48 protein-coding genes and 1 tRNA gene (1 of these 49 running past the window's edge) are annotated in these 57,671 nt (G+C 56.5%); 19 read left to right on the top strand and 30 right to left on the bottom strand.

Annotated elements, in window-relative coordinates:
• Window positions 1–1,316 (top strand): group II intron reverse transcriptase/maturase (gene ltrA / locus B5F76_RS03375; protein ID WP_204218309.1); only part of this gene is annotated, 1,316 nt, incomplete at its 5' end.
• A gap of 89 nt (window positions 1,317–1,405) precedes the next feature.
• On the opposite strand, the gene B5F76_RS03380 is transcribed toward ltrA, so the two are convergent.
• The 6 genes from B5F76_RS03380 to B5F76_RS03405 form a co-directional block, all read right to left on the bottom strand.
• Window positions 1,406–2,104 carry a GntR family transcriptional regulator gene (locus B5F76_RS03380; RefSeq protein ID WP_239406951.1) on the bottom strand — a complete coding sequence of 233 codons (699 nt, stop codon included), beginning with the start codon at window positions 2,102–2,104 and terminating at the stop codon, window positions 1,406–1,408.
• A gap of 419 nt (window positions 2,105–2,523) precedes the next feature.
• Window positions 2,524–3,906 carry a Na+/H+ antiporter NhaC family protein gene (locus B5F76_RS03385; RefSeq protein WP_087351125.1) on the bottom strand — a complete coding sequence of 461 codons (1,383 nt, stop codon included), beginning with the start codon at window positions 3,904–3,906 and terminating at the stop codon, window positions 2,524–2,526.
• Window positions 3,907–4,074: 168 nt separating this feature from the next.
• Window positions 4,075–5,088, bottom strand: coding sequence for a D-cysteine desulfhydrase (locus tag B5F76_RS03390; protein WP_087351128.1), 1,014 nt, complete (start codon window positions 5,086–5,088; stop codon window positions 4,075–4,077).
• A gap of 56 nt (window positions 5,089–5,144) precedes the next feature.
• Window positions 5,145–5,861 (bottom strand): aspartate/glutamate racemase family protein, encoded by a 717-nt coding sequence (locus B5F76_RS03395; protein ID WP_087351130.1) that lies wholly within the window; start codon window positions 5,859–5,861, stop codon window positions 5,145–5,147.
• Between the two features lie 14 nt (window positions 5,862–5,875).
• The gene (locus tag B5F76_RS03400; protein WP_204218312.1) at window positions 5,876–7,090 is read right to left on the bottom strand and encodes a dicarboxylate/amino acid:cation symporter; all 1,215 of its coding nucleotides are present in this window, start codon (window positions 7,088–7,090) and stop codon (window positions 5,876–5,878) included.
• A gap of 385 nt (window positions 7,091–7,475) precedes the next feature.
• The gene (locus B5F76_RS03405; protein ID WP_204218310.1) at window positions 7,476–7,955 is read right to left on the bottom strand and encodes a GNAT family N-acetyltransferase; all 480 of its coding nucleotides are present in this window, start codon (window positions 7,953–7,955) and stop codon (window positions 7,476–7,478) included.
• 183 nt (window positions 7,956–8,138) lie between these two features.
• Between B5F76_RS03405 and B5F76_RS03410 the strand changes: the two genes are divergently transcribed.
• Window positions 8,139–8,540, top strand: a complete 402-nt coding sequence (locus tag B5F76_RS03410) for a helix-turn-helix transcriptional regulator (RefSeq protein ID WP_204218311.1) — start codon at window positions 8,139–8,141, stop codon at window positions 8,538–8,540.
• Between the two features lie 84 nt (window positions 8,541–8,624).
• Here B5F76_RS03410 and B5F76_RS03415 read toward each other — a convergent pair.
• The 18 genes from B5F76_RS03415 to B5F76_RS03500 all read right to left on the bottom strand — a co-directional run bounded on the left by B5F76_RS03415 (window position 8,625) and on the right by B5F76_RS03500 (window position 30,120).
• Window positions 8,625–8,700, bottom strand: a tRNA-Val gene (locus B5F76_RS03415).
• Window positions 8,701–8,792: 92 nt separating this feature from the next.
• Window positions 8,793–8,996 carry a dual CXXC motif small (seleno)protein gene (locus tag B5F76_RS03420; RefSeq protein ID WP_087351136.1) on the bottom strand — a complete coding sequence of 68 codons (204 nt, stop codon included), beginning with the start codon at window positions 8,994–8,996 and terminating at the stop codon, window positions 8,793–8,795.
• 156 nt (window positions 8,997–9,152) lie between these two features.
• Window positions 9,153–10,526, bottom strand: coding sequence for a cell division protein FtsZ (gene ftsZ, locus B5F76_RS03425; protein ID WP_087351139.1), 1,374 nt, complete (start codon window positions 10,524–10,526; stop codon window positions 9,153–9,155).
• Between the two features lie 129 nt (window positions 10,527–10,655).
• Window positions 10,656–11,945, bottom strand: coding sequence for a cell division protein FtsA (gene ftsA / locus B5F76_RS03430; RefSeq protein ID WP_087351142.1), 1,290 nt, complete (start codon window positions 11,943–11,945; stop codon window positions 10,656–10,658).
• A gap of 90 nt (window positions 11,946–12,035) precedes the next feature.
• Complete coding sequence (locus B5F76_RS15290; RefSeq protein WP_239406941.1) at window positions 12,036–13,172, bottom strand: cell division protein FtsQ/DivIB; 1,137 nt, start codon at window positions 13,170–13,172, stop codon at window positions 12,036–12,038.
• Entirely contained in the window at window positions 13,157–14,053 is an 897-nt protein-coding gene (gene murB / locus B5F76_RS03440; RefSeq protein ID WP_087351145.1) for a UDP-N-acetylmuramate dehydrogenase, read from the bottom strand. Before murB ends, B5F76_RS15290 begins: the two co-directional genes overlap by 16 nt.
• A gap of 12 nt (window positions 14,054–14,065) precedes the next feature.
• The gene (murC, locus tag B5F76_RS03445) at window positions 14,066–15,445 is read right to left on the bottom strand and encodes a UDP-N-acetylmuramate--L-alanine ligase (RefSeq protein ID WP_087351148.1); all 1,380 of its coding nucleotides are present in this window, start codon (window positions 15,443–15,445) and stop codon (window positions 14,066–14,068) included.
• 18 nt (window positions 15,446–15,463) lie between these two features.
• Complete coding sequence (gene murG / locus B5F76_RS03450) at window positions 15,464–16,564, bottom strand: undecaprenyldiphospho-muramoylpentapeptide beta-N-acetylglucosaminyltransferase (protein ID WP_087351151.1); 1,101 nt, start codon at window positions 16,562–16,564, stop codon at window positions 15,464–15,466.
• Between the two features lie 154 nt (window positions 16,565–16,718).
• Window positions 16,719–17,858: a putative lipid II flippase FtsW gene (ftsW, locus tag B5F76_RS03455; protein ID WP_239406952.1), complete on the bottom strand. Its 1,140-nt coding sequence runs from the start codon at window positions 17,856–17,858 to the stop codon at window positions 16,719–16,721.
• Between the two features lie 520 nt (window positions 17,859–18,378).
• Window positions 18,379–19,785, bottom strand: coding sequence for a UDP-N-acetylmuramoyl-L-alanine--D-glutamate ligase (gene murD, locus B5F76_RS03460; protein WP_239406942.1), 1,407 nt, complete (start codon window positions 19,783–19,785; stop codon window positions 18,379–18,381).
• A 122-nt stretch (window positions 19,786–19,907) separates the two neighbouring features.
• On the bottom strand, window positions 19,908–20,984 hold the full coding sequence (gene mraY / locus B5F76_RS03465; protein ID WP_087351154.1) for a phospho-N-acetylmuramoyl-pentapeptide-transferase: 1,077 nt from the start codon (window positions 20,982–20,984) through the stop codon (window positions 19,908–19,910).
• 19 nt (window positions 20,985–21,003) lie between these two features.
• Window positions 21,004–22,494: a UDP-N-acetylmuramoyl-tripeptide--D-alanyl-D-alanine ligase gene (locus B5F76_RS03470; protein WP_087351157.1), complete on the bottom strand. Its 1,491-nt coding sequence runs from the start codon at window positions 22,492–22,494 to the stop codon at window positions 21,004–21,006.
• Window positions 22,485–23,987 carry a UDP-N-acetylmuramoyl-L-alanyl-D-glutamate--2,6-diaminopimelate ligase gene (locus B5F76_RS03475; RefSeq protein ID WP_087351160.1) on the bottom strand — a complete coding sequence of 501 codons (1,503 nt, stop codon included), beginning with the start codon at window positions 23,985–23,987 and terminating at the stop codon, window positions 22,485–22,487. Before B5F76_RS03475 ends, B5F76_RS03470 begins: the two co-directional genes overlap by 10 nt.
• 55 nt (window positions 23,988–24,042) lie before the next feature.
• Window positions 24,043–26,331: a penicillin-binding protein gene (locus B5F76_RS03480; RefSeq protein WP_239406943.1), complete on the bottom strand. Its 2,289-nt coding sequence runs from the start codon at window positions 26,329–26,331 to the stop codon at window positions 24,043–24,045.
• A gap of 102 nt (window positions 26,332–26,433) precedes the next feature.
• Window positions 26,434–27,300, bottom strand: coding sequence for a hypothetical protein (locus B5F76_RS15295; protein ID WP_239406944.1), 867 nt, complete (start codon window positions 27,298–27,300; stop codon window positions 26,434–26,436).
• Window positions 27,301–28,338, bottom strand: a complete 1,038-nt coding sequence (gene rsmH, locus B5F76_RS03490; protein WP_239406953.1) for a 16S rRNA (cytosine(1402)-N(4))-methyltransferase RsmH — start codon at window positions 28,336–28,338, stop codon at window positions 27,301–27,303.
• Between the two features lie 49 nt (window positions 28,339–28,387).
• Entirely contained in the window at window positions 28,388–28,849 is a 462-nt protein-coding gene (locus B5F76_RS03495) for a division/cell wall cluster transcriptional repressor MraZ (protein ID WP_087351402.1), read from the bottom strand.
• A 272-nt stretch (window positions 28,850–29,121) separates the two neighbouring features.
• The gene (locus tag B5F76_RS03500) at window positions 29,122–30,120 is read right to left on the bottom strand and encodes a D-2-hydroxyacid dehydrogenase (protein WP_087351166.1); all 999 of its coding nucleotides are present in this window, start codon (window positions 30,118–30,120) and stop codon (window positions 29,122–29,124) included.
• Window positions 30,121–30,470: 350 nt separating this feature from the next.
• On the opposite strand from B5F76_RS03500, the gene pyk reads away from it, so the two are divergent.
• From pyk to B5F76_RS03555, 11 genes are all read left to right on the top strand, one after another.
• Window positions 30,471–31,898 carry a pyruvate kinase gene (pyk, locus tag B5F76_RS03505; RefSeq protein WP_087351169.1) on the top strand — a complete coding sequence of 476 codons (1,428 nt, stop codon included), beginning with the start codon at window positions 30,471–30,473 and terminating at the stop codon, window positions 31,896–31,898.
• Between the two features lie 50 nt (window positions 31,899–31,948).
• The gene (locus B5F76_RS03510; RefSeq protein ID WP_087351172.1) at window positions 31,949–33,166 is read left to right on the top strand and encodes an argininosuccinate synthase; all 1,218 of its coding nucleotides are present in this window, start codon (window positions 31,949–31,951) and stop codon (window positions 33,164–33,166) included.
• 503 nt (window positions 33,167–33,669) lie between these two features.
• A complete protein-coding gene (gene carB / locus B5F76_RS03515; RefSeq protein WP_087351175.1) occupies window positions 33,670–36,936 on the top strand; it encodes a carbamoyl-phosphate synthase large subunit in 3,267 nt (1,088 codons plus the stop codon).
• Window positions 36,937–37,004: 68 nt separating this feature from the next.
• Window positions 37,005–38,159, top strand: coding sequence for a glutamine-hydrolyzing carbamoyl-phosphate synthase small subunit (gene carA / locus B5F76_RS03520; RefSeq protein WP_087351178.1), 1,155 nt, complete (start codon window positions 37,005–37,007; stop codon window positions 38,157–38,159).
• A gap of 229 nt (window positions 38,160–38,388) precedes the next feature.
• Window positions 38,389–38,835 carry a hypothetical protein gene (locus B5F76_RS03525; protein WP_087351181.1) on the top strand — a complete coding sequence of 149 codons (447 nt, stop codon included), beginning with the start codon at window positions 38,389–38,391 and terminating at the stop codon, window positions 38,833–38,835.
• A gap of 127 nt (window positions 38,836–38,962) precedes the next feature.
• Entirely contained in the window at window positions 38,963–39,205 is a 243-nt protein-coding gene (locus B5F76_RS03530) for a glycine zipper domain-containing protein (RefSeq protein ID WP_087351184.1), read from the top strand.
• 414 nt (window positions 39,206–39,619) lie between these two features.
• A complete protein-coding gene (locus tag B5F76_RS03535; protein WP_087351187.1) occupies window positions 39,620–40,084 on the top strand; it encodes a GatB/YqeY domain-containing protein in 465 nt (154 codons plus the stop codon).
• A 15-nt stretch (window positions 40,085–40,099) separates the two neighbouring features.
• Window positions 40,100–42,544 carry an endonuclease MutS2 gene (locus B5F76_RS03540; protein ID WP_087351190.1) on the top strand — a complete coding sequence of 815 codons (2,445 nt, stop codon included), beginning with the start codon at window positions 40,100–40,102 and terminating at the stop codon, window positions 42,542–42,544.
• A gap of 52 nt (window positions 42,545–42,596) precedes the next feature.
• The gene (gene dnaG, locus B5F76_RS03545) at window positions 42,597–44,351 is read left to right on the top strand and encodes a DNA primase (RefSeq protein ID WP_087351193.1); all 1,755 of its coding nucleotides are present in this window, start codon (window positions 42,597–42,599) and stop codon (window positions 44,349–44,351) included.
• The gene (gene rpoD / locus B5F76_RS03550) at window positions 44,338–46,116 is read left to right on the top strand and encodes an RNA polymerase sigma factor RpoD (protein ID WP_087351196.1); all 1,779 of its coding nucleotides are present in this window, start codon (window positions 44,338–44,340) and stop codon (window positions 46,114–46,116) included. Before dnaG ends, rpoD begins: the two co-directional genes overlap by 14 nt.
• Before the next feature lie 3 nt (window positions 46,117–46,119).
• Window positions 46,120–46,980 carry a thermonuclease family protein gene (locus B5F76_RS03555; RefSeq protein ID WP_087351199.1) on the top strand — a complete coding sequence of 287 codons (861 nt, stop codon included), beginning with the start codon at window positions 46,120–46,122 and terminating at the stop codon, window positions 46,978–46,980.
• A gap of 114 nt (window positions 46,981–47,094) precedes the next feature.
• On the opposite strand, the gene B5F76_RS03560 is transcribed toward B5F76_RS03555, so the two are convergent.
• The 3 genes from B5F76_RS03560 to B5F76_RS03570 form a co-directional block, all read right to left on the bottom strand.
• The gene (locus B5F76_RS03560; RefSeq protein ID WP_087351202.1) at window positions 47,095–47,979 is read right to left on the bottom strand and encodes a hypothetical protein; all 885 of its coding nucleotides are present in this window, start codon (window positions 47,977–47,979) and stop codon (window positions 47,095–47,097) included.
• A gap of 114 nt (window positions 47,980–48,093) precedes the next feature.
• A complete protein-coding gene (locus B5F76_RS03565; RefSeq protein ID WP_087351205.1) occupies window positions 48,094–48,984 on the bottom strand; it encodes a DMT family transporter in 891 nt (296 codons plus the stop codon).
• Between the two features lie 49 nt (window positions 48,985–49,033).
• A complete protein-coding gene (locus tag B5F76_RS03570) occupies window positions 49,034–49,786 on the bottom strand; it encodes an HAD family hydrolase (RefSeq protein ID WP_162608663.1) in 753 nt (250 codons plus the stop codon).
• Between the two features lie 213 nt (window positions 49,787–49,999).
• On the opposite strand from B5F76_RS03570, the gene B5F76_RS03575 reads away from it, so the two are divergent.
• Window positions 50,000–50,677 (top strand): HAD family hydrolase, encoded by a 678-nt coding sequence (locus tag B5F76_RS03575; RefSeq protein WP_162608664.1) that lies wholly within the window; start codon window positions 50,000–50,002, stop codon window positions 50,675–50,677.
• On the opposite strand, the gene B5F76_RS03580 is transcribed toward B5F76_RS03575, so the two are convergent.
• Window positions 50,664–50,858 carry a hypothetical protein gene (locus B5F76_RS03580; RefSeq protein WP_087351211.1) on the bottom strand — a complete coding sequence of 65 codons (195 nt, stop codon included), beginning with the start codon at window positions 50,856–50,858 and terminating at the stop codon, window positions 50,664–50,666. The genes B5F76_RS03575 and B5F76_RS03580 overlap by 14 nt on opposite strands.
• Window positions 50,859–51,035: 177 nt before the next feature.
• Between B5F76_RS03580 and metA the strand changes: the two genes are divergently transcribed.
• The 5 genes from metA to B5F76_RS03605 all read left to right on the top strand — a co-directional run bounded on the left by metA (window position 51,036) and on the right by B5F76_RS03605 (window position 56,476).
• On the top strand, window positions 51,036–51,950 hold the full coding sequence (gene metA, locus B5F76_RS03585; RefSeq protein WP_087351408.1) for a homoserine O-acetyltransferase MetA: 915 nt from the start codon (window positions 51,036–51,038) through the stop codon (window positions 51,948–51,950).
• A gap of 143 nt (window positions 51,951–52,093) precedes the next feature.
• A complete protein-coding gene (locus tag B5F76_RS03590; protein WP_087351215.1) occupies window positions 52,094–52,618 on the top strand; it encodes an RrF2 family transcriptional regulator in 525 nt (174 codons plus the stop codon).
• Window positions 52,619–52,851: 233 nt separating this feature from the next.
• Entirely contained in the window at window positions 52,852–53,754 is a 903-nt protein-coding gene (gene nifU, locus B5F76_RS03595; RefSeq protein WP_087351218.1) for a Fe-S cluster assembly protein NifU, read from the top strand.
• On the top strand, window positions 53,754–54,908 hold the full coding sequence (gene nifS / locus B5F76_RS03600; RefSeq protein WP_087351221.1) for a cysteine desulfurase NifS: 1,155 nt from the start codon (window positions 53,754–53,756) through the stop codon (window positions 54,906–54,908). Before nifU ends, nifS begins: the two co-directional genes overlap by 1 nt.
• A gap of 188 nt (window positions 54,909–55,096) precedes the next feature.
• Complete coding sequence (locus B5F76_RS03605; RefSeq protein ID WP_087351224.1) at window positions 55,097–56,476, top strand: dihydrolipoyl dehydrogenase family protein; 1,380 nt, start codon at window positions 55,097–55,099, stop codon at window positions 56,474–56,476.
• 269 nt (window positions 56,477–56,745) lie between these two features.
• Here B5F76_RS03605 and B5F76_RS03610 read toward each other — a convergent pair whose 3' ends face one another.
• Both B5F76_RS03610 and yfcE read right to left on the bottom strand, forming a co-directional pair.
• Window positions 56,746–57,357, bottom strand: a complete 612-nt coding sequence (locus tag B5F76_RS03610; RefSeq protein ID WP_087351228.1) for a Maf family protein — start codon at window positions 57,355–57,357, stop codon at window positions 56,746–56,748.
• Window positions 57,358–57,403: 46 nt separating this feature from the next.
• Window positions 57,404–57,671 carry the 3' portion of a phosphodiesterase gene (gene yfcE / locus B5F76_RS03615; RefSeq protein WP_087351231.1) on the bottom strand. 287 nt of this gene lie beyond the right edge of the window, so only the last 268 of its 555 coding nucleotides appear in the window; the start codon falls outside the window, past its right edge; the stop codon is at window positions 57,404–57,406.

Below are 57,671 nucleotides of genomic sequence, written 5' to 3' on the forward strand. Positions count from 1 at the left end.
TATCAAAGTGTCTGGCAAGGACAGAGACCAATGGTGAGTCAAACCTTATGGAGGAGATTGCCGACTGGGAAAACGTGTACAAGGCGTTTCTCAAGGTCAGAGCCAACAAGGGCTGTCCTGGTGTAGACCGGATGACCATTGAAGAAGCTGGCCTGCTTATAAGGGAACAATGGGAGTTCTTTAGAACTCTTCTGCGAAAAGGACTCTATCGTCCACTACCGGTACTGGGAGTATCCATTCCCAAACCGGATGGAGGCACAAGACAGCTTGGGATTCCAACTGTTATAGATAGAGTCATTCAGCAGGCCATTGTCCAGAAGATAGAACGCCGATTTGATGTCGAGTTCTCGGAAAGAAGCTATGGCTTCCGAAAAGGACGCAATGCTCATCAAGCGCTTCAACAAGCCCGTGAATACGTGGCAGAAGGAAGACGATGGGTAGTGGACATCGACATAGCCAAGTTCTTTGACAGGGTAAACCATGACATACTGATGGCCAGGGTAGCCAGGAAAGTACATGACAAAAGAGTTCTCAAACTCATAAGACTGTACCTTCAGGCTGGCCTTATGACAGGGGGACTAATATCCCCAAGGACAGAGGGATGCCCACAAGGCGGACCTCTTTCACCCTTGTTATCAAATATTATGCTGGATACACTCGATAAAGAACTGGAGCGCAGAGGGCATTGCTTTTGCAGATATGCAGATGACTGCAATATCTATGTCAAGAGCAAGAAGGCCGCCGAAAGAGTATTCGTTTCTGTAACCTCGTTCCTTGAAACCAGGCTCAAGCTGAAAATCAACCAGACAAAAAGTATGGTTGCCAGACCGTGGAAAGCAAAGTTTCTGGGATACACCATGACAATCGACCGGAAGCCTAAACTTAAGCCGTCGCCAGTGGCGATTAAACGCTTTAAGAATAACATGCGGAAGGTATTTCACATGGCAAGAGGCTGGTCTTTCCAGGATACAGTAAGAACGCTAAAGCCAAAAATCAATGGGTTCGCTGCATATTTCTATCTATCCGGAACAAAGGGTATATGGGAAGAGCTGGACAAATGGTTAAGGCACAAAATGCGATGTCTTATCTGGCAACGATGGAAGAAACCCAAGACCAGATACAAGAATCTGATTCGATGGGGAGTTGACCCGGAGACTGCTCGGAAGGCGGCAGGCAATGGCAGGGGAGCGTGGTGGAATAGCCATCAACCCCACATGCATATAGCCTTTCCAAATGCGTGGCTAAGAAAACACGGACTCCTGTCGCTTCTCGAAATAACGGAGTGCCTCAGAGCCAGGAAAGCCTTGTTTAGTTGAACCGCCGTGATACGTGACCCGTACGTCCGGTGGTGTGGGAGGTTGGGGCGAAATCGCCCCCGCCTACCCGATCATGGTTTGAGAGAAGATCAGTTTGATGCGTCAACAGCCTGCTTTGCAAGTCTTCTTCCCGATTCCTGGTAATGTTCTCTCAAAGTGTATTCTATGAGCTGCACATCCCTGCTCTTTACTGCATCCACAATAATCTTGTGGCGGTTGTAGAATTCTTCTGGAGTAAACAGGGTATCCCAAGCCTTGTAGTACAAAAACTTGGAAATATGCGAACAGGATTTTCTTGCCACATCAACCATCAATGAATTGTGGCATTTGCGCATCAGGGCATCATGGAAATTTTCATCTATCTCGCTCATGGAAGACAGAACTTTTGCATCTCTGCTCTGACGCTTCATTTCAGCCAGAATTTCGTCAAATTCAGCCAAATCCGCCTTGGTAATCTGAGGAAGCGCCAGGACTATGCAAACGCCTTCGAGAGTTCCCCCCAAAAAGTAGCTCTCTTCTATTTCCTTGGCTGTCATGGCCCGGATGCGCCTGCATTTTTGTGGCGATCCCATAACCAGTCCTTCCTGTTGCAAAGTCATGAGAGCATCTCTGACAGGACCTCGACTTATACCTAGAGTCTCGGCTATCTGGCTTTCCTTGATCGGATCTCCGGGATGAAGAGTGCCATTTAGCAGACACTCCTTGATGTATTCGCGCGCCTGTTCGCTGAAGGTTGTGCATTTGGCAGGAATCATTGCCACTCCCCCAAAAAATAGATTTGTACACACTGTCAAAGGCCAACAGGGGAGTCTCCGGCAATGTGACGTATGAAGCTGCAGTGGCAAAAAAGATGGAAATCAAGGGTCGTGCCAATGGCTTTTGCAGAAGAACAACAAAAGTGCAGAATATTGATGGCACCTGCCACATGGTCATGGCTTCAAGACAATACAGCTGTAATTATTGGTCGGCGTGACAAAATGTCAAGAATGTGTCGGCAAAACTGTCAAAAACATCCAAAACGCTGGCATCCAGCTAGTCATTCTATAACAAAAAGAAACTCTTTATATTTATTGTATTTTGTTTTTTATTTCAATTATAAGCAAAAAGCATCGCCATTAAGACGATGCTTTTAAAATACAAATAATTAAATCTACCAATAATAAATCAAAATAAACAATTTAAATTGATTTTTATCAATTTATTAATATCATGATTCAGCGTAGCGACGATTCCAGCCTGTGATTGCTGAAAAAATAATCACGGCAAGAAGTGTCCATGAATAGGGATTAAGCAAGGCAGTAGCAACTGATGGCACCGGAATATTCCATGCCTGGGCAGCGCTTACCAATGCTCCATACCATGCAGCTACGGCAATATGCCAGGGAAGAATGAAGAAGATTGTGCAAACAGCACAGTCCATAAGATTTGCCCTTCTTGCTGGAGCCAAGTTAAAGCGTTCTCCCATGGGTCTTACCAGACTTGGACCAACAAGAAGTTCTGCTGGTGCATTTGCAGATATCGGGATAGAGGCCAAAACAGTAGATCCAATAATAAACAATTCTGCCTGGCGTACTGTATGCACCATCTTTTCATGGGCAAAGTTGAGAATGCGCCGCATGACGCCACAATCTACCAGAATTTGAGTTACAGCCAGGATAAGTATGGCAAAGACAATTGCTCCGACAACACTTTCGACTCCTGCCTGAACAAGGCCGGTACTTCCACCCGCCTTTTCGGGAATACAAAAGATGTCCGAGAACTTGATATTGCCAATACAGATTCCAACCAGTGCTGCCGAGACATTGCCGTAAATCAGGGCTTCAATGATGTGCCTTCCGCAAAGCGCTGCAACCACGACAACTACCAGGGCAATAAGCATGAAAATGCCACTGGGATCCAGGGTTGCTTCCATTTGGGGAGCTACGCGAATCTCGCCACCTCCGCCAAACAAAAGGAAGATGACGCCCGCGATGGCTGCTGCCGTAAGCGAAAGCGGCGCTCTGCTGCGCACAACATCCTTCATCTCTGCCCCTTGAGTATATGCGGACACGATAGTCGTGTCGGAAATGGGAGCGAGATTGTCGCCAAAGGCGGCACCCGAAAGTATGGCCGTCCCAAGCAGGGCAGGATCTGAGCCCAGATAGACACCGGCAGGATAGAGAACGGGGGTAAGGGCGATACAGGTGCCAGTGCTTGTTCCTGTACCAAGGGAAAACGTCATGGCTGCAAGGAACACCAAGAAGGTAAAGGTTGCTTCAGAAGCACCCGTAGACATCCCCATCCAGAGAAGTCCCTGAACCAACCCGCCTGCTGCCATCAGCTTTCCAAAAACACCGGCAAAGAGCCATGCAGTGACAATAACGATACCGTTCTTGTCGCCAATACCGTGCATGGCAGATTCACAATACCTCTTTTTGTCTCTTGCCAAAAAGAGTCCAATGCTCAAGGCCAGCCAGGCGCATGCCCAGAAAGGCTTTGTTCCTCCTCTTTCTGCAATTGAAAGGGCAATGAGTCCAATAACAAGTATAGCCAGTGGTACAAGGCCTCCCCATATACCACCATACATTGGCAATGAATTCTTGTCTTCCATAACAAGCTCCCGGAATGCGCAAACGTTCTTTACAAGGTTACTCAGTATGATGAAAAGCAGATAATGGAGTTTGCATGAAGCCGATTTGTGAATGGCAGAATTTCCCATTCACACAGGAAATTCTGCCATTGCAGCAAGGAAAGAGGAGGAGTGTTTTATGGCTGAGGACTAGAAGTTCTTGTCTTTGCGGAATGTATCAAGATAGGCAAACAGTGCCGGCGAGCCACCAGTGTGGAGGAAGAGGATATTGCTGCCAGGCTTGAAGTAGTCCTTGCGAACAAGATCAATGAGACCAGACATAGCTTTGCCCGAATACACCGGATCCAGCAGGATGCTTTCGGTGCGAGCCAGCATGATGACTGCTTCAACCATTGCATCCGTAGGCAGGGAATAGCCGGGGCCAACATAATCGTCGTAGGCTTCGACTGCGTCTCTAGGGATGTCGATCTTTGCACCAATAAGGTCGGCAGTCTGCTGGGCAAGAGTGTAGACGGCTTCTTCCTGAACAGGCTTCTTGCGGTTCACGCCAATTCCTGTAATCGGAATGTTCATATTGCAGCCAAGCATACCAAGCAGGAATCCGGCATGGGTACCGGCACTACCGCTGGGCACGATGATGTGGTCGAAATTCAGACCCATTTCGAACATCTGCTGCATGGTTTCCTGGCCACACTGCACATAGCCGAGAGCACCGACGGGGTTGGATGCGCCACCAGGGACGATATAGGGCTTCTTGCCCTGTGCAGCGAGCTTGTCAGCAACCTTCTGCATCTCTTCGGCCATGTTGCTGCCACCCTTGACCACGGTGATGCTCTTTACGCCAAGGAGCTGGTACAGGAAGTTGTTACCGGAAGACTGGGGGTTGTAGCTGTTGGCAACGCGCTCTTCCAGAACAAGGTGGCAATCTAGACCTTCCTTGACAGACCACGCCAGGGTAAGACGGCAGTGGTTGGACTGGACAGCACCGCAGGTGATGATGGAATCAGCGCCCTTGGAAAGAGCATCTGCAATGGAGAAGTCCAGCTTGCGAGTCTTGTTGCCTCCACCCGTTCCGGGGAGGAGGTCGTCACGTTTTATGTAGATATTTACCTTGCCACCAAGAGCTTTGGAGAAACTGGGCAAATACTCAATAGGAGTAGGCTCTTTGACATAACCACGACGAGGAAACTGCGCAAGATTCATTATAGACTCCTTGTTTTTTGGATAGGAGAATGGATAGAGAAAGATATTTGTCTTCTCTATCTTGTGGGTAATGGAAGTGTTCCCTTGGCAATGCCGACAATGGCCTTTGCCAAAGCGTCTGCTGCGTCAACCACCGGGCGTGGATATTTTGCATCATGCAAAATGCCAAGCTCGGTACATGCTATTGCAAATGCGTCCGCACCCTGTTCACAGACATCAGCTATTACCTCATGATAGCTGTCATAGACGGCCTTGCTGGTGTCACCGGTTTTTATCTTTTTGATAACAGAAAGAAGTTGCTGTTCTTTGTCCGGTGTTGCATAAACAGGCTCTATACCCAAACGACGACAAGGCTCTTCATAAAGCTTTGTTAAACGTACTGCAGGTGAAGCTAAAATTCCTGCCTTCTTTGCATCTGGGCACAAGGCATGAATAGCAGCTACAGTAAGTTCTATCATGTTCAAAACTGGAATAGAGACTGCATCGCACACATCCTTGTAGTAGTTGTGTGCCGTATTGCAGGGGATGCACAGAAAATCAACGCCCCATTGTTCCAGTTTTTTGCCCATCTCGGCCATGCATGGCCCGGGAGACACACCTCCTCCCTCGAGAAGAGCCTTTATGCGCGAAGGTACTTGCGGGTTGTTGTCAACAACACAGTGAACGTGGTCAATATCGTCTTTTGCCTTGGTGAAATGGATCACGCGCTGCATGAGATCCACAGTAGCTTCAGGACCCATTCCACCAATGATACCGGCAATTTTTTCAGCCATAAATCAAGCCTGCCCTATCCCTCTATCTTGGCCCCTCTTTCAGGGTCGAGGTCATTTTCAAGACGGGAGACAAAGACTGCGCCTGTTGCATCGCCAAGGACGTTGATGGTTGTACGAGCCATATCCATGATACGGTCAACACCAGCGACCAATGCAATTGCCTCAAGCGGAATGCCAACCTGGGTAAAGACCATGGTTATCATGATGAGTGCTGCGCCAGGCACACCCATGGAGCCGATGGAAGCCAGAATTGCCATGATGACAATGGTAATCTGCTTGTCAAGCGGCATGGGGATGCCATAAACCTGTGCTGCAAATATGGATGCGATGCCCATATAGATAGCTGCACCGTCCATATTGATGGTGTTGCCAAGCGGGATAGAGAAAGTTGAAACCTGCTTGGAGGCACCAAGCTTCTGCACACCAATAAGGTTGGCAGAAAGAGCTGCTGCAGAAGAACAAGTCGTGAAGGCAATCATCAAGGGTGCAGACAGGACCTTGAAGAAGGTCGTAAACTTGATTTTTGAATAACGTACACATGGCAGATATATGAATAGTATCTGACATATACTTGCCACGTACATGATTGCTACGAGCTTGATGAGAGGAAGTAGAACAGCAATACCGTGATTGGTAACTGTGACTGCCATCAGGGCAAAGACACCAATGGGTGCATACAGCATGACAATGGTTGTTACCTTGATCATGATTTCAGACATACCGTCGAAAAATGAGGATACAACCTTTGTCTTTTCACTGCACATATTGATGCAAAGTCCAACAAGCACAGCAAAGAAGATGATTTGCAGCATATTACCCTTGGCAAGGGCATCCATTGGGTTGATAGGAATAATGCCAAGAAGAACTGCTGAAAGCGCTGGAGGAGTGACATTAACTGCCTTCAGATTGTCCTTTGAAAGGTCAAGTCCCACGCCAGGCTGGAAAATGTTTGCCAAAATCAAACCAATGACAATGGCAATTGCTGTTGTCAAAAAGTAATAAATCAACGTTTTTGTTGCAATTCGGCCAAGACTGCGAACATCACCAACACTGGCTGCACCTGCAACAAGAGTCACAAAGACGAGAGGTACAACAACCATACGGATCAGATTGATGAACAACTGCCCCAATGGCTGGAAGTAACTTGCCGACCATCCCATATTGGATGCCAGCAATCCGACGAGAATACCCAAGACCATGCCAATGCCCATTTGCATGGGCAGTCCCATTTTCTTCATGGAGCCCTCCAGAAGAGTTTGGAGTGTTATGGCAATGCACCGCCTCGTAGCTATGTTTGAAGTTAGAAATCAAATGTTAACATTTAACCGCTGTAATTCTTCTGTACAAGACGTCAACTTTCGCTGTCAATAAGTTTGAGGAACAAACATGAAAAATTTTTCACAAGTGTGTCTAAAAGCACTCTCCACCATCTTGTACTATTCTATAATTACGTTACTTTTACTCTTTTCTGAAGATCCGGTTCGCAACTCGTACCCTGCCTCATACTTGTTGACACTGGACTAAGCCACAAAAAAAGCCACCCGTTCGTAGTCCTGTTCTTGGCAAAGAACGACAAAGGATAGAGTGGCTCTGTGATGCAGAAAATTTGTGGTTTTATTCACTTTCTCTGTTTTTCAGGATTTTTTTGAGGTATACAACCCCTTCCAGGGGATTGTGGTAATAGGGTTCGCAGGGCCTGAAACCTAACTTTTCGTAGAGATGCCGGGCTGCCTTCATGCCTTCCAGGGTGTCGAGCACCATCTCCTGCCCTCCGGCTTTTTGGGCACTCTCGATGATGGCGTAAACGAGTGTCTCTGCGATACCGAGGCCGCGTGCCTCGGGCAGAACAAAAAGACGCTTCATCTCGCATACTCCCTCGCCTATCCAGTGCCAGGCGACCATGCCGAAAACCTTGCCGTCCTGTACGGCAACAAGGATTGCACCATGGGGCGGTGCGTATTTTTGAGCCGGATTTTCCAGCTCGCTTGCAAGATTTTGAAAGGCAAGGTCCAGCCCAAGCCAATTGGTATAGGTCTCTATGAGGGTGCGCACATCTTCCATGTAGTCCACGCCGTCACGTATCTCTATTGCCATGCCCTTTCCCCGTATTGTCCTGTGGCAGAATGATTTTGCCCGAACCATTTGTCTATTTTTCTGCTGCCGATTTGATTGTCCTTCAAGCCTTTGAGGTATCCCCATGAACGCCTTTTTCTTCCCAAGGCTGCACAAAGTCGAGGCTCTAGCCCCCTACAACTTCGCACATGGAGTACAGGGGAAGTGCTGGACGTGGATGTGGAAAGCGCCCTGCGCTCCAATCCTGCACTTTGCGACATCCTTGCGCCTTCAGTCTTTGCCCTTGTCCATATAGACTTTGGGGGCTGTACCATCGAGTGGAAGGACAGCGAGTTCGGCGCAGACAACGTCTATACCTGGGGCAAGGAGCAGAAGGGTGAAGCGAGTCATCAAATGTTTTGCGACTGGATGCAGCGCAACAACCTCTCGCAAGATGCGGCTGCCACAGCCCTTGGGATATCCCCTCGCACTGTGCGTCGCTACGCTACGGCACAAAGCTCCATCCCCCGCCGTATCTGGCTTGCCTGCCTTGGCCGGGAGGCCATAGGCGGACTTCCTCGCAGACCTCTTCCTCTCGCTCTCCCCACTCAAGCCGGAAGACAATAAGGCAATGGGTGTGCACGGGGCTGCAGATCAAAAAAAGGTTCTGCAATGTCTTGCGACAAAGAGAACCTTTGAACAGTCATTATCTGGTGGGCGGTACAAGACTTGAACTTGTGGCATCTGCCTTGTAAGGGCAGCGCTCTACCAACTGAGCTAACCGCCCACAATTTTGGATTTATACTAGCGTCCCTTTGCGTCTGTCAAGAACAAAAAATTCTCGATTCTCGAACAGTGCCATTCTCTGGGCGAAAATCTTCAGATACGGTCCACGTAGCAGTTGTCGAGAAAGTCTTCCATGGCCTTGTCGGCCTTGGGGATGTATTGCTCTATGGGATAGGTCTTCCCGCATTCCTTGCAGCGCATGTAGACCTGATGGCAGGAACGCTCGATGGTCATGGGTTTCTCGCACTGCGGGCAGGGAACAGTTGTCTGGGCTTGGCGTGCAGCAAAAAGGGGCATGACTGGCCTCGCGAAAAAAGAGTGAAAAAGAATCAGGAGGCCCTCCCCAAAGGACCTCCCGGCGGGCATTTCAGAACCAGAGGAATGGTCCTGAAAATGGGATTTTGCCAAACGTGCGCAAAAGCCCAAGGGGCCTTTGCGTAAGGTAGGCAGAAACTAGTCTATCTTGTTGCGGATGAAGGTGGGCACATCCAGGATGGGATCGCTTGAGTCCTCAACCTTCATGTTGTACTCGCCGTGCTCCCCTCTGGGGAAGGAGCCCTTCTCCTGCTCCCAGCGCACACGCGCATCGTTCAGAAATTCCTTGCTCATCTGCGAGGTGGATTTCCTGGGTTGCGGACGCAGGAAATCGGGCTCTGTGTTGTCCTGGCCAGGAGCTGCAGGCCTTGTGACATTGTTCATGTCCAGATGCCTGACATTGTCCTCGCCCGGATCCACAAAGGGAGGCCTGCGGTTTGCCTGGGCAGCAGTATAGGACTGCTGCTGTGCAAAGGGCTGCCTTGCGGGATTTGCTGCAGGGGCGGGCTTTGCCATACTTCTCTGATCGAGGCGCGGCTCTGCCTCGATGCCGGTGGCAACCAGGGTGACGCGAATCTCGTCTTCCAGGGTGTCGTCGAAGACAACGCCTGCAAAGATGTTGGCGTCTTCCGGAGCGGCCTCGTAGATCTTTTCGCCAATGCGGGCCATTTCGTCGCTGGAAATGTCTTCCGGAGCAGTAACGTTGTAGAGAACTGCCTTGGCTGTGGCCAGGGTGATATCTTCGAGCAGGGGGCTGGAAATGGCCTTGGACACTGCGTCGTCCGCACGGTTTTCGCCCTTGCCGGAACCCATGCCCATGAGGGCAAGGCCTGCCTCGGACATGCAGGCGCGCACGTCTGCAAAGTCGAGGTTGATGTAGCCTGGACGGGTGATGACGTCGGAAATGCCCTTCACGCCGTAGTAGAGCACATCGTTGGCCATGGCCATGACTTCGCGTACAGGCGTTTTCTTGGGCGCAAGGGTCATTATGCGATCATTGGGAATGATGATGAGACAGTCCACATGCTTGCTCAGCTCGTCTATGCCTGCCTGTGCGCTTGCTGCGCGCTTCTTGCCCTCGAAGCTGAAGGGACGGGTCACAACGCCCACAGTGAGCGCACCGTTCTTCTTGGCTGTCTCTGCCACAATGGGAGCAGCACCGGTTCCGGTTCCGCCGCCCATGCCAGCGGTCACAAAGACCATGTCTGCCTGGGCTATGGCTTCCTGGATAAGCTGAATGCTTTCCGTGGCAGCCTCGCGGCCCACTTCAGGATTGGAACCTGCGCCAAGGCCCCTGGTGAGCTTTTCCCCAAGCTGAATGTGCACGGGTGCGGGGTTGGAATTGAGTGCCTGCAGGTCCGTGTTGGCGCAGATGAACTCAACACCGGTCAGCCCAAGCTCAATCATGTTCTTGACGGCATTGCCGCCGCCACCGCCGACACCCACGACCAGTATGCGTGCGCCGCTTGCCATATGCCCGTCGTCAATGAAATCCATTATGGAGTCTTGCATGGACTCTTCCTCTCAGTATTTGAAATACCCGCTTGATTTTCTGCCTGCTTGAAAGGCCCTCCACTTTTCCGGGAAATTGGGGTTTTCCGAAAAATCTGCCTGGAAGGCCCCGCGAACCTCAAAGCCCTGTTAGCTTATGTCCTGGAACCAGCTGCGCATCTTGCGCAAGAGCCTCTTGAAGGGGCCCTCGTCGCTGGGTGTCAGTTCACTCACAATCTTTGTTTCCGGCTTGGCCTCGGTTTCCAGGGAAACCCTTGAAATCTGTCTTGCCAGCACCTTGTCTGCACCAAAATGCAGAAGACCAACCGCAGTCGAGAACTTGGGGTTGTTCACGACATCGGTCAGGCCCTTCACATTGGCAGGGTAGCCTATGCGCGTGGGGACACCGAAGATCTGCTCGCCCAGCTCCACACAACCCTCGATAAGGGCTGCACCGCCGGTGAGCACGACGCCAGAGCGTATCCTGTCCTTGCACCCGGAATTGACCAGGGTCCTGTCCACAAAGGTGAGGATCTCCTCCATGCGCGGCTCACAGATATCCGCCAGAACCTGACGGGAGAGCTTTTGCGGAGGACGTCCGCCAACAGAGGGCACCTCGATGGTCTCGTCTTCCTGCACAAGATCGCGCAGGGCACAGCCATACTTGACCTTGATGCGCTCTGCAGCCTTGGTGGGCGTGCGCAGGCCAAAGGCTATGTCGTTGGTCAGGGTGGATCCGCCAAGGGGAACAACGGCAGTGTGCTTTATGGCATTGTTCTCGAAGATGGCGATATCGCTCGTGCCGCCGCCAAGATCCACCAGGGCGACACCTATCTCGCGTTCCTCGTCCGTGAGCACAGCCTTGGCGGAAGCCAGGGATTCGAGAACGATGTCCTCGACGTGCAGGCCGGCACGGTTGGAGGAGCGCACAAGATTCTGTGCACTGGACACGGCAGCGGTCACGATGTGCACGTTTACCTCAAGGCGCACGCCGGCCATGCCAATGGGATCCACGATGCCGCGCTGATTGTCCACAATGTATTCCTGGGGCAGGATGTGGATCACCTCGCGGTCCGAGGGGATCGCCACTGTGCGGGCAGCCTCGAGCACGCGTGTCACGTCCGTGGACATGACCTCGTTGCCCTGCACGGCAATGACACCGTGGCTGTTGATGCCCATGATGTGCCCGCCGGCAATGCCCACAAAGACGGACTTGATATTGCATCCGGCCATCTGGCCGGCCACATCAACGGCTTGGCGTATGGAACGCACGGTGTCCTCGATATTGACAACCATGCCCTTGCGCAGCCCTCTGGACTCGCAGTCCCCAATGCCTATGATCTTCAGCTGCCGGTCCTGCATGAGTTCGGCAACCACGGCACAGACCTTGGTTGTTCCGATATCAAGACCAACAATGAGTTCAACTCCTGCTTTGTCCACGCGCCCTCCGGAAATCTGAACAGAAAGAGAAAGGTACTCCGACTTCAGAACAGGTCCGCATCCATCCGGAAACCCCGAAAAATCCGGGAATTACTGTTGCTCCACCGGTCTGCGGAGAACAACCCAGACACTGTTCTGCGAGGCTCTAACCTCTTGCACGCTGCTCAGCTCCCGTCTGCGGGCCAGATCACCAATGGTGGCGCCAAGGCGCAGAAGATTTCCGTCCCAATCGTCGGGGGCAAGGGACAAGCGCATTTCTCTATCTTCAAGGTACAATTCTACACCACGGCTGGGAGAAACGTCAACCGTGGCAATGGCTCCGGCCTCGACTGGCAAAATACCGCTGCGAATGTCGCGCATGAGGCGTGAAAGATAGGGAATTGCATCCTCGCATCCGGGTTCTATGCTCAGAATGGGCAGGGACATGAAGTTGCTGCTCTCCACAGGTGCAATGAGTTCACCCTTCTCGTTCGCATAAAAGAGTCGCCCTTCCCTGCGAATCCAGAAGCTCGGCATGCGTTCCTGCAAACGGATGACAAAGCGGTCCGGCAGGATGCGCTTGACCGACACATCTTCCACCCAGGGTGTTTGCCTCAACCTGTGCTCCACTGCAGCGATACTGACGGAAAAGGCGTTGTCGCCCTCGGAAAGACCGCCAAGATGCAGTATCATGTCCCTTTGCAGGCGCACGTTGCCGGTGATATCAATATGCCTTGTGACAAACATGGGCGAGGTGTGCATCCAGGAATAGAGCCAGAGGCTGAACTTGTAGACAGCAAAAAGGGACAAGAGGAAGAAAAAAAGGCCAAGGACAAGGTAGAGAAAGGCGCGCAGCCTGTTTTTCAGGCGCGTGAGAAGACCTGGACGCTTCGGGGCTTCCTGCTCTGACTTTGCCTGCGCTTCGTCCGTCTTGCTCTTGGCGCCATCCGAGCCTTGCAGGGAAGCATTCCTGTCTGCCCTGCCTGCCCTGTTGTCTGCAGGGCCTGTCCCCTGTTCGTCAAAAAGGCGCGTGTTGCCAAAGGCAGATCCTTCCACGGTCTGGGCAGAGACAACGCTTCCGCGCCTGCCTGTGAAGCTGTTGCGGGCATCGGCCGTTGTCTTGTGCACGATGTTCGCAAGCAAAGCCTCATCGGTTACCCTTGCGTGCTCGTGAGCTGCATCGTGCACATTTTCCCTGCCGGATTCCTCCTTTGGGGGCGCTGGACGTTTTCTTACAAAGAATGCCACGGCAGTGTTTTCACCTCAAGGGAAAGCTCTGTGCCATAGAGTTGTGCCACCCTGTCCCTTGCCTCGCACAAAAGACGCACGGCATCCTCTGCCCTGCCCTGCCCCGTGTTGACAAGGAAGTTGGCGTGCACGGCAGAAAAGGCTACGCCGCCAAGACTTTTGCCACGATACCCTGCCTTGTCGAGCAAGACTCCTGCGGACGGGCCTTCCGGGGGATTTTTGAACACACACCCCGCAGATCTGACAGTGACAGGCTGGCGGGCCTTCTTGGTAGCCATGTGTTCTGCCATCCTCTGGCCGACCTCTTCCGGGTGCGCATCTCTTGCAAGGACAAGGGTAGCACCAGTCACAAACCAGGGCTTGCCCAAGGCTTTCTTGGGCGCAAACACACGGTAGGCAAGCTCGATCTGCTCGCGCTCAAAGGTGTGCAGGGCTCCATCGGCCCAGATGTCAACGCGTTCAAGCACATCCCCCATGCACGAGCCGAAGGAACCAGCGTTCATGGCTATGGCGCCACCCACTCGGCCAGGGATACCTGCAAGGCCCTCAAGGCCCGTGAGCCCCTCCCTGCGGCAAAAGGCGAGAAGCTGAGGCAGTGGGGTTCCGGAAGACACGCGCACAGACACCCTCTCCCCCTCGTCCGCCAAAATCTCCGGCCTTGCGGAAAAATCCGGGCACAGGAGGAGAAGCTCGTGTTCTCCGTCCATGGCGAGGATGTTTGAACCCGCCCCAAGGACAAAGACAGGCAGGGAGTACGAGGAAAGCACCCCTGGAAGTCTTTCAAGATCGTCCGGGGTCTCGAGCGTAACTTCAGCCGTGCACGTGCCCCCAAGGCCAAGGGTAGTGCGCTCGGCAAGGCTCACATGGGCTTTTGTGCGCATGCCTTTTCTCCGCTAGGCCTTTTGTTCAGACCCAAGGGCAAGCCAGGCAGGCCCCACCTTCGTGATGCTGCCGGCACCAATGGTGAGCAGCACATCCCCTGGCTCAAGGGCTGCGTCAAGAGCCTTCACCATATCGTCCAGGGTCTCGCAGTAAGTAACGTGGGCTGTGCTCACCTGGCGCATGCCCTGGGCAAGGCTTTGCCCTGAGACACCGGGAATGGGCTTTTCGGATGCTGCGTAGACCTCGGTGAGAAAGACCTCGTCCACACCATCGAAGACCTTGCAGAATTCGCCAAAGTGGGCCTGGGTCCTTGTGAATCTGTGCGGCTGGAAGGCTGCCACAATGCGCCTGCCGGGAAAGACCATGCGGGCAGTGGCAAGGGTTGCAGCGATTTCGTGCGGGTGGTGGCCGTAGTCGTCGTAGACAACAATGCCCCTGCGCGTGCCCTTGTACTCGAAGCGGCGGGCAACGCCGGAGAAGGTGGCAAGGCCCCTTGCAATCTCTTCAAAGGGGATGCGGGCGGACAGGGAAACACCAATGGCAGCAAGGGCATTGCGCACATTGTGCACGCCAGGCTGGGGCAGATGGACCTCGCCCAGGATGCGATCCTTGTACCGCACTCTGAAATGGCTCTCCTTCGAAAGTTCCAGGGGCTCTGCCCTCAAGGCATTTCCCTCGTCGAGGCCGTAGGTCACGACAGGACGCTTGACCCTGGGCAGAAGCCTGCGCACACCCTTGTCGTCGCCGCAGACCACGTTGACGCCGTAGAAGGGCACCTTGTTCATGAACTGTACAAAGGCCTCGTCCAGATTCTCCCTGGTCTTGTAGTGGTCAAGGTGATCCTCGTCCACGTTGGTCACCACATTGAGGATGGGGAAGAGACAGAGGAAGGAGCCGTCGGATTCGTCGGCCTCGGCAATCAGGTAGTCCCCGTGGCCCAAATGGGCGTTTGTGCCGTAGACGTTGAGCCTGCCGCCTATGATGACGGTGGGGTCAAGGCCTGCTGTATCGAAGATGGAGGCCGTAAGCGAGGTGGTGGTCGTCTTGCCGTGGGTGCCGGCAATGGCAATGCCCTGGCGCAGGCGCATGAGCTCTGCGAGCATCTCTGCCCTGGGAATAACGGGGATGCCAAGGCGCCTTGCCTCCACAACCTCGGGATTGTCCTCGCTGATGGCCGTGGATTTCACGAGCACCTGCTCTGTGCCCACGTGGGAGGCGTCGTGGCCTATGTAGACAACGCAGCCCATGTCCCTGAGCCTCTGTATGGTCTGCGATTCGGCCTGATCCGATCCCGTGATGGTGTAGCCAAGGTTGATGAGGACCTCGGCTATGCCGCACATGCCTGCGCCGCCAATGCCCACCATGTGTATGTGCTTGATTCTGCTGTCCATGTTCGCCCTTCTTGTCCTCTAGGCCTTGAGCTTCTTGTTTCTGGAATTCCTTGTGGCCACAGCTTCCTGCATCTGGCGCACAACGTTGCTTGCTGCCTCCGGGCTTGCCAGGCAGAGTGCCGAGCTTGCCATGGCCTTCAAAACATCCTTCGAGCCCATGATGTTGCGGATCTGGTCGCCCAGGACATCGGAGGTCACATCCTTCTGGGCAAAGACCTTGGCAGCGCCGGCCTTTTCCATGGCAAGGGCGTTGTAGGTCTGGTGATCGTGGATGGCATAGGGGAAGGGCACAAGGATGGAGGGAAGAGCTGCAGCGCAAAGCTCAGTCACTGTGCTTGCCCCTGCACGGCACACTGCCAGATCGGCCCAGGAGTAGATCTGGGCCATGTTGTCGAAGAAGGCGGCAACGCGGCAGTTTTCCATGCCTGCCTCTGCGTAGGCAGCCTTGACTGCCTCCTCGTCCCCGTTGCCTGTCTGATGGCAGATCTCGATGCCCAGTTCCTTTAAGCGGGGCAGAAGATCACAGATGTACATATTGATGGCGTGGGCACCCTGGGAGCCGCCCATGACGAGCAGGTGCTTTCCCAGGAAGTCCCTGGGCCTTGTGCCAACCTGCATGATGGCCTTGCGCACGGGATTGCCAGTCTGCACGATGTGGCGCTCGTCAAAGCCCGTGGTGTCCGGAAGCGAGGTGCAGATGCGATCGCAGAATTTGGCAAGAACCCTGTTGCTTGCGCCGGCAACAGCGTTTTGCTCGTGCAAAATGGAGGGCACGCGCAAAAGGCGCGCTGCCAGAAGGGGTGCAAAGGCAGCGTAGGAGCCAAAGCCCGCAGCGCAGTCAGGGGAAAACTCGCGCACAATGCGCAGGGCCTTGGGAAGTGCCATGCCAAGGCGGGCAAGGGCGCTTACTGCACCAAAGCCCTTGCCGAGAACGCCGCGCACGGGAAGGCCAATGTAGTTGATGCCTGCCTTTTCGGCCAGGCGCTTTTCAAGGCCGTTTTGCGAGCCCATGAAAAGAAGTTCTATGCCGTCAAACTGCCTGCGCAGTTCCTCTGCCACGGCCAGGGCGGGAAAGATGTGGCCGCCTGTGCCGCCTGTAGTAAGAAGGACACGTTTCATATCTGGTTGCCTGGCCCCTTGGGGCAGGCCTCTCCTGAAAATGCAAAAAACGGATTTGGGGGAATGCGCGAAAGCGGGCGGGTTCCCGGCTTTTCGCGGAATGTATCAGCCTTGAGTATTGAAATTTGCCTGTCTCAAACTGCGCGCAACGTTGTCAGTGCGGCAGTTTTGCAGTGCGGGAAAAGTTGAGCAAGAGGCCTGCGCATATCATCATGGCCACGAGGTTCGAGCCACCATAGCTCAGGAAGGGCATGGGAACGCCCTTGGGCGGGGCAACGCCCATGACCACGGCAAGGTTCAAAATCACGCCAAGGGCTATGATGCAGCTTAGGGCAAAGGCCGTGTAGCGTGCGCGCAACTCCTCCTGGCCCCTGATGATAAGGTAGCAGCGCCAGAAGAAGAAGAGGAAGAGGAGCATGACCACACTCACGCCCACAAAGCCCATCTCCTCTGCCAGGACTGCCATGATAAAGTCGTTGTGGGCTTCAGGCAGATAGAACATCTTCTGCCTTGAGGCTCCCATGCCCACGCCGAAGAAGGAGCCCGAGCCTATGGCGAGCAGGGACTGCACAAGCTGATAGCCTGTGTCGTGGGCGTCCTTGAAGGGATCGAGAAAGGCCATGAGCCTTCTCATGCGGTAGGGTTCGAAGAGAACCAGGGCCACGATGCCGCCAGAAGCCAGTATCATGGCAAAAAAGATGTAGATGAAGCGCGTGCCCCCTGCTATGCACATGAGCAAAAGCAGAAGGGCCAGCACCACTGCGCTGCCAAAGTCGGGCTGCAAAAGCAGAAGCATTGCAAAGACCACGGTGACGATAAAGGGAGGCAGAACACCGCGGCTGAAGGTTTTGACCAGATCCTGCTTGGTAGCCATGTAATAGGCCAGATAGAGCGCAAGGGCAATTTTCACAAATTCCATGGGCTGGACGCTCATGGGGCCTATGCGAATCCAGCGATGCGCACCGTTGATGGAGGGCGATAGTGGCGAGAGCGTCAAAAGGAGCATGAAGAGCACTATGAAAAGCAAAGGATAGTGGCTCTTGTACAAAAGGCCCCTTGGCAGCATGGCTGCCACCCCCATGAGCACGCCGCCTGCCATGGCAAAGGCCAGCTGCTTTTTGAAAAAATAGTACTTGTCGCCGTAGTCGTTCTCGGCAACGATGCCGCTGGCAGACAAAACCATGACAAGGCCAATGCCCAGGATCATGACAAGCAGCACAAAGAGCCACCAGTCTATGCCGCCCTGCGCAGAGGCTTTTGCCTTAGGCTTACCTGGGTCTGCACCTTGCGCGATATCCTTTTGCGCGTCATGGCCTTCGGCCTGAATTTCCTGTGCGGAAGGATCCACTTTGGAAGAGACGGCATCGGCCACGTGCGAGGCTGTTTCCCTGACTGCAGAAGGATTTGTCACTGCCGCATGGGCATGAGGCTGCTGGGCAACAGACTGATGGGCTACGGACTGTTGGGCCACTGCCCTTGCTGCCACTGCCTGCTGGCGCAGGCCGCGAAACTGCGGGCGCACGCGCTGCACGGGCTCTATGCGATCGGCTGGCACTGGTCTTGGCCCGCCGGACAATGGATCGTTCTGTGCCGCAAGAAGCGCGGACTCAAAGGGCTTGTCCTCGCCCTTGCGCAGGGTATTGCGCACATCCTCCACTTCCCCGCCTTCCCTGTCTGTCCCGGATGAGGGCGCGGGCCCTTCGGCTTTTTGAGCCTCTTTCCCTTTTTTCTTCCACCAGCTCACTGTCAGCTCCCAAACGGGGAAAAATCCCCGTGTATTCCGCCTGCCAATACTGACCTTTTCTGCAAGGGGGCTAGAGCCCGCAGATTTCAGCAACAATTGCCTTGAAGTCGGCCCCTCTGTACGCCATGCCCCTGTAAAGATCAAAGCTTGCCGTACCAGGGGAGAGGAGCATCACATCCCCCTCCCTTGCCTGCCCTTGCAGCCAGAGGACTGCGGGACGCAAGGTCGGGAACCACTGCATGGGCACAATGCCCTCGAAGGCAGGCATGAAAATCTCCTTCGAATCCCCAAAGCCCGCCACAAGGCGCACCCTTTCCCGCACAAGGGGCACAAGCTCCCTGGGGTCTCCGCCCTTGAAATGGCCCCCGCACAAGAGGAGCACGGGTCTTTCAAAGGACTTCAGGGCAATCTCCATGGAGGTAAGGGTCGTGCTCTTGCTGTCATTCACGTAGAGAACGCCGTCCTTCTCGCACACCCGCTCAAGTCTGTGGGGCAGGGGCTTGAAGTTGGCCACAGCCCTTGCCGCATCCTCGAAGGAGACAAAATCGCGCACAGCCTCCCAGGCAATCTCTGCGTTAAGCTCGTTGTGGGGGCCAAGAAGCTGTGTTTCTTCAAAAAGATGCTGCACCCTCACCTCTACCTCGCGGGCTTTGAAGCCTGCAGCATTGTAGGCTGCACTCCACTCCTGAGGTACAATGGCCTTGTCCCTTTCCGTCTGGCAGGCAAAGAGGCGCAGCTTCGCTGCCACATATTCGTCCATATCCCTGTGGTAGTCCAGATGATTGGGCGTAATATTCATGAGCACAGCCACATCCGGACGGAAAAGCAGGCAGGTCTGCAGCTGGAAGCTCGAAATCTCGACCACTATGCAGTCCACCCTTTTCTTTCCGTTTTCCAGCTCCAGAAGATATTCGGAAAGAGGGGTTCCCACATTGCCGGCAAGAGTGGCAGTGCGGCCGCCTGCGCAAAGCATGTCCGCTATCAGATGCACGGTTGTTGTCTTGCCGCTTGTGCCTGTCACGGCAATGATTTTTTCCTTGGGACCGTCCTGCTGACCGTCCTTGGCAAGGTAGCGATAGGCAAGCTCTGTCTCTGCCAAAATGACAGGCCCCTGCCCGCCCTCAAGAGGAGCATCTTCTGGCATACCCATGGTCTGCAAAATGCTTCTCAAGGGCACACCGGGGCTTGGGATCACAAAATCCGCATCCGCGAACTGCTCTTTTGTGTGTGCGCCTGTCTCCACAACACAGCCAAGACTCTCCATTTCGGCCTTGAGCTTTTTGTCCATCTCTTTTGCCTCAAGCAGATGGACTCGTGCTCCCTTGCCTGCCAAAAGCCTGCAGGCAGCCTGGCCGGATTTTCCGCAGCCAATCACAACGACCTTGTCCCCCCTGCCGGGCACCCTGCAAGGGATTGAGACGGAATCTTGTTTATCGTATGTCTCCCTGACCAGGGGACGCAGGGGCATGTGCAGCATGGGAAAAACCTCGCAAGGAAACGAAAAGGGAAGGAAACGAGTGAAATTGCAAAAAGCACGAAAGCCCGGAATGATATCCGGGCGTGATCGTGTCCACAAAGGCACTTTTTTGTGTAAAGCCCCTATCTGAGCTTGATGGTGGAAAGAGCCAGGAGGGCCAGTAGTATGGACGTTATCCAGAAGCGGATGATGATCTTGGATTCGGGAACACCCTTGAGCTCGAAGTGGTGGTGCAATGGCGCCATGCGGAAGATGCGCTTGCCTCCTGTCCAGCGGAAGTAGCTCACCTGCAGGATGACGGAGAGCGTCTCAACGACAAAGAGACCGCCAACCACTGCCAAAAGGCATTCCTGCTTGCAAAGAAGGGCCAGAAAGCCCAGGGTGCCGCCAAGGCTTAAGGAACCCACATCACCCATGAAGACCTGGGCCGGATAGGCGTTGAACCAGAGAAAGCCCAGGGATGCGCCAATGAGCGCTCCGCAAAAGACCGTCACCTCGCCCATGCCCGGGATGTAGGGAAGATACAGGTACTGTGTAAGGCGCACGTTGCCGGTAATGTAGATGAAGATGGCAAAGACCACACCTGCCACTATGGTGGGGCCTATGGCAAGGCCGTCCAGGCCGTCCGTGAGATTCACGGCGTTGGCAGAGGAGACCATGACCAGAATGCCGAAGGGAAAGTAGAGAAGGCCCAAATCCGGAGCCCATTCCTTGGAAAAGGGTATGGACAGATTGGTGGAATAGCAGGGATCCGAATAGAGCAGATACATGGCAACAAGGGAGACCAGCATGAGGCCGCCCATCTTGGCCCTGGGGGATATGCCCTTGTTCTGATGGTGGCGCAGTTTGGTAATATCGTCCCAGAAGCCCACAAGGCCGTAGCCCACAAAGACCAGACTCACCTGCCAGATGTAGCGGTTCGAGAGATCCGCCCAGAGGAGCAGGCTCACAAGGAGGGCTGCGCCAATCATGATGCCGCCCATGGTGGGTGTTCCTGCCTTTTGCTCGTGGGCCTTGACGTCCGAGAGGATGTACTGGCCGCACTTTATGCGATGCAAAAAGTTTATGAACCAGGGACCGAAGACCACCATGATGAGCATGGCAGTCACAAGCGCTCCCATGGAGCGGAAGGTGATGTAGCGAAAGACGTTTAGGGCAGAGATGTCGCCTGCGTAGGGCACAAGAAAATGATAGAGCATGAAGCCGGTCCTTTGCTGATTAGTCCGTTGCCGTGAGCAGGCTTTTTATCGTTTGCGCTGCAGTTTCGAGTCTGTTGGAACGCGATCCCTTGACAAGGACAGTCACGCCCTCATTGGCAGGATCCATTGAGAGCGAGGAAAGCCCCTTGGAAAAGCATTGTGCGCACTCCTCGTCCGTCTCGAAGGACAGAAGGGGAATGTCTGGGCCCAGGCCTTCTCGCACATCTTGCGCGTACGCTCCCTTCCAGAGCACAAAGGCAGGGGCAAGGGATTTGAGCTGCGCGCCAAGGATCTTGTGCGCACTTGCTGCCTCCTCTCCCAACTCCCCCATGGCGCCGAGTACGGGAATGAAGGATCCTTGTCTGCTTTCCGTTGCAGCTGCCTCTACCATACGCCCCATGGAGAGGGGATTTGCGTTGTAGCAATCGTCTATGACAATGCTTTTGCCAATCACCTCTCTTGAGTAGCGATGGTCTGGCACGCTTGCCTCCTCTATGGCCTTTTGCAAGAAGCACAGATCAAGGCGCAAAAGCGAGGCCACGAGGGTCACACAGGCAAGGTTTTCCGCAGCAGCGCGCCCTGCCATGGGCATGGTGACAATGGTTTCCTCTACCCTGTCCCCACGCCTTGCGCACACGTGGCAGAGCCTGGGATTTTGCCTGTCAACAAGGGTCACACAGCCTATGCCGGGTTGCGCGTTTTTGCTTGCAAAATCCCTTGGAGAATCCGCAACCGAGAAAAAATACAGCCCTGAGCCTTTTTCCTCGCAGGCCGAGGTTGCCCATTTCACAAGCTCCGGATAGTCGGACGAGGTGACAGCGCACCCCTTGTCCGCGAGCACAGTGAACATGCGCGTCTTGTGCCAGGCAACACCCATGGCGCCAAGGCCCTCGGTGTGACCAGTGCCGGCGTTCAAAACAACGCCTATGTCCGGGCGCAAAATCCCTGCAAGCTCTTCCATGTCCCCTGCGTGGCTTATGCCTGCCTCGATGACCCAATAGTCCTCGTCGCCGCACGTGTTGCAGATGGTGAGGGGCAGCCCCAGCTGGTTGTTGTGGTTGCCCTCGGTCCTGGCACATCTGTATTCCTGCGAGATGAGGGAATAGAGCCATTCCTTAAGAGTGGTCTTGCCTGCTGTGCCTGTCACGCCAATGACCTTGCCGGCAAAGCGCATGCGCACTGCGTGCGCAATCTTGCTAAGGGCTTTTTCCGGATTTTCGACCACAAAGAGCGGAACAGTGGGGAAGGCCTCGTGCAGGCCTTCTACACCCCTGGAAGCAAGGATTGCGGACGCTCCAGCCTCGCAGGCCCTTGCAGCATAGGCGTGCCCGTCCACCTTCTCGCCCTTCAGGCAGACAAAGAGGTCGCCTTCAGAGACAGTGCGCGAATCTATGGAAGCCCCGCGCACCATGACCCTGGCCAAAGCATCCCGCTCTTCTTCGGAAAGGGCTTTTGAATAGAGTGGCCTTGTCTGAAGAATGTCCGCTATTGCACCAACACTCAGTTGCATGCCTTAGCCCCCGAGCCAGTAGTCCCCGCGCCAAGGAGTTCGCGCACAGTTTCCTGATCGCTGTAGTGGCGCTTTACGCCGTTGACTATCTGATAGTCCTCGTGGCCCTTGCCGGCTATGAGCAGGGCATCGTCAGGACCAAGGAGACTCAAGGCAAGCTCTGTTGCCTTGCGCCTGTCGGGCTCCTGATGCACTTCCCTTGCCTTTGCAAGGCCAGGCACAACGTCCGCCATGATGGCCAAAGGGTCCTCGAAACGGGGATTGTCCGAGGTGAGCACTGCCACGTCGGAATAGGTGGCAACAGCCTCGCCCATAAGGGGGCGCTTTGTCCTGTCCCTGTTGCCGCCGCAGCCAAAGACAGTCACAAGACGTTTGAAGCCTGCGCCGCGCAGGGCCTGCTGCACGTTGACAAGCGCATCCGGGGTGTGGGCGTAGTCCACAAAGACGTGCAGGCCTTTCGCGTTTTCCACCCTCTCGATGCGTCCGGGAACGCCCGCAAAGCCTTCCAGGGCCGCAAAGTCCGTGATCCCCATGGCAAGCCCAAGGGCCTGTACGGTCAAGAGATTGTCCGCATTGAAGCGACCTATGAGCGGAGAGTGCAGCTCCCAGGTTTTGCCCTGGCAAGAGAGCCTCAAGCCAACACCCGATGTTCCGTGCTCAAGAAGCTCTCCCTGCAGGTGATGGTCCGGGTTCACGCCTTCCGGGGCAGGCCCAAAGCCGTAGGTCCAGGAGTTCGGACACATTTTGGCAAGGCGCAGGCCATAGGCATCGTCCGCGTTGGTGGCAACTGCCTTGTCTGCCCTTGGTGTTGCCGTAAAGAGGAGAGCCTTGGCCGCGAAGTAGTCTTCCATGTCCTTGTGGAAGTCCAGGTGATCCTGGGTGAGATTGGTAAAGCAGGCGCCGGCAAAGGGCACGTCGTGCACCCTGCCCTGGGCAAGGGCATGGGAGGACACTTCCATGACGCATACTTGCGCCCCAGCCTCTTCCATGTCGCGCAGGGCCCTGTGCACCTCCAGGGGCCCTGGAGTCGTAAGCGGGGCAGGCAAGCAATAGCCCGGCCAGCGGTAGCTCACTGTGCCGAGAACGCCCACCTTGTGTCCCATGGCTAAAAAGAGCTGTTCCAAAAGATAGGCGCAGGTGGTCTTGCCGTTTGTGCCAGTGACACCAAGGATTTTGAGCTTTCTTTCGGACGTGTGGTAGCGGGCTGCTGCCAGATCCGAGATGGCAGCCCTTGTGCTCTGGCACAAAATGGCCCTTGCTCCCTTCTCGCGTATCAGGGAAAGCAAATCGGAGCTCGCCCTTTGCTCGTCGAGGACAATGCAGCCTGCCCCCTTCTCCAGGGCCTGGGGGACGTAGCGCGTGCCGTCTTCGGCAGCCCCTGTCACAGCCACAAAAACCGACCCCGGGGTCACCTCGCGCGAGTCGGAAAAAACATCGAGCCCAGCCCGGATTTTCTCCCTGAGCTCTGTATAGTCCGTACCTGTCCTCTCCATCACAAAATCCTTGTATGTTGTGGGCCCCTGGGAAGAGGCCCGTTGGTTGCAAATTCTAGCGTTCCGAAAGCCAGAGAATGTAGGGCGTCCTTGTCTCTCCGTCCTTGTCCGGCCAGGGGCTTCCCGGAGCAGGGGACTGACGCACAACCCGCATGCCCTCGCCCTTGAGTTCCGGCACAATGCCTGCCCTGGCAAAGAGTTCCACTGCGTTGCGCAAGGTCTTCCCTGTCACGTCCGGAACCGTGCTCGAAGCCCTTGCAAGGTGTCCGGGAAGGCGCATGGCCTCCTTAGCGTTCAGGGGCTTTCTGGATATGTCCGCGAGCTCGGATACCGGCTTTTTCGCAACCTCGGGCGCAAAGGGCGATTCAAGCCCTGCAGCGCGAAAGCCGCGCACGCGAACACTTTTTTCGCCACCCGCAACACTCTCCTGCTCGTTCTTTCCCGGGGAGCCCAGTATGCCTGCGTAGGCCAGGGAGCGCTCCGCTATGTCCTTGAACACAGGGGCTGCGATAAGGCCGCCGTACTGCGCGCCCTGGGGTTCGTCGATAAAGATAACGATGAGGTATTCGGGCTTTTCCACAGGCATGAAGCCCACAAAGGAGGCCGTACGCCTTGTGCCGTAGGCGCCGGAACGCGTGTCCGCCTTCTGGGCTGTACCGGTCTTGCCGCCCACGCTGATGCCGTCAATGGCTGCGCGCCTGCCCGTACCGTCCTTGGCCTCGACCACCTCGCGCATCATGCTGCGCACTTCCCTGCTCACTGCCTCGGAAAAGATCTGCTTCTTTGTGCCTCTCCTTTCCTGGTCCTGTACAAGGACAAGGTCCTTGCGCACACCGTTGTTGAGAAGCGTAAGATAGGCCTGGGCCATCTGCAGGCCGGTCACGGAAATGCCCTGGCCAAAGCTGATGGACATGTGGTCCACTTCGGTCCATTCCCTGGGCTTTCGCAATATGCCGCGCCCGCTTGCAAGCGGCACGTTGCTGCGCTCGCCAAAGCCCAGCTCGTGCAGATAGTTGTAGAAGGTCTGGTTGGTCATCATGAGACCAATCTTGGCCATGCCTATGTTGGAGGAGTAGCGCAAAACCTTGTGCACAGGGATGATCTCGCGCCTGGAGGTATCGCGCAGGACAGTGTACTTTGTCTGCCAGCGACCGTTTTCACAGTTGATGAGGGTTCCGCGGCTCACCTGGCGCTCCTGCATGGCTGCAGCCAAAACCAGGGGCTTGAAGGTGGAGCCGGGCTCCAGGGCGTCCAGGGCCAGGCGGTTTCTGTAGAGCGAGGCGCGGGATTCGCGGTAGACGTTGGGGTTGAAGAAGGGATACTGGGCCCAGGCAAGGATCTCGCCTGTGGGCACGTGTACCACCAATGCCCCGCCCCAGCGCGCCTTTTGCTCGCGCACGGCCCTTGCAATGGCTTCCTCGGCAAAGAACTGCATCTGCACGTCAATGGTAAGCCGAACGTCCTCGCCGTGCGGATCCTCCTCGCCCTCCTTGCGCAGATAAAAGCGCCTGCCCATGGCGTCGCGCTGAACAATCTGACGCTTGGGCTCTGAGCCAAGGCGCTCGTTCAGGGCAAGCTCAAGGCCCTCGAGGCCCTTGTCGTCGTAGCCCACAAAGCCCAAGAGTTGGCCGCACATGTGCTTGAAGGGATAGACGCGCTCGTACTCCTTGGAAAGGCCAATGCCCGGAAGCGCTGCCTTGCGCACTGCAGCTGCCGTGTAGTCGTCCACCTTGCGCTTGAGCCAGAGGAAGTGCCTTCTTGTACCTTTGAGCTGATCGTAGAGCTTTTGCGGGGCAACGCCGATGATGGGGCCAAGGCTGTTGGCAACGCTCAAGGGATCCACGATTTCCTTGGGGTTTGCGTAGACCGAGAGAGCCTCGACGCTGCGCGCAAGCACCTGGCCGTCGCGATCCAGGATCATGCCGCGCCTGCCTGTGACAAGCTCGGTTGTGATGTGCTGGCGGCGTGCGTATTCTGCCAGTTTCGGGCCCTCGATCATCTGCAGATACCAGGCCCTGCACCAAAGCCCCAAAAAGAGAACCAGAAAGCAGGCAAAGACAAAGGTGATGCGCACCATGCCCCAGTCCGTGTCCGGAAAATGGCGCAGGATAAATCCGGGCTTTTGGGGTTTTGCTTTCGGCTTTTCCTCTGTGGCACTTGCCTTTTCTGCTTCAGGGGACGTTTCCACTGTCTTGCTGTTGCCGTGGGCCGGAAGCTCTTGTCTGGACACGGCTGAAGACCTCTGGCCTGTCCGGAAGAGTCCGGGCTCGGCAGAAGGCACGGATGCGGAAGAGCCCTCGGGCTTGTCAGCCTGACGTGTCTCCGCGCCGCCGGTCTGCGGCATCCTTTTCTTTCTTGAAAAAAGACCCATGGTCACAAATTCCCAAAAACTGCAGGGTATGGGGCAAGGGCCCTGCCTTTTTTATGCGCAAAAAGGGGTCAAAGTCTATCGGGAAGCCTTTTGGGCCGGCCTTGCACGTCCCATGTCGATACGGCGTATCTGGCCAGGCCTTGGCGCCTTCATGCCCAGCTTTTCCGCCTTGATGCGCAGCTCGTAGGGGGAGAGCAGACGCTCCTTTTCCACCATGAGCTTGCCGTGCAGGGACTGTTTTTCGCGCAGCTTCACCCGCTCGATATTGATGAAATAGTTGATGTCCATGCGCTCGATGCTCACCCAGACAAGGGTGAGGGCAAGGACAACGGCCAGAAGGATGTTCACGGAAAGGAGAAAGTACCAGCTCTTGCCCTGCAAAAAGGTGCTTTGGGAGAGCCTGCCTACCCCCTTTGCGATGTTGGCCCCGAGGTGGGCTGCCTCGTGGGCTGCCTGCGAGGCCTTCTGGGCTGCAGTCTGGGCTACCGTGTGGGCTGCTGTCTGTCCGGCAGTCTGTCCGACGTCGTGCGCGGCAGAAGGCTGCCCGGGATGTTGCGCGCCATCCGGGGTGCTTTCGCTCCCCGGGGCCGCGCTTTCGTGCGGCTGCGTCTTCCTTTCCCTGCGCAGGAAGGAAAAGCGCATGTGGCCCTTGCGCGCGGCTTTTGCCGGACGCTTGGAGCGCTGCGCGTGCGAAGGCTCCTCTGGGCTGGTGGAAGCGGACTCAGCGTCCTCAATGCGCCACTGGGGGCAGGTAGAGGTGCGCAGGAGAGTCTCGGGCGCAGAGTGCCCGTTCTCCCTGGCGCTCACCAATGCTGGATCGTTCCTGGTTGTCTCCCCGCCTCGTTCCAGGGGAGCTCCATCCTGTTTGGCCGGTTTTCTGGACTCTTTTTCCTCCCCGTGCCCGGAAGGGGAAAAAGAGGATGCGGACTTTTCCTGGTCCATTTACAGCTCCTGGTCCTGGGCCTCCTGTTCACGTACCCGCTCATCCGTGGTCGGCGGATTTTGCGGGGCAGCGAGCTTTTCGCAGGCCCTGAGCTTTGCCGAACTGGCCCTGGGATTGCGGGCCAGCTCCTCCCTGTCTGCCACAAGCGGTTTTTTGGTCAGAAGCTCCACTTCGGGCAGATGGTGGCAGCGGCACACGGGCGCATGTGGCGGGCAAAGGCACCCGCTTGCCCAGCGCCGCATGGTCCTCTTGACCAGACGATCCTCCAGACTGTGAAAGGTGATGACAGCCAGCCTTCCGCCTGTATTCAGGCGGGCAAGTATGCTGTTCATGAAGGTTTCCAGCTCGCCCAGCTCGTTGTTCACCACCATGCGCAGGGCCTGGAAGGTCCTGGTCGCAGGATGGTGGCGCGATTTGGCGCGCCAGGCCTTGGGATAGGCCATGCTCACAATGTCGGCCAGCACAAGGGTTTCCCGTATGGGCGTGCGAACGCGGGCCTCGCAGATGGCCTTTGCTATGCGCTGCGCCATGGGGTCCTCGCCAAGGGTGGCTATGATCTCGCGCAGCTTTTCGAAGGGCAGCGTATTCACAAGATCCGCTGCCGTGGGCCCATCGTTCTGATCCATGCGCATGTCCAAAGGCCCGTTTGCGTGCAGGCTGAAGCCCCTTACGCCCTCGTCCAGCTGCATGGAGGAAACCCCTATGTCGATGAGGGCAAAGTCCACGCCCTGCCAGCCGAGGCTGTCCAGCGCAGCGCAACAGCCGGAAAAGCGGCTGTGCATGGTGTGCACGCGCAAGCCAAAAGGCGCAAGCCTTGCGCCTGCCAGGGCCAGAGCTTCCCTGTCCCGGTCAAGACCAAGGAGCTCGGCATTGGGGCAGGCCTCAAGCAGGGCCTGGCTGTGGCCGCCAAGACCCAGGGTTGCGTCAAGGATACGCATTTCCCCTTTTCTTGCGCCAAGGGGGCGTGCGAAGTCCACGACTTGCGCGCAGAGTACGGGAATGTGCTTTGCCCTGGCCTTTTCGGCTGCCGAAGGCACATTTGCTGTTCCAGACAAAAGGTCCCCCTTCCTGTCCGTTGTTACCATATCAGAGCACAAGGTCTATGCCCCTGGCTGTCAGTTCCTGGGAAACGTCCTCCACGTCTATGGCGTTGAAACGTTCGAGGTCCCAGATTTCGAAGCGGGAAAACATGCCCACAACCATGACCTCGGCCCTTTGTCCGGAATGCAGGACAATGCCTGCCTCCTTCAGCAGGGTCTGGGGGATGCGCACCCTGCCCTGAGCCGTCCAGGTGAGCTCCTCGGCAAGGCCCACGGTCTTGGCCATGAAGCGCACAAGGGCCGGAGAGGGGGTGGAAATGCCGTTGAGCCTTTCCATGAAGGCCTCCCAGTCCGCTGGCAGACAGGCCACAAGCCTGCCGTAGAGGCAGGTCAGCCAGAAGCTTGTTATCCCCTGTTCCTCGAGGGCCTGCCTGTAGGCGCAGGGCAGCATGAGCCTGCCCTTGTCGTCCAGACTGCGCTGTGAGCTTTTACAAAAAAGCCTTTGCACGGAAAAATTCCCCCGGGAACTCTCAGGGAGGGCATGGGCCTTCCCTGCAACAAAATGCCCTGCTTTGACACGGATTGCCACCTTTTCCCACAGATGCCCGAAAAAGACAAGGAAAAATCCGCAAGTGCGCAAGGCCTACTGGACCCTGATGGATATGGGCGCAAGCTGGAGGGCGCGAAAAAAAGGCCCTGTGCAGAAGGCCGTTTTTTCAACGCACAGGGCCTGTTGCTGTTTGTCCGGATATCCGGACATAGGCACTTGGGCAGAAAAGCCTATCTGGTTTTCAGAAAGGCTGCATTCACGACACTTTTCGGCTTTCCGGAAAGGCAGGATTTGATGTTGTCCGCAAGGATGCGGAGGATGTTCTGTCTTGCCGGCAGGCTCGCCCAGGCAATGTGCGGTGTAATAAAGGTGTTGGGCGCATGAAGAAGGGGATTGTCGCTCGTTATGGGTTCCTTAGAGACCACATCGCAGCCAAGGCCGGCAAGCTTGCCGCATGCAAGAGCCCTTGCCACTGCCTCCTCGTCCAGCAGAGGACCGCGCGCCACGTTGAGCAAAATCGCTCCGTCCTTCATGAGGGCAAGGCTTTTCTCGTTCACTATGCCCCTTGTTGCGTCCGAAAGCGGCGTGTGCAGGGAGATGACATCCGAGGAGGCAAAAAGTCTTTCGCAATCAACATAGGTCACGGGGTAGCCTGGATCTATAGCGGATTTGGCAAGTTCCGCACCACTCTTTCTCGCTGAGGCTGCAAGGATGTTCATGCCAAAGGCGTGGGCAAGGGCGCCTACCTTGCGGCCAATGGTCCCGAAGCCAAGAATGCCCATGGTCTTGCCGCAAAGCTCCATCTGCGTGCCTTCCCAGAAGCAGAAGTCCGGGCACTGTTCCCACCTGCCCTCGCGCACAAGCCTGTCGTGCAGGGCAACACGGCGGCACAGTTCGAGCAAGAGCGCCATGCAGTGCTGGGCCACTGCGTCCGCCCCGTAGTTGACGACGTTGACCACAGGGATGCCGAGGATGCCTGCGTGTTCCACGTCCACCACATCGTACCCCGTAGCCAGTATGCCCACCATGCGAAGATCGGGAAGAGCGTCCAGCGTCTCGGCCCTCAGGGGGGTCTTGTTGGTGATGACTATGTCAGCGCCAAGGCTCCTCGCAACTATGTCGCAGGCGTCCGTCCTCTCGTACACTGTCAGATCCCCAATCTCCTCCAGGGCTGTCCAGGGATTGTCTCCGGGATTGACGGTATAGCCGTCCAGAATGACTATTCTCATTTATGTTTCTCTCCTTGCAGGCATCTGCATGTAGGGTGCGCAAAAGCGTTCCGCTTTTCTATAGACCACATGGCCTTGCGCTTGCAAAGAAATCCCTCTTGCCTGCTTTTTGAGCAAGCCCCCTCCCTGTCACAGTCCAGACAAGAAGGGGCGGCTATTCTGTCACCCAAACAGGGCATGGTCTTCCACCCAGATTCTCACATCATTAATAGTAGCACCCTTTTGTGATCCCACGTTTTTGCCTGCTGGACAGCGCAAAAAAAGCAGGGTAAAGACAAGCGCTCAAAATCCCCCACAAGAAATTCACTTGCCCGGAAAGGTCCGGAGCAAAACATTATTTCAGGCCCATCATGAACAAGACAAAAATCGTTGCCACCCTTGGCCCCTCCTCCAACAGCCCTGACAAAATCAGGGCCCTCGCCAAGGCAGGCGCCTCCATCTTTCGCCTGAACTTTTCCCACGGTTCCGCAAAGGACTTTGTGGAAATCATCAAGAGCATCCGCGACATAGAGCGCGAGCTGCGCATTCCCCTGACCATCATGCAGGATCTTTCTGGCCCCAAGATTCGTCTTGGAGAGATCCGCGAGGACAGCATACACGTGCAGCAGGGCATGAAGCTCCTGCTTGGCACAACCGGACACTATACAAACGAGCTGCCCTATCTGCCCTTTGATCACGAGGAAGTGCTCGACTCCCTTGTCGCTGGCGACAGGCTCGTCCTTGCAGACGGCGGCCTTGAGTTTACTGTGGTTGAGCGCCGCGAGGATCATCTGATCCTCCTCGAAGCGAAGAATTCCGGCCTTGTGACCTCGCGCAAGGGCCTTGCCCTGCCGGGCAAGGCCACCCGCGTGCGCGCCCTGACAGAAAAGGACAAGCGCGATCTCATGGACGGCATCCGCCTTGGCGTGGATGCAGTAGCCATGTCCTACGTGCAGACAGCAGACGATGTGCGCGAAGCCAAGGAGCTCATCAACCAGCACAGCCTGCGCTTTGTGCCTGTGTGCGTGAAACTCGAGCGGGAAAACGCGGTCCACAACCTGCCTGCCATCCTGGCAGAGGCTGACATTGTCATGGTCGCCCGCGGCGATCTTGGCGTGGAATGCCCCCTGCCAAAGCTGCCCAGCATACAAAAGCACATCATCAAGGCCTGCAACAACGCATCGAAGCCAGTCATCGTGGCAACCCAGATGCTCCTCTCCATGGTCAACTCCCCCTCGCCCACGCGCGCGGAGACCACGGACGTTGCCAACGCTGTGTTGGACGGCGCAGACTGCGTCATGCTCTCGGAGGAAACTGCCATGGGGCATTTCCCTGTGGAGACAGTGGCCTACATGCGCCGCATCACCAACGAGGCCGAGGCCATCATGGAGAGCAGGCATGCCCTGGAAGAGCCCAGCGAACAGCGCGGCATCCCCTCCTACCTTGCCTACTCTGCCTGCCTTCTGGCCCAGAAGGCCAGGGCCCAGGCCATAGTCATCCATTCGCTTAGCGGCGCCTCTGCCCGCAAGGTGTCTTCCTGCAGGCCCCCGCAGCCCATCTACGCCCTGACCACGGAAAATTCCTCGGTCAAGTATCTGAACTACTCCTGGGGCGTGACACCCGTCCTTGTGGAAGAGCCCGAAACAGAGCCCAGCCACCTCTACAGGACGGAAAACTTCATCCTGCAAAACGACGCATTCAAAAAGGGCGACTGTGTGGTCATCACTGCAGGGCAGTTCCGGCAATACCAGGCCAGTTCGGCACGCGGCACCAATCTCATCAAGATTTTCTACAAGTAGGGCCAGGCCCCAAAGGGCCTGGCTGCCAATAGTCTCGCAAGGAGAGTCCAATGGCAAACGTCAAAAAAGTTGTTCTTGCCTACAGCGGCGGTCTCGACACCTCTGTCATTCTCAAATGGCTCATCAATACCTACAAGTGCGAGGTTGTCACAGTGACAGCCGACCTTGGCCAGCCCGAGGATCTTACGGGCGTCGAGGAAAAGGCCCTGAAAACCGGTGCAGTCAAGGCCTACGTGCTTGACCTGCGCGAGGAAATGGCCAGGGACTTTGTCTTCCCCATGGTGCGCGCTGCCGGCATCTACGAGAACAAGTATCTGCTCGGCACCTCCATTGCCCGTCCCCTTATCACCAAGGCCCTCATTGACATCGCCCACAAGGAAGGTGCTGATGCCATAGCCCACGGTGCCACAGGCAAGGGCAACGATCAGGTGCGCTTCGAATTTTCTGCCAAGGCTCTTGATCCCGCAATCAGGGTCATAGCTCCCTGGAGGGAATGGGATCTCATGAGCCGTACTGCCCTAAACGCCTTTGCGGAAGCCAATGGCATCCCGATCTCCAAGGGTGCCAAGCGCTACAGCATGGACGCAAACATGCTGCACACAAGCTTCGAGGGCTCCGAGCTCGAAGATCCGGGCCTTGCTCCCGATCCTGTCTGCCACGAGCGCTGCGTGCCAGTAGAAGAAGCTCCCAATGAGCCCGAAATCATCACGGTCGATTTCGAGAAGGGTAACCCCGTGGCCCTGAACGGCAAGCGCCTCTCCCCCTACGAACTCATCCGCGAGCTCGCAGAAATAGGCGGCCGCCACGGTGTGGGAAGGAGCGACATAGTCGAAAACCGCTATGTGGGCATGAAGTGCCGCGGCGTGTACGAAAACCCCGCAGGCACAATCCTCTACGCCCTGCACCAGGACCTCGAGGGTCTTTGCATGGACAGGAACCTCCTCTCCATCAGGGATCAGCTGGCTGTCCGCTACTCCGAGGCCGTGTACGACGGCTACTGGTACAGCCCGGAGCGCGAGGCCATGCAGGCCTTCATGGACAAGGCACAGGAAAACGTGACCGGCTCCGTGACAGCCAAGCTCTACAAGGGCGGCGTGTGGCCCTTGAGCCGCAAGTCCCCCTACAGCCTCTTCAACGCAGAGCTCGCCACCTTCGAGGCCTCCAACTACGACCACCACGACGCCACGGGCTTCATCCGCCTGAACTCCCTGCGCCTTGGCCAGTACGCAAGGGTCAAGAAGCAGCTGGAGGAAGACGAGGCAAAGTAGTGCCAATGCTTTCGCAAGGAAGGCCCCCTGCCCCCTTGCCTGAGATTCCAAGCCTCGATCCGCTTTGAGGGCATGCGCCCCACGGATCGGGGCTCTTTTTGGGCCCAATCATATGCCTCTTCCATGTTGTTTTCCCAGATACCAGTGACTCCTTCCCTCTTCCCCATGTATTTGCTTCGGGGAATCCTGCATATACCAAGGTCTTGCTCCTGCATCTTTTGCGACCGAGACGAAGAACAAAAGGAAGGATTTTGGGAGAAGATCCCCTTTCAAAGACACATCAAGGGGCTTTGGGGCACAGGGGCAGGGCTTGCACAAGTCATTTCAACTTCTTGACTTTTTTCATACAATATTCCTATGATTAGCTGTTTTAGGGATAGCAGGAGCCGGACAGGTCTTGAGGCTACGTCCAGGGTCTTTTGCACTCGCACCCAAGCGCTTTTTGACCTTTGCCCTTACGCTGGGCAGAACAGCAAAGCATCTTAACCGGAACAGGATACGTCATGCCAAAACGCACTGATCTCCACAAAATCCTTGTCATCGGCGCAGGCCCCATAGTCATAGGCCAGGGCTGCGAATTTGACTATTCGGGTTCACAGGCAGTCAAGGCCCTCAAGGAAGAGGGGTACACTGTCGTTCTTGTGAACTCCAATCCCGCAACCATCATGACCGATCCGCACATGGCAGACGCCACGTACATCGAGCCCATCGAGGCGGACACGCTCGCGGCCATTGTGGAAAAGGAGCGCCCTGACGCCATCCTGCCCACCCTTGGCGGCCAGACAGCCCTGAACGCTGCCCTGCGCCTCTACAAGCGCGGCGTGCTCGAAAAGTACGGTGTCGAGCTCATTGGCGCCAAGGCCGACGTCATCGAGAAGGCCGAGAGCCGCGAGCTCTTCCGCGAAGCCATGGAGCGCATAGGTCTCAAGGTTCCCCAAAGCGGCATTGCCCACAACATGGACGATGTGCGCAGGCTCGGGAAAACCCTGCCCTTCCCGCTCATTGTGCGCCCTGCCTTCACGCTTGGCGGCACAGGCGGCGGCATAGCCTACAACTTCGAGGACCTCGAGGTCGTGGCCCAGAAAGGCCTGACCGCAAGCCCGGTTTCCGAAGTCATGATCGAACAGAGCGTCATAGGCTGGAAGGAAATGGAGATGGAGGTCATGCGCGACAAGAACGACAACGTCGTCATTGTCTGCTCCATCGAAAACCTCGATCCCATGGGCGTGCACACTGGCGATTCCATCACCGTGGCCCCTGTGCAGACCCTCACGGACGTCGAATACCAGCGCATGCGCGACGCAAGCATTGCCATCATGCGCGAAATCGGTGTCGAGACCGGTGGCTCCAACGTTCAGTTCGGCATCAACCCCGCAAACGGCGACATGGTCGTCATCGAAATGAACCCCAGGGTGTCGCGCTCCTCTGCCCTGGCCTCCAAGGCGACCGGTTTCCCCATTGCCAAGATTGCCGCGAAACTCGCCATAGGCTACACCCTGGACGAGCTGCGCAACGATATCACGAGGGAAACGGCAGCGAGCTTCGAGCCTGCCATCGACTACTGTGTAGTCAAGATTCCCCGCTTTACCTTCGAAAAATTCCCTGGCGCAAAGGACGAGCTCACCACCTCCATGAAGAGCGTGGGCGAGGCCATGAGCATTGGCCGCACCTTCAAGGAAGCCCTGCAAAAGGGCCTGCGCTCCATGGAAATCGGAGCCTCCGGCCTTGGCTTCAACTTCAGATCCGAACTTCCGGCAAAAGAAGATGTCGTAAAGAGCCTTCGTACCCCGAACTCCAGGCGCATCTTCAGCATCCGTCACGCCCTGCTCTTGGGCATGAGCGTTGAGGAAATACACGAAAACACAGGCATCGATCCCTGGTTCTTGCGCCAGATCCGCGACATCGTGGATATGGAAAACCAGATCCGCGACTTCGGCCTTGGCAACGACATGACCCCCCTGAACGACGAACTGCCGGGGCTCATGCGCAGGGCCAAGGAATACGGCTTTTCCGACAGGCAGCTGGCGGAAATGTGGAAACGTCCGGAAACGGATGTGCGCAGGCTGCGCGAAACCCTGGGCATTGTGCCCACCTACTACCTTGTGGATACGTGCGCAGGCGAATTCGAGGCCTACACGCCCTACTACTACTCCACCTACGAGACCGGCCAGGAAATCAAGGTCGGCAACGAGCGCAAGGTGGTCATCCTTGGCGGCGGCCCCAACCGCATAGGCCAGGGCATAGAGTTCGACTACTGCTGCTGCCACGCGTCCTTTGCCCTGAGGGCTGAGGGCATCACGGCCATCATGGTCAACTCCAACCCCGAGACAGTATCCACGGACTACGACACCTCGGACAGGCTCTTCTTTGAGCCCCTGACCTTCGAGGATGTGATGAACATCATCGAAAAGGAAAAGCCCGAGGGCATTATTGTCCAGTTCGGCGGCCAGACACCCCTGAACCTCGCAGTGCCCCTCATGCGCGCAGGCGTGCACATCCTTGGCACCTCCCCGGACGCCATTGACCGCGCGGAAGACCGCGAGCGCTTCCAGGCACTCATAGACAAGCTTGGCTTGAAGCAGGCAGCCAACGGCACTGCCATGAGTCTCGACGAGGCCATAGTGGTTGCCGAAAAGGTGGGCTATCCTGTCATGGTGCGCCCGAGCTACGTTCTCGGCGGCAGGGCCATGGCCGTTGTCTACGACAAGAACGAGCTTGTGGAATACTTCCACGAACAGGTTCCGGAACGCCCCGAACACCCCATTCTCATCGACCAGTTCCTGCAGCACGCAACCGAAATCGACGTGGACGTCCTCTCGGACGGCACCGAGGTCTACGTGGCCGGCATCATGGAGCACATCGAGGAAGCGGGCATTCACTCCGGCGACTCTGCCTGCGTGCTTCCGCCCTATTCCCTCTCCTACGATCACGTGGCCCAGATAGCCCTGCAGGCTGAGGCCCTTGCCCGCGAGCTCAAGGTCATAGGCCTTATGAACATACAGTTCGCCTTAAAGGGCGACGAGCTCTACATCATCGAGGTGAACCCCAGGGCCTCGCGCACTGTGCCCTTTGTCTCCAAGGCAACGGGTGTCCCGCTGGCCTTTTTGGCAACCCAGGTCATGCTCGGCAAGACCCTGGACGAGCTTGACCCCTGGTCCATGAAGCGCGGCGGCTTTACCTGCGTGAAGGAAGCTGTCCTGCCCTTCCAGCGCTTCCCCAATGTGGACATCATTCTCGGACCCGAAATGCATTCCACAGGCGAAGTCATGGGCATGGGCGCAAACTTTGCCGACGCCTTTTTGAAGAGCCAGATGGGTGCAGGCGACATTTTGCCCGACAAGGGCATGGTCTTCCTCTCCGTGAACGACAGGGACAAGCCCCTGATCACGGAAATTGCCCACCTGTACGCGGATCTCGGCTTCAACCTCTGCGCAACCCGCGGCACTGCGGCCATGCTCAACAAGCAGGGCCTCAACGTGGAAGTGGTCAACAAGGTGCAGGAAGGCAGGCCCAACATCGTGGACAAGCTCATCAACCACGAGATTGCCCTGGTGGTGAACACTGCTTCCGGCAAGGGCACTGCCCACGCCGGCAAGGCCATCCGCAGGGCGACCCTGCAGTACGGCATCCCCTGCTGCACGACCATTCAGGGAGCACGGGCCACGGCCAGGGCCATCGGAGCAGCCCGCGGCCGCAAGGTCCAGGTCAAGAGCCTGCAGGAATACTACACAAACGGCGCAGACGGCCGCTCTCCGGAAGACGCAGTCTAGAATCCGGGCTGCAGGCAGATGGGATTAACCGACAAGTCTTGAGCCTGACGGCTTAGGAGACACTATATATGAAAGCACTTCTTGCCCTGGAAAACGGCTTTACCCTGGAAGGCAGATCCTTCACCGGCTCCTTCGAGACAGGTGGAGAAGTCATTTTCAACACAGGCATGACAGGCTACCAGGAAGTCCTTACGGATCCTTCCTACTACGGCCAGCTTGTGTGCCTCACCTATCCCCTCATAGGCAACTACGGCATCACTGCCGAGGACATGGAATCCGCCGGCATCCACATGCGCGCCCTGCTCGTGAAGGAATGCTGCAAGGAGCCCTCCAACTGGCGCTCCATCATGAGCCTTCCGGAATTCATGAAAAAGCACAACGTGCCCGGCATGGAAGGCATCGACACCCGTGCCCTGACCATTGCCCTGCGCGAAAACGGCGCCATGCGCTGCATGATCTCCACCGAGGATCTTGACAGGGACAGCCTTGTCGCCAAGGCCAGGGCCCTGCCCACCATGGAAGGCCAGAGCCTTGTGCAGTACGTATGCCCAAAGACACCCTACATCTGGCACAAGAACGCGCCAAAGCCCGTGACAGCCCAGGCAAACGGCCGCCTGCCCTTTGTGGGAGGCGAGAACAATAACGGCAATCGCCCCATACGCCTTCTGGTCTATGATTTCGGCATCAAGTGGAACATTATCCGCGAACTCATTGCAGCGGGATTCTCCCCTGTCATGGTGCCGCCGAGCTTTACTGCCGAAGAGGCCAGGAAGAGCGGTGCCGAGGCAGTCTTCCTCTCCAATGGCCCCGGAGACCCTGCCACGCTTACGGACATCGTGGCAAACGTGCGCGAACTCATGAAGACCTTCCCCATCACCGGCATCTGCCTTGGGCATCAGCTCCTGGGCCTTGCCATGGGAGCAACAACCACAAAGCTCAAGTTCGGGCACCACGGCTGCAACCATCCTGTCAAGGATCTGGCCACAGGGCACATCGAGATCAGCTCCCAAAACCACGGCTTCTGCGTGGTTCCGGACAATCTCGAGGGTGTGGAGACAACCCACATCAATCTGAACGACGGGACACTCGAAGGCATTTGCAGCCCCTCCCGCGGAGTCATGAGCGTCCAGTACCATCCGGAGGCTGCGGCTGGCCCCCACGACAGCCACTACCTCTTTGCCCGCTTCCGCGAGATGATCGCAAAGAGGCTGGGTCTGGCCTAGGGTCCAGAATCATCGGCCTGCATCCTTTGCCTGCTTTGTTGCCTATTTGGTGGCACACAATTTGCTTGTATTTGTTCAGGGCAGGGAAGACTGTCCCTGCCCCGAACACCTTGCGGTCCCCCTTGTCATCCTTCCCTGCTGTTGAGTCCGGGCAAAGCCTCGTGTACCCTTGGCGGGAATTTGCGGCCCCAAAAGCCGCCCGGGACGGAAAAAATCCGGAGGAAAAGACATGAAAAAACTCCTTTCCCTTCTTGTTGTCCTTGTGCTTGCCCTGGCCACACCTGCCATGGCGGCCAATGCCGGGAATGCCGTGCAGGACAAACCGCTTCCGCAAAACCGCATTGAGCAGCTCACGGGTTCCGTGTGGATGGCCTCAAGCCAGGAAGCCAAGCTGGCCCTGCTCTTTGGCATTGAGCTTGCCCTCAATGTGGACAAGATTGGCACAGATATGGCAAATGCCAAAATTGCCAAGAATCCCAAGGCCAAGAAGTCCGACTACCGCAAGATGTCCTACTTTACGGAATCCTGGTACAAGGCCTTTGCCAATGTGCCTCTGCCCGAGATAGCAAGCCAGATCGACGCCTGGTATGCGGCACACCCGGACCAGAAGGATCGCCTTGTTCTGGGAGTTCTCTGGAAGGATATCATGAAGATGCCGGTACCTGCGCAAAAGTAGGATTGCCCGTATCAGCAGGACATAAAAGCCCATTCCCATCAGGACGTTTTCAAGGAGGCAGTGCCCTTTGCCGTTGTTTCGGAAATTTTTCTAAAATTTTCCTGAAGCCGGCATGGACTGACAGTTTATGAAAAAAGCATGCATCTTTCTTGTTCTTGCCATCATGCTTGCCACGGGTTCCGGATGCACAAACATGAGCAATACCTCCCAGGGCGTGGCCAGTGGTACGGTTATCGGTGGCCTTGGCGGCGCTGGCATAGCCGCTGTTTCCGGAGGTTCCGTGGGCTGGGGTGCCCTTGCCGGAGCCGGAGCCGGCGCACTTGTAGGCGGCATCATCGGCCATCAGCAGGACAACTACTACAGATACTGATTTGTCCCAAGATATATTCCGAAAGCTTGCCACAGGGACTTTTTGCGGGCTGCCCAAAGGGCAGTTCTCAAAAGTCCCTGTCTTTTCGTTTTCTGCCAAAGCCCGAATTTGCCAGGGGTTGATGCCTACTGAAGGCTTTGGCAGGGATGGCCGATATGTCTTTTGGGGATAGATGGGGGAAAGTCCAGATGACCCGCGCCCCATGCACAAAAAATGCACAGGGCATACCATGGGGATGCTCAAAATCTGGACAGCAAGCCCTGAAAGACTATTTTTTCCTTGTCTGTCCCTGCTGTCGGATTTCGGGCCAAGTCCCACAAAAAACAGCAAACACGATACACGCACTTTTCCTGCCGGCACTTGCCCCCTTCAAGGGGCAGCAAGGAAACGGCAAGAGATCAGGAGAAACAGTATATGACTCTCGGAAAACAGATCGAAGCGGACTACATTGGCGCCTACAAGGCCAGGGAGAGCCTGAAGGTCTCTGTCCTGCGCATGCTGAAAACCTCCATCAAGAACCGTCTTGTGGAACTGTGCCGTCCCGGCGGCGAGCTTACCGACGAGGAAGTGCTGGACGTCATCATCAAGGAAGCCAAGCAGCGCCGCGACTCCATTGCCGAATACAAGAAGGCAGCAAGGGAAGATCTGGCAGCGAAGGAAGCAGACGAGCTTGCAGTGCTCGAAACCTATCTTCCCAAGGCTCTTACCGACGAAGAGCTTGCCACAGTCATCGAGGAAGCCATTGCAAAGGTGGGCGCCAAGGGGCCGTCCGATATGGGCAAGGTCATGGGACCGCTCATGAAGGCCTACAAGGGCCGCGTTGACGGCGGAAAGCTTTCTTCCGCAGTGAAAGCGCGCCTCGCTGCCCTGCAGGGATAGTTCAAGGTAGAGACAGTGATTCACAAACGCACCCTCCACGCCCTGGAGTTTGACCGCATATTGCAGCGTCTTTCCGCTTTCTGCCAGTCCGACACAGGCAGGGAGCGGGCCCTGCACCTGCTCCCCTTCAACCGCGAGGCGGATGTCCTTCAGGCCCAGCGCCTCTACGACGAGACCCTGACACTTGCCGCAAACGGCAAGGTTTCCCTTTCCTTCGGGAATTTTCCGGATGTGTCCGGGTTCCTGCAGGCCGTGTCCCAGAGGGGTGCTGCCAGGGCCAATCTGGACAGCGATGCCTTCTGGGCCCTGCGCACAGTGCTTGGCCTTGCCATGCAGCTTAGGGACGCCATCTGTGTGCCCGAAGGCGAGAAATCCTGGCCCGGCCTCATGGCACTTGCCACCAATCCGCCCCTGCCCCAGGCCCTGCACAACGCGCTTGTGCGCTGTCTTGGGGACGACGGCAACATCCGCGACGAGGCCTCCCCGGAGCTCTTCCAGATTCGTTCGGAAATCAGGAGCATACACCAGACAGTCTTGCGCAGGGTGCGCTCCTTTGCCGAAAAGTACAACATCCTGGGCTATCTGCAGGACGAGTTCATGACGCTCTCCTCGGACCGCTACGTGCTCCCCTTCAAGGCCACCTACAAGAACAAGCTGCAGGGCATCATACACGACTGGTCCCAGACAGGCGAAACCTGCTATTTCGAGCCCATGTTCCTCATTGAGCTCAACAACCGCGTGCAGGAATTGAAGCGCGAGGAGCGCGAGGAGGAGCGCAAGGTCTTGCTCTTCCTTGGCAACATGCTCGAACAAAGCATTGACGGGGCCGAGGCTGCCATCAATCTGCTCACAGAGCTCGACCTCTTGCAGGCAAAGCAGCGCCTGGCAGAGGCAGTGGAAGGCAGCATGGTTCAGCTGGGAGACGTTTCCGAGGGCATAAGCCTCGCCCAGGCGCGCCATCCGCTCCTGCTTCTTGCAGAACAGGACGCCCTGGCTGCCAGGGGCATCCCCAAAGGGCGCATCCACACGGAAAGCATGAACCGCATACGTCCCCTGGACATTACCTTCCGTCCCGGGGACAGGGTTCTTGTGGTGAGTGGCGGCAACGCCGGCGGCAAGACCGTCTGCCTGAAGACCCTGGGTCTTTGCGCAGCCATGATCCTCACAGGCCTGCCAGTGCCTGCAGGGCCTGCCTCGCATCTGCCCTTTTTGCAGAGGGTAGACGCCTTCATAGGCGACGAGCAGAGCCTTGAGGCCAATGTCTCCACCTTCACGGCCCAGATCGATCACCTTGCCAAAGCCTGGAAGCATTTGGATGGGCGAAGCCTCGTTCTTCTCGACGAATTCGGCTCTGGCACGGATCCGGCCCAGGGCGCTGCCCTTGCCCAGGGACTTCTTGACGAATTGCTGGTCAAGCATACCTTTGTTCTTACTGCTACGCACTTTCCGGCGCTCAAGGGCTATGCCCTGGCAACACCGGGAACGCGCGCAGCCTCCATGCTTTTCGACAACCAGACCCACAAGCCCCGCTACATCCTGGCCTACGATCAGGTTGGCTCAAGCCAGGCCCTGGACGTTGCAAAAGAGCACGGCCTGCCCGAATGCATCCTTGCAAGGGCCAGACACTACCTTTTGCAGGACGGCGAGGACACGGGACACCTTCTTGAACGCCTCAACGCCCTGGCACTGGAAAGGGAGGAGGAGCTCAAAAGTCTCAGAGCAAGGCAAACCCAGGCGGAAAACGCTGCCAAACGCTATCGCGAGCGTCTGGAACAGGACAGGGCAAAGCTCTACGACGAGGTGCGCGCCAAGGCCCAGGAACTCATGCAGGCCTGGAAGGAGGAACGCGTTACCCACAAGCAGGCCTTAAAGCAGATGGCGACCATCAGGGCCGACCTTGCAAAGGACATGGATAAAACCGAGGAAAAGGCTCAAGTCGAGGCCCCGGTCTTTGATCTCGCTGTGGGAGACAGCGTCACCCACACGGTCTTTCGCAAGAAGGGCATTGTGCGGGATGTGGACGAAAAGAAGAAGCGCGTGCGCATAGACATGGGCGGCGTGACTCTCTGGGCGGAGATGAGCGTCCTTGCCTGGACGCCCAAGAACGCAGGCCAGGCCAAGGCAACTCCTGCACAACCCCAGGGCAAGGTCTTTGGGCAGATCCGCGAAAACGCCAAATTCGAGGCCTCGTCCCAGAGCGCAAAACACGCCAGGGAAGCAGCCTTCAGCGTGGATTTGCGGGGACTGCGTTCGGAGGATGCCCTGCAGATGCTGCAGGCAAATCTGGACAAGGCCTACCTTGCAGAACAAAAGGAGCTCGAGGTCATTCACGGCCGAGGCACAGGTGCCCTTCGCAAGGCTGTGCACGCCTACCTTGCCACCTGCTCCCAGGTTTCTTCCTACGTGCTTGCCCCTGCGGATCGCGGCAGCGACGGCATGACCATAGTCACCCTACGCTAATTGATACCCGTTTCCCCTGCAGGAGATCCGCTCCTGCGGGGGGAGAAGAGGAATGGATATGGCAGCAAACGACGCTGTGGAACTCATAAAGCAGCGTATCAGCATAGTGGATCTCATTGGCCGCTACATTCCCCTGCGGCAGATGGGTAACCGCTTTGTGGCGCCCTGTCCCTTCCACCAGGAGACCAAACCCTCCTTCAACGTGACTCCGGACGGGCGCTTCTACTGCTTCGGCTGCCAGAAATCCGGCGACATCTTCACCTTCATGATGGAGTATCACGGCTTGAGCTTTCGCGATGCGCTCGAACAGCTGAGCCAGGAGGCAGGGGTAGATCTCGCAGCCTTTGGTCCGAGAAGGCAGCATCCAGGGGCTGCCAGGCAGAAGAACAGGAAAAAGGATCTTCTGCTCATGTACCGCCTGGCCCAGGGACACTTTGTGGCCAATCTGGAAGGCCCGGACGGGGCTGCCTGCCGCAAATACATGGCCGAACGCGGCATAAGCCCGGAGCTTGCCAGACGTTTCGGCCTTGGCTGGGCAAAAGACGGCTGGCACGATCTTGCATCCTTTTTGCAGGCCAAAGGATGCGATCTGAACCTTGCCATGGAGGGCGGTCTGCTCGGCAAATCCTCCAAGACAGGCAAGCCCTACGACCCCTTTCGTGCACGGCTCATGTTTCCCATCCGCAACACAGGTTCGGAAACCATAGCCTTTGGCGGACGCATCATCGACAAGGCCAGCGACGCAGCCAAATACATCAACAGCCAGGACAGCCCCATCTACAAGAAGGGCGAGCACCTCTACGGCCTGGATCTGGCTGCCAAGGCCATACGGGTGAACAAGAAGGTCTATCTCACAGAAGGCTACATGGATGTGCTCACCCTGCATCAGTACGGCTTTGAAAATTCTGTCGGCGGTCTTGGCACTGCCCTCACGGACCAGCAGGTCCAGCGCATCCTTGGCTACGGCCCGCAGGTGAACCTTCTCTACGACGGGGACAACGCAGGCCGCAAGGCTGCCATGGCAGCGGCTACCAAATTCCTTTCCCGCGGGGCATCCGTCAAGGTCATTCTCCAGCCAGAGGGCGAGGACATAGACACACTTTTGCGCGGCAAGGGACCGGACTTTTTCCGCGAGCTGTGCGACAAGGCCATGCCGGGCCTGCGCTTTTGTGTCGAAACCCTCTATGGGGTAGCCCCCAGGGACGCCCTCGAATGGTGCAGAACCTTCATCCGCGGCATGCAGATCCCGGAGCTTGTGAGCCCGACCATCTCCTACCTTTCCCGCTGGCTCAACTTTGACGAACAGAGCCTGCGCGACGGCCTTGTGCAGGACATGTCGCAGGCCCCAAGGGCAAATCAGGCGCAAGACAAGGCAATTTCGGCTACCCTGCCCCACATTGAGCGCGAAATACTGCGCACTGCCATACGCTACCCGGGACACGCACGGGACATACGCGACATGGGAGCGGACATACTGCTCAAAAGCCCCATGGCCAGTGCCCTGTGGAACAAGATCCTGGAACAGGGGGAAAACGCCGGCTATGAGCTTGAGGGTGAGGCAAGAACTCTCTGGGACAGGCACCGCGGCCTTGAGGCACCGCCGTGCAAAAATCCCGAGGCAGAGCTCGGGGCCCTGAAAAAAATTCTTGACAAATATTTGCACTCCATTCAAAAATCTTCTTTTTCCGCGCTCCTGCGTCAGAGCGATGCACAAGGCGACTACAGCGCCGGCATGCATGTTCTTGACACCCTTCAGGAACCTCTTTCGGAACCTCTTTCGGAGCTGAAAACAAATGACCAAGTTTAAGGAAGTTCAACATTACCAGGCACTTATCGACGATCTCATTGCCAGAGGTAAGGAAAAGGGCTTTCTCACCCATGAAGAAGTCTTGCACGCCCTGCCAGGCGATCATGGCCCCGAGCAGTACGAAGAGATTCTGAGTACCCTCGAGGAAAGAAAGATACTTGTTGTCGACAACGAAAAGGATGCGATGAAGAAGCTCTCGCGTCCGTCCATGGACGAGGATTCGGAAAAGGACAGTCTGGACATCAGCGATGACGACGACGCTGCCGACTACTCCTCCCGCAGCACGGATCCCGTGCGCATGTATTTGCGCGAAATGGGCGCAGTGCCCCTGCTGGACAGGGACGGCGAGGTTGTCATAGCCAAGAAGATCGAGCAGGGAGAGATGGACGTTCTCTACGCCCTGGTGGAAGTGCCGGTGGCCGTGGAAGAGCTCATCAACGTGGGCGACGAACTGCGCCAGAGCCGTATCAAGCTCAAGGATGTGGTCAAGACCATCGAGGAAGACGATCCGAGCGAGGACGAGATGAACCAGCGCTCGCGCGTTCTTCTTCTTCTCGACGAGATCCGCGAAATCTACCGCAAGAAGCGCAAGCTCTACAAGAAGCTCAACGACTCCATGGGGCACGAGGACAAGCGGACCATCAACGTCCAGAAGGAAATCCTTGCCTACAAGGAAGAGGTGGTCAAACGCCTTTCGGACATCAAGCTCGAAAAGACGCTCATCGATCGCGTCATCGAGACTGTGGACGACTACGTGCGCCAGATGCACAACTGTCAGCGCGATCTTTCTGCCTACATCCTGTCTACGGGACGCAAGCAGGACGAGATACAGTCCCTGTTCGACAAACTGGACAACCGCGAGATTCAGCCCATCGAGGTTGCCAGAAGTCTGCACATGAGCGTGGACGAGGTCTTTTCCTTCAAAGAAATGATCGTGGGCAAGATCGAGATCCTGAAGCGTCTGCAGGAAAAGTGCTGCCAGAACGTGGGCGACCTCGAAGAAGTCCTCTGGCGCATCAGGACAGGCAACGATGCTGCCATGAAGGCCAAGCAGGAGCTCATCCGCTCCAATCTGCGCCTTGTGGTCTCCATTGCCAAGAAATACACCAACCGCGGCCTGCAATTCCTGGATCTCATCCAGGAAGGCAACATCGGTCTCATGAAGGCTGTGGACAAATTCGAGTATCAGCGCGGCTACAAGTTCTCCACCTACGCCACGTGGTGGATCCGCCAGGCCATCACCCGCGCCATTGCCGACCAGGCAAGGACCATCCGCATCCCGGTGCACATGATCGAGACCATCAACAAACTCATCCGCACCTCGCGCTACCTTGTCCAGGAGCTCGGCCGCGATCCCACGCCAGAGGAAATTGCCGAACGCATGGACTACCCCGTGGAGAAGGTCAAGAAGGTTTTGAAGATTGCCAAGGAGCCCATTTCCCTGGAAACGCCCATTGGCGACGAGGAAGACTCCAGCCTTGGCGATTTCATCGAGGACAAGAAGGCCGTTGCCCCTGCGGAAGAAGTCATCAACACCAAGCTTTCCGAACAGCTGGCACAGGTCCTCTCGGACCTCACCCCCAGGGAAGAGCAGGTTTTGCGCAAGCGCTTCGGCATTGCCGAAAAGAGCGACCACACCCTCGAGGAAGTGGGCAAGCTCTTCAACGTGACCCGCGAGCGTATCCGTCAGATCGAGGCCAAGGCCTTGAGAAAGCTGCGCCATCCCATCCGCAGCCAACCCTTGCGCTCCTACTACGAGAACTAGCCTATGCTCGGACCCAAGGTCCTTTTGCGAGCCCTTGTCCTTTGTGCCACGCTTGGCAGCACACCTATGGCAATGGCAGCAGAGACGGAAGGAGATATGGTCCTCTCCGCACCTGTACCGGCAAGGGAAGAGACAAGGCTTGTGCTGCCGGACATTCCCGAGCTTGAGTCAAGGCCCAGGGCCATTGTGCTCCAGATTCCGGACGGCGACACCCTGCGCCTCACGGACAGGCGTGTCATACGCCTTGCCTGCATAGACGCTCCGGACCTTGCCCTCTCGCAGCCCACCCTCTTCACCAATCAGGAACTGCGCGAGGAAAACTTCCACGTCGAAAAAGACGAGGAGACTCAGGCAAAGGGCACAAAGAAAGGGCAGCGCTCAAGGCGCCATGTGGAACAGTACTTTGCCGTAGAGGCAAGGGATGCCTTGAGAAAGCTTGCCTTAAAAAGGCACGTGACACTTAGGGCAGAGGCCAGCAGAAAGGATCCCCAGGGACGCCTTCTGGCGGATGTTGTCCTTGAAGACGGGACTTCACTGGCAGCCTTTCTGGTCGAGAACGGCTTTGCCTATGTAGTCCACGATCCGCACTTTCCCCAGGGCTATCTCGACGCATTGTATGCCCTGCAGCAAAAGGCCATGCAGGCAAGAAGGGGTTTTTGGGGAAGGATTCTGGAACTTGAGGCCGCAAGGCTCCCCTGGACCGGCAATACCGAAACAAGGCTCTTCTATTCCGGCAACGATGTGCGCAGCCAACAGATAAAGCCCAGACTGCGCATGTACTTTGGAACGCTTCTCGACGCCTTTTCCTCCGGCTACGCGCCAGCCCGATCCAGGGACTTCTGGCCTGCTGCCGACAAGAAATAGCAGCCTTGTCCGAAGAAACTGACAAAGAACGCAAAACCGGCCCAAATGCCCTGTGAGGCGATTTGGGCCGGTTTTTGTTTTCCTTGTCATATCGGGCCGTGTATTGGGCCCTTGTTAATATTCGTAGAGCCAGTGCAGCATGCGCTTGTAGACACGCAGGCGGTTTTCTGCTTGCAACAACAAGAGTGCGTTCTTGCTGCCAATAACCTCGTTTTCTATGGGAATGGCCTTCATGGGCGCTGTGCCAAGCAAAACATGGGCGTTGTCTTCCGCATGGGACATTATCTCGCGGGTCAGGGACCATCTGTTGATCTGTTCCAGAGAGAGCATGCCGCGACCACTGTTGCCGGCAAAGACGAACTGGCAATTCTTGACCGCCTCCTTTGGCGTCTCAAAAAAGGTAATGTCCGACATGTAGTCGCTTGCGAGAGTCTCGTATATGGGGTTGCGATACATGTCCGGCAGGGCAATCTGCATTGCAAAGGGAAAGAACATGGTCGCTTCCATGAGCGAGAACATGGTTCCTGTAGGTGCCCCAATCCAGGCAATGCGCACCTTGCGCAAATCGTCGTGACAGTAGCGCATCATGCAGGCAATGTCCGCTATGGCATGGGCGGGATGCGCGTCCATGGAACCCACATTCAGGACAGGGAAGTCCACTTCGGGCCCTGGTTGCCACTGGCTTGCACGCATGCCGTACACAATGACTCCGTCCATGTAGTAGCGTATGGAGCCCATGAGCGCAGCCGGGAACTGTGAGACTGTTTCCTCCCACTTTTCCTCTGGCCCCATGTACACTGCATGGCCACGCATCTGGCGTATGGCAGCCGTAACACACAGTCTCTCGGACAAATCCGACTTTGCAAAAAGCAGCACAAAGGTCTTGTCCTCAAGAAAGTCGTCTATGCCCTTGGCCTCGGGAATGCCCCGCGCCTGCTGCAACAGTGTCCAGGCCAGATCCTTGCCGAGATCCTTGAGGTTGGTAATATAGCGCGCCATACTGATTCCTCCTGGGAATGGAAGGCCCTCCGTGCTGTCAAAAACGGAAGCACCTGATTTGTTTTTCCCACAGGGAACAGCAAAATGCAAGGCAGGCGAAAAAGTGACAGCAGCCTACCCTGCCCTTGAGGAACTCTTTTGGACAGTCTTGCCTTTTCGCTCCTTTTTCCTGCCAATGCCGGACAGAAGGCCGCTGACCACAAGGCCGCAGCCAAGCAGGGCCGAGGGTGAGAGCCTCTCGCCAGCGAGATAGCCGAAAATGCCGCCCCAGACAGGCTCGCCCGTATAGATGAGGGTAGCCCTGCTCGGGGGAACTGTTTTCTGTGCCCAGACCATGACGCTCTGGATGAGGGCAGTGCTCAAGCCCAGGCCGCAGGCGGAAAGGAGCACGTACCAGGAAAATTCCGGAATCCCTTCTCCTGCCACGGGCATGAGGGCAAAGGAGAGAAGGGAGGTGACAAAGACCTCCACAAAGGCCAGGCGTCTGGCATTGGATCGCGGAGCAAGGATGCCTGTACAGACAATTTCCATGGCAAAGATGAGGGAGCACAAAAGTGTCAGCATTTCACCCGTGCTCGCCTCGAAGTTCATCTGGAATCCCCCGGAAAGCAGCACAACGCCCACAAAGGCCAGGGCAAGGCTCACAAAGGATCTGGCCGTAGGGCGCCTTTTCATGAAAATCCACTCTATGAGGGGCACAAGGGGCACGTAGAAGGCTGTCAGAAAGGCGGACTTGGCAGCATCAAGCGAGGCAAGGCCCGCTGTCTGCAGGGCAAAGCCTGCAAAGACAATGCAGCCTAGCAAAGACCCGCCCACGATTTCCTCTCTGGTAATATCCCTGATGACGGAGGATGAGAGCGCAAGAAGAATCAGGGCCGCGCATCCAAAGCGCAAGCCAACGAAGAACAGGGGGCCGCAACTCTCCATTGCCATGCGGATGACGATGAAGGTAGCGCCCCATATCATGGTTATAACGCACAGGGCAAGTTCCTGCTTGTATTTCATTGCAAAATCTCTTTTTTGTGCGCGCAAGAAAGCGCTTTTTGTCTCTGATCTAAAGGCATTGCTCCACAAGGTCCGCAATAGAAGCTGTGCTCTTGCCAGCTGCGGCAAGCACATCCCTGTCCGCCCCCTCCATGGCGTAGCCATCATAGGCGGCAAGCATTTCCCTGTCGTTGCCGTCGTCGCCCACAGTCAGGATGTTACCTGGACTCAGGCAAAGCGCATCCAGGGCCCAGGCAATGCCAGTGGCCTTGCCAACTCCCCTTGCCGTCACATCGGCAACGGAAAGCGAGCACTGTACCTGTGCCTTTCCGGCAACATCCGCCTGCAGCCTTTCCCCCCAGGCCATGCTCCTCGTCCTCTCCCTGAAGCCAAAGCTTATCTGCAGGAAATCGATATCCCTGGCCTTTTGGACAGCCAGAGTGGATGGCGTGTAGACGGGGTTGAGCCAGGGGCCCGTCTCCTCAAGGACGTACATGGCAGATCCTGCGAAAAGCGCGCAGCTTGAACAGTGCTCCCGTATCTCGTGGTCCAGAAGGTAGCGGCTCATCTCGATGCCCAGCGGGCGCTCGGCTACAGGATTTGCCCTGCTGTCCAGAAGAAGCGCTCCGTTGTTGCACAAGAGAAAGTCGTATTCCAGAGGAAAGCGGGAAAGGTCCGCAAGGAGCGTCCCAGCGCCACGGCCTGTGACAATGCCAAAGAGGTTGCCCTCGGCACGCCATCTGGCAATGGCCAAAAGATCGCGTTCCGAAATGCTGTGTTTGCAAAAAACGGTGCCGTCAAAATCGCAGGCCAGAAGTCGCACGTTGTCCTTTCCTCCACATGCACGGGAATCAGACAAAACAATTGTCCGGGCCACTCCTCTATAGCCTTTTGCGGGTCTTGGCAACGAAGAGCAAATATGTATAGTCTTGGTTCCTCTCACAATGCGCTGCCCGGGTACTCCCCGCAAGAAAACAGACGCATAGCCAAAAGAGATATCCACACTCTGTTACGCGCAAAAGCCAAGGACAACAGTATGCCTACCAATTCTTCCGCAAATTCCCGGACCCAGCACAAGGCCCTTGTCTTTGACATGGACGGAACCCTGCTCGACACCCTTGCCGATCTGGCCCTTGCCTGCAACACAATGCTTGAAAGGCACAACATGCCCGTACACCCTGTACAAAGCTACAAGATCTTCGTTGGCAACGGCTTCAGAAAACTGGTCGAACGGGCCCTGCGCGGCAATCCTGCACCGGAAACTGCGGAATTCGAGGCCCTCATGCACGAAGCCAAGACCTTCTATACAGGGCACATGCGCGTCAACACCGTGCCCTACGAGGGCATTCTTCCCATGCTGCAGACCCTTAAGGAGCAGGGAAAAATCCTTGCCATCCTTTCCAACAAGCCGGATCCATTGACGCGGAGTCTTGCCGAGGACTTCTTCCCTTCCACCTTCGCCCTTGCGCGCGGCCAAAGGCCGGATGTCCCTCTGAAACCGAACCCCGAGGCACTGCTTGCCATGATAGACGAGCTCGGAGTTGAAAGGGACGAGGTCGCCTACGTGGGCGACACTGCCACAGACATGAAGACCGCACGCAATGCCGGCCTCTTTGCCATAGGCGTCACCTGGGGGTTTCGCGACGAGGCCGAACTTTTGGCAAACGGTGCCAACGCAATCGTTCACCACCCGTCTGAGATCACAACTCTTTGAAAAGGGCGTTTTTTTCATACCCGTTGCTTCGCTGCTTCTTGACCGGCTTAGCCAATTCTTGTAGATAAAGGCTACGCTCTTTTTCCTTGCCCCAAGACCCTGCCCAATGCAATTGCTCGGGTTTGTCTAGCAAGACAATTGTTTTCCTACGCTTTTTAGTCTTGAAGTCGCGCAGACTCATGTGTTGCCTTTCCTTGAGAACACGTGCAGCAAGAGTGGCATTGTACCCCCTACAAAAGACACAAAGGGGGCAACATCCAAAGCCGGTCAAAAAAAAGGAAAAAGAATACGTTTTGTTTTTCCAGTTTTGTCCTATGCCCTGACCTCGGGGCACCCTTTTCCATCCGGTCCCAGTAAAATGCCCATAAACATTCCCTCAGATCTGCCTGCCAAGGCCGCCCTTGAAAAGGAAAACATCTTTGTCATGGGCGAGGAGCGCGCATCCTCGCAGGACATACGTCCGCTCGACATTGTGATCGTCAACCTCATGCCGACCAAGATCACAACAGAAACACAGCTTTTGCGCGTTCTCTCCAACACTCCAATCCAGGTCAATGTGACACTTTTGCGCACAAGGGAGCACGTTTCTCGCAACACGCCCCTTGAGCACCTTGAGCGCTTCTACAAGACCTTTGACGAAATCAGGGACCGGCACTTTGACGGCATGATCGTTACCGGCGCTCCCGTGGAACACCTGGACTTCGAGCAGGTGGACTACTGGGACGAGCTTTTGCGCATCATGACCTATGCGGCCAGCGGCCACGTCTTTTCCTCGCTCTACCTGTGCTGGGCTGCCATGGCCGGCCTCTACCACTTCTACGGCATCCCGAAGCACGATCTGCCTTCCAAGCGCTTCGGTGTCTTCGAGCACGACATTCTCATGCCCACCTGCAGCCTGTTCAGGGGCTTTGACGATGTCTTCTGCGCCCCCCACTCAAGGCACACCGAGGTTTTGCTCAAGGACGTTTTGAAAGTTCCGGAGCTCAACGTTCTTGCCATCTCCAGGGAAGCCGGCCTTGCCCTGGTCGAGAGATATGACCACTCCCAGGTCTTCATGACAGGCCATCTCGAATACGATCGCGAGACCCTGGATCTGGAGTACAAGCGGGATCTGGCCAAGGGACTGCCCATCAACCAGCCCCGCCACTATTATCCCAACGACAATCCGGATGCGAGCCCTGTCATGAACTGGCGCGCCCACGCGCACCTTTTCTTCAGCAACTGGCTCAACTACTACGTCTACCAGGAAACCCCCTATACATTCACCCTCTAGGACCTGCCACAACACCCCGTTTTCCACTCATATCCCTGCCTTTCTGAAAAAAGGCTGCTCTTCCTGCAGCCCGCTGAAGTCTCAAACCGGTGCATGGCAACAGAGCAGAAAGGTCTGTCGGACCAAAGTTCCACGAGGTGCGTATGCATTTTTCGACAAGAACACGTTACGGACTGCGCTTTCTTCTCTGCCTTGCCGAACTTCCCCCTGGGGAACGAATCCAGTTGAGCCAGGTCGGTGAAAAGGAAAACATCTCTTCCGGCTATCTGCAGCAAATCGCACGTGCGCTGCGTCCCCTGAACATCCTTACTGCAGTGCGCGGAGCTGGTGGCGGCTACGGACTGAATCGTCCGCCAGAGGATATCAACCTCGAGGACGTTATTGTGCATCTTGAGGGAGAAATCTCCCCAGTGCGTTGCCTGACCGACAACTGTCCCCGCAAGGACATGTGCAAGACAGTGTCATTTTGGCAGCAGTTTGACGACCATATGCGCAGCTTTTTGCGCTCCAAGACCCTGAGGGATCTTGGCAGCTGCGCGGATCAGAGCTTCATGGACGACGCAAGGGACGAGGAGAGCATTGCCCCCTGCCCCCAGCCCTGCGACGAGGGTTGTCTCAAGCCCTGTTCCCAAATCTGGGAGGAAGATCAGGAAACTCGCAAGGGATAGAAATTTCCCTGCGCACGGAAAAATTTCACGCCTGCATTTCACTGCCTGTCCCGCCCTGCACAAGCTTTCGCGGGGCGGGCCTCTTCTTTTCCGCCATTTGCCCGCCTCAAGGGGGCTTCCCTTTTGCAAAGCGGGACATATATAACAGCAAGAATCGAGCTCATCCGAACTCTCGCCGCAAGTCCTGGCCTTAGTGCCCATCTCTGCTCTTGCGGTACAAGGAGATACATCACATGTGGAACTACTCACAAAAGGTCCAGGACTTCTTCCTCAAACCGCATAACGCCGGTCCCCTGGAAGACGCCAATGCCATAGGCGAAGTGGGAAGCCTTGCCTGCGGTGACGCACTCAAGCTGTACCTCAAGATAAACGACGAGGGTGTCATCGAAAAGGCCACCTTCGAAACCTTCGGCTGCGCCAGCGCCATTGCCTCCAGCTCCATCCTCACCGATATGGTCATTGGCATGAAGGTGGACGATGCGCTGAAGATCACCAATGCAGACATCGCCAAGGCCCTCGACGGCCTGCCCAGGGAAAAGATGCACTGCTCTGTCATGGGCCAGGAAGCCCTTGAGGCAGCCATCCGCAACTGGAAGGGCGAGCCTGCCATGCCCCACGCCCAGGAAGAGGGCAAGCTCGTCTGCAAATGCTTCAACGTGACCGACCAGACCATCATCAAGGCCATCAGGGAAAACAATCTGACCACTCTTGAGGATATCACGGCCTTCACAAAGGCTGGCGGCGCCTGTGGCACCTGCCTCGACGAGATTTCCGAAATTCTCGAAGAGGAGCTGCGCCGTCAGGGCAAGGGCGAGGCAGCTGCAGGCGTTGCCCAAACCATAGCCCAGAACGAGAAGGTCGCAGCCTCCCACACAGAGAAAGCAGCCCCTGCCGGTCTCACCAATATCGAGCGCATGCAAAAGGTCATGGCTGCCATGCAGCTCATCCGTCCCCAGCTGCAGGCTGACGGCGGCGACGTGCGCCTTGTGGACATTTCCGGAAAGGTTGTGAGCGTGGAGCTCACCGGCCATTGCGGCGGCTGCCCCGCCTCCCAGGCAACCCTCCATCAGGTCATCGAATCCATACTGCGCATGCAGGTAGAGCCCGACATCGTTGTCAAAGAGGTGAAGGCCTAATGCAAACCATCTATTTCGACAACAATGCGACCACAATGGTCGCCCCGGAAGTGACCGAGGCAATGCTGCCCTTCTTCACAACCTATTGGGGCAATCCCTCGAGCATGCACACCTTTGGCGGACAGGTCGCAAAGTACGTGGACGAGGCCCGCGAACAGGTGGCGGATCTCTTCAATGCAAAGCCCCAGGAAATCATCTTCACCTCCTGCGGCACGGAAAGTGACAACACTGCCATCTGGACTGCCCTGCAGACAAGGCCCGGCAAGAAGCACATTGTCACAACTGCTGTGGAGCATCCTGCCATTCTCGAGACCTGTGCCTTCTGGGAACGCAACGGCTACACAGTGACCCGCCTTGGTGTTGACGAAAAGGGCAACCTCGATCTCGAAGAATACGCCAATGCCCTCACCCCGGACACGGCCATTGTGTCCATCATGTATGCCAACAACGAGATAGGCAACATCTACCCCATCCCCCAAATGGCGGAAATGGCAAAGGAGCGCGGCATCCTCTTCCACACGGACGCAGTGCAGGCCGCAGGCAAGGTGGACATCGATCTCTCCAAGGTTCCGGTGGACATGCTCTCCATCTCCGGCCACAAGATCCACTGCCCCAAGGGCATAGGCATGCTCTATGTCCGCAAGGGCGTGCTCTTCCGTCCCTTTATCCGTGGCGGACACCAGGAAAGGGGCCGTCGCGGCGGTACGGAAAACGTGCCCTACATCGTGGGCCTCGGCAAGGCCTGCCAGATGGCCAAGGAAGGCATGGCGGACGAGCTGACCCGCGTGGCAGCACTTCGCGACAAGCTTGAGGCCGGCATCCTTGCCAGAGTTCCGGAATGCAAGGTCAATGGCGATCCCGCACACCGCCTGCCCGGCACAACCAACATAGCCTTCAGGAACATCGAGGGCGAGGCAGTGCTGCTCATGCTCGACCGCCTTGGCATCTGCGCAAGCTCCGGTTCTGCCTGCACCTCTGGCTCCCTTGAGTCCTCCCATGTGCTCAAGGCCATGAACGTGCCCTTCAAGTATGCCCACAGCTCCACGCGCTTCTCCCTGTGCCGCTACAACACGGAAGAAGAAGTGGATTTTGCAATCGAGAACATTCCCCCGGTGATCAAGACCCTGCGCGACCTCTCCCCCTTCAAGGACTAGTCGGCAAGCTGCTCACGCTTTTTGAAAAAAACAAGCACAATCTTGTCAGGACGTTCGGCTTTTCCGGGCGTCCTGATTTTTTTTGCGTGCCGTTTTGCAGTGTTTCACTACCTTGAAAAAGGCTGCCCACAGTCGTACCTTGGAGCCCATTGCAATTCGGCAACCCAAGGAAGATGCGGAGCCAATCCATGGAAGCATTTGACGTCATCATCATAGGGGCAGGCCCCGGCGGCCTTGCAGCGGCCAGGATACTGGCCAGGGCAGGCAAGAAGGTCGCATTGGTCGAAAACCGCAGCTGGGGAGGCACATGCCTTAACCGCGGCTGCGTTCCTACCAAGCTTTTGCTCGGAGCAGTGCGCCCCTTAAGCGTCATGGATGATCTTGCCAGGGGCAATATCCTGCATGGGTCAGAGCACGTCAACTTCTCTGCCCTGCGCGAAAAGGTGCGCAACTTCGTGAGCGGCACACGCAAGGCCCTTGCCATAGAGCTCATCAGCCTTGGCGTGCATCTTTTCAAGGGCACGGCCCACTGCCTTACGCCCACGCGCGTACGCATAACGGAACGTGACGCCCATTCCTTCACCATCGAGAGCAGGTACATGATACTGGCCTGCGGTTCCAGGACCTCGACCTATCCGAACCTCACTCCGGACGGACGCATTATCCTTGGTTCCACAACCATCTTGCAGCAGCGTGTCATTCCAGAAAGCCTCATTATTGCAGGCGGCGGCACTGTGGGCGTGGAAATGGCGGACTTTTTCATGCATATGGGCACGCGCGTCATCATTGCCGAGGCAGCGCCCCAGCTGGCACCCACGGAAGACAGCGACATTGCCATGCAGTTGCGCATGCATCTGGAAAAGCGCGGTGTCATCTGCCTGACAGGTGTCAGGGCAGTCTCCCTTGTTCCGGACAAGAACAGGGAAAATGCCGTGCTCACCCTGGCGGACGGGGCAAAGTACATGGCAAAAAAGGGCCTGATTGCCTCCGGACGCATGCCCAATACAGAGGAGCTGGGCGCGGAAAACGCAGGCTGTGCCTTAAACCGCAGGGGCTTTATCACCACCGACTACTATTTGCGCTCTTCCGAGACCACCTGGGCCATAGGCGACGTCAACGGAAAGATCCTGCTCGCACACGCTGCCACCCATCAGGGCGAATACGTTGCCCGCAGCATCCTGGGACTGGAAACCGCTCCCTACGAGCCCGGGCCCTGCCCGTCCTGCTTCCACGGAAGCCAGGAGATCATGCGCGTGGGCATGACAGAAAGGGAGGCAACTGCCCTGAGCAACAATGTTACCGTTTCCAAGGCACACTTTGCCTCCAACGTCATAGCCCAGGCTACGGGCAATCCCTACGGCTTTGTGAAGGTTGTGTGGAGGGGCGACAAGATGGCAGGCATAGCTGCCATTGGAGCCAATGTCTCCCAGCTGACCCTTTCTGCACAGCTTTTGCTCATAGGCCAGTACCACACGGAGAAACTGGATTCACTTATCGTGGCCCACCCCACTCTGGACGAAACCCTCGTGGCAGCCATCAGAGCCAAGCGAAGCCCGTCCAGGGTGTGACAAGGCCTTGTCCATGCTCTCTTTTTCGGATTTTTTTTGCTTTGTGACTCAAAAGTGGCTGGACAGAGTCAGATACAAATCTACAAAGCCCCCCGGTACCTGCTGCGAACAGATATGGGTCGGTGCGGCGCGTTACAGCCCCCCTGAACGATTGCCGTTAGAGCGTTAGAACTGTGACATGGCGTCAGACGCCGTGAACCAAAGCAATGACAGCGGGCATGATGCAAAGTTTGCATCATGCCCGCTGTCATATCTGTCCGGAAACTGTCTCAGGCAGGCAGAAGAACACCTGCCTGCAAAAGCTTTTGCACAACCCAGGTCATGGGCAGTCCCACGACCGTGCTCCAGGAGCCGTCGATTTTCTCGACCAGAAAGGCACCCTTGCCCTGTATGGCGTAGGCTCCGGCCTTGTCGTCGCACTCTCCGGTCCCCACATAGGAACGCAAGATATCCTCGCCAAAGGGGTAGAAGTGCACGTTGCAAACGTCGCACACGGTAATGGTGTTCTGATCCGCAAAGCTCAAGGCGACTGCCGTGATCACCTGATGGTCTCTGCCGCTCAGGCTTTTCAGCATTTCCAAAGCCTCGCTCCTGTCCGAGGGCTTGCCCATGATGCGGCCGTCCAGGGTGACAATGGTGTCTGCAGCCAGAACAACCTCGTTGTCTGCCTTTCTTGCTGCCCACATCTTGAACAGTGCACAGTGCAGGGCAAATTCGCGCGAGTTCTGGCCGGGGATTGCGTCCGGCTCTCCGGACACGGGACGCACGATGTAGGGTATGCCCAAATCGTCCAGAAACTGCTTTCTGCGCGGCGAGCCCGAGGCAAGGACAAGTTGCGTGTTCCCGGCAAGGGTAAAGAGCGGCTTCGTGGACGGTTTCATGGGCTCCTCCTGCAAGGGCATCCGAAAATCCGGAAAATGGGAAAAATCAGACCTTGAGTTCTTCCTTCGCAATGACCGATCCATCAAGGCCAAGGACCGTGAAACAGCCATTGTCGTAGACAGCGTAGCTTTTGGGATAGCCCTGTTTGGGCAGCGTCATGGAACCCGGATTCCAGAAATGGTACCCGTCCACCTCTTCTGCCCTTGGCACATGGGTGTGCCCGCGCAAAAAGACGGTTCCCTTCGCAAAGCCCGGCATGGGCGGAACCTCGGGGATGCGGTGGCCGTGGCTTGCGTATATCTCGAGGCTTCCG

The organism is Desulfovibrio sp. An276 (genome assembly GCF_002159665.1).
In the GTDB taxonomy this organism is placed as follows: Bacteria; Desulfobacterota; Desulfovibrionia; order Desulfovibrionales; family Desulfovibrionaceae; genus Desulfovibrio; species Desulfovibrio faecigallinarum.

Excerpts from the sequence above, each read along its gene's own strand:
- pyk (WP_087351169.1), top strand. The coding sequence starts at position 30,471 with ATGAACAAGACAAAAATCGTTGCCACCCTTGGCCCCTCCTCCAACAGC.
- B5F76_RS03480 (WP_239406943.1), bottom strand. The coding sequence starts at position 26,331 with ATGCCGCAGACCGGCGGCGCGGAGACACGTCAGGCTGACAAGCCCGAG.
- murG (WP_087351151.1), bottom strand. The coding sequence starts at position 16,564 with ATGAAACGTGTCCTTCTTACTACAGGCGGCACAGGCGGCCACATCTTT.
- B5F76_RS03400 (WP_204218312.1), bottom strand. The coding sequence starts at position 7,090 with ATGGGACTGCCCATGCAAATGGGCATTGGCATGGTCTTGGGTATTCTC.
- B5F76_RS15295 (WP_239406944.1), bottom strand. The coding sequence starts at position 27,300 with ATGGACCAGGAAAAGTCCGCATCCTCTTTTTCCCCTTCCGGGCACGGG.
- metA (WP_087351408.1), top strand. The coding sequence starts at position 51,036 with ATGCCCATAAACATTCCCTCAGATCTGCCTGCCAAGGCCGCCCTTGAA.
- B5F76_RS03605 (WP_087351224.1), top strand. The coding sequence starts at position 55,097 with ATGGAAGCATTTGACGTCATCATCATAGGGGCAGGCCCCGGCGGCCTT.
- B5F76_RS03470 (WP_087351157.1), bottom strand. The coding sequence starts at position 22,494 with ATGCAACTGAGTGTTGGTGCAATAGCGGACATTCTTCAGACAAGGCCA.
- B5F76_RS03420 (WP_087351136.1), bottom strand. The coding sequence starts at position 8,996 with ATGCCCCTTTTTGCTGCACGCCAAGCCCAGACAACTGTTCCCTGCCCG.
- nifU (WP_087351218.1), top strand. The coding sequence starts at position 52,852 with ATGTGGAACTACTCACAAAAGGTCCAGGACTTCTTCCTCAAACCGCAT.
- B5F76_RS03390 (WP_087351128.1), bottom strand. The coding sequence starts at position 5,088 with ATGAATCTTGCGCAGTTTCCTCGTCGTGGTTATGTCAAAGAGCCTACT.
- B5F76_RS03610 (WP_087351228.1), bottom strand. The coding sequence starts at position 57,357 with ATGAAACCGTCCACGAAGCCGCTCTTTACCCTTGCCGGGAACACGCAA.
- B5F76_RS03525 (WP_087351181.1), top strand. The coding sequence starts at position 38,389 with ATGAAAAAACTCCTTTCCCTTCTTGTTGTCCTTGTGCTTGCCCTGGCC.
- ftsZ (WP_087351139.1), bottom strand. The coding sequence starts at position 10,526 with ATGCAAGACTCCATAATGGATTTCATTGACGACGGGCATATGGCAAGC.
- B5F76_RS03475 (WP_087351160.1), bottom strand. The coding sequence starts at position 23,987 with ATGGAGAGGACAGGTACGGACTATACAGAGCTCAGGGAGAAAATCCGG.
- B5F76_RS03535 (WP_087351187.1), top strand. The coding sequence starts at position 39,620 with ATGACTCTCGGAAAACAGATCGAAGCGGACTACATTGGCGCCTACAAG.
- rpoD (WP_087351196.1), top strand. The coding sequence starts at position 44,338 with ATGACCAAGTTTAAGGAAGTTCAACATTACCAGGCACTTATCGACGAT.
- B5F76_RS03580 (WP_087351211.1), bottom strand. The coding sequence starts at position 50,858 with ATGAGTCTGCGCGACTTCAAGACTAAAAAGCGTAGGAAAACAATTGTC.
- nifS (WP_087351221.1), top strand. The coding sequence starts at position 53,754 with ATGCAAACCATCTATTTCGACAACAATGCGACCACAATGGTCGCCCCG.
- murD (WP_239406942.1), bottom strand. The coding sequence starts at position 19,785 with ATGCTGCACATGCCCCTGCGTCCCCTGGTCAGGGAGACATACGATAAA.
- B5F76_RS03575 (WP_162608664.1), top strand. The coding sequence starts at position 50,000 with ATGCCTACCAATTCTTCCGCAAATTCCCGGACCCAGCACAAGGCCCTT.
- B5F76_RS03405 (WP_204218310.1), bottom strand. The coding sequence starts at position 7,955 with ATGGCAATAGAGATACGTGACGGCGTGGACTACATGGAAGATGTGCGC.
- carA (WP_087351178.1), top strand. The coding sequence starts at position 37,005 with ATGAAAGCACTTCTTGCCCTGGAAAACGGCTTTACCCTGGAAGGCAGA.
- murB (WP_087351145.1), bottom strand. The coding sequence starts at position 14,053 with ATGCGCACAAAAGCCCATGTGAGCCTTGCCGAGCGCACTACCCTTGGC.
- B5F76_RS03565 (WP_087351205.1), bottom strand. The coding sequence starts at position 48,984 with ATGAAATACAAGCAGGAACTTGCCCTGTGCGTTATAACCATGATATGG.
- B5F76_RS03555 (WP_087351199.1), top strand. The coding sequence starts at position 46,120 with ATGCTCGGACCCAAGGTCCTTTTGCGAGCCCTTGTCCTTTGTGCCACG.
- dnaG (WP_087351193.1), top strand. The coding sequence starts at position 42,597 with ATGGATATGGCAGCAAACGACGCTGTGGAACTCATAAAGCAGCGTATC.
- B5F76_RS03385 (WP_087351125.1), bottom strand. The coding sequence starts at position 3,906 with ATGGAAGACAAGAATTCATTGCCAATGTATGGTGGTATATGGGGAGGC.
- B5F76_RS03590 (WP_087351215.1), top strand. The coding sequence starts at position 52,094 with ATGCATTTTTCGACAAGAACACGTTACGGACTGCGCTTTCTTCTCTGC.
- B5F76_RS03500 (WP_087351166.1), bottom strand. The coding sequence starts at position 30,120 with ATGAGAATAGTCATTCTGGACGGCTATACCGTCAATCCCGGAGACAAT.
- B5F76_RS03530 (WP_087351184.1), top strand. The coding sequence starts at position 38,963 with ATGAAAAAAGCATGCATCTTTCTTGTTCTTGCCATCATGCTTGCCACG.
- mraY (WP_087351154.1), bottom strand. The coding sequence starts at position 20,984 with ATGCTCTATCATTTTCTTGTGCCCTACGCAGGCGACATCTCTGCCCTA.
- B5F76_RS03560 (WP_087351202.1), bottom strand. The coding sequence starts at position 47,979 with ATGGCGCGCTATATTACCAACCTCAAGGATCTCGGCAAGGATCTGGCC.
- B5F76_RS03395 (WP_087351130.1), bottom strand. The coding sequence starts at position 5,861 with ATGGCTGAAAAAATTGCCGGTATCATTGGTGGAATGGGTCCTGAAGCT.
- murC (WP_087351148.1), bottom strand. The coding sequence starts at position 15,445 with ATGGACAGCAGAATCAAGCACATACACATGGTGGGCATTGGCGGCGCA.
- carB (WP_087351175.1), top strand. The coding sequence starts at position 33,670 with ATGCCAAAACGCACTGATCTCCACAAAATCCTTGTCATCGGCGCAGGC.
- B5F76_RS03510 (WP_087351172.1), top strand. The coding sequence starts at position 31,949 with ATGGCAAACGTCAAAAAAGTTGTTCTTGCCTACAGCGGCGGTCTCGAC.